We start from the raw sequence: 56364 nt of genomic DNA on the forward strand, positions 1-56364 counted from the left end.
GACCCGCGCCGCCGAGGTCCTCGGGCACGAACGCGGTCAGGTAGCCGGCGGCCACGAGGTCCGCCAGGTCGTCGTGCGGGAACGAGCCGTCCCGGTCGTGCTCCGCCGCCCGGGCGTGCACGCGCGCGAGGAGGTCCTCGGACAGAAGGGTGCGCGGTGCCGGGCGCGGTGCAGGGCGCGGTGCGCGACGCGGTGCAGGACGCGCGGGCGCGCCGGCGGTCGTCGGCTCGGACGTGGTGGTCATGCCGCCCACTCTGCCACCGCCCCCCGACACGGCCCGCGGACGTCGGCGCCGCCGCCGTGCGGCACGGCCACCCCGAGGGCGGCAGGATGGTGCTCATGCCACTCTTCGCCGTCCAGTACGTGTACGACGCCCGTGACGACCGACGCTCGGAGGTCCGCGCCGAGCACCGCGCCTGGCTCGGGGACCTCGCCGACGCGGGCACCGTCCTCGGCTCGGGTCCCTACGTCGGTGGCGTGCCCGGCGCGCTGCTCGTCTTCCGCTCGGACGACGAGGCCGCGCTCCGCAACCTCCTCCTGGAGGACCCGTTCGCGCGCGAGGGCCTCGTCGCCGCGACCGAGGTGCGGGAGTGGGACGTCGTCATCGGCGCGTGGAGCCGCGACGCCTGACCCGGGCCCCGGTGAGGCGCGCGGGAGCGGTCAGCCCCGCGGGCCCACCCGGTCCGCCCTCCGGTCGGCACGGCGGGTGGCGACGAGGCTCGCGACCGTGGCGGTGCCGAGCGCCAGCACGATGAAGGCCAGCGAGAACCAGATGGGCACCGTCGGCACGCCTACGGGCTCCCCGCCGTTGATGAACGGCAGCGAGTTCGTCGCCAGGGCCTCGAGCACGAGGTCCACGCCGATGAAGGCGAGCACGGCCGACAGCCCGATGGGGAGGTACTTCAGGGTGTCGATGAGGCCGCCCAGGAGGAAGTAGAGCTGCCGCAGCCCCATGAGGGCGAACACGTTCGCGGTGAAGACCAGGAACGGGTCCTGGGTCAGGCCGAAGATCGCCGGGATGGAGTCGAAGGCGAACAGCACGTCCGTCGTCCCGATCGCGACGAAGACGATGAGCAGCGGGGTGAAGACCCGCCGCCCGTGCACGACCGTGCGGACCTTGCCACCGTCGTAGGCGGGCGACATCGGGAGCACCCGGCCGGCCGCCCGGACCACCACGTTGTCGTGGTACTCCTCGTCCTCGTCGTGCCCGCGCGCGAGCTGCACGGCGGTGTACACGAGGAACGCGCCGAACAGGTAGAAGACCCAGGTGAAGCGCTCGATCACGGCGGCGCCCGCGAGGATGAACACCCCGCGGAACAGCAGCGCCAGGATGATGCCCACCATGAGCACGCGCTGCTGCTGCTCCTTGGGCACCGCGAAGCGCGTCATGATGAGGACGAAGACGAAGAGGTTGTCCAGCGACAGGCTGTACTCGGTGAGCCACCCGGCGAGGAACTCCGTCGCCGGCGCGCCGCCGCCGACGACGGCGAGCGCCCCGCAGAAGACCAGGGCCAGCGCCACGTAGACGCCGATCCAGGCGAGGCACTCGCGCGTCGACGGCACGTGCGGCCGGCTGCGGACGAGCACGAGGTCCGTGACGAGGATCGCCACGACGGCGACCAGGGTGACGGCCTCGAACAGCGCCGGGAGCTCGTGCATCACCGGCGGGGCGCTCCGAGGTCGTCCTTCTCGCCCTTGTGCGCGCTCGGGTCGGCGCCGACCCCGTCACGGACCGCGGCGCCCTCGGCCTCGGCCACGGTCGCCTCCCGGTCCTTGCGGTCCTTGCGCAGGCTGAGCACGGTGGTGATGGCCAGGATCCCGACGATCACCGACAGCGACACCGGCGTGGTGACCTCCGGGATCACCGTGATGTGCTCGCCGCCGTTGATGAACGGCACCTCGTTGGTGTGCAGGGCGTGGATGACGAGCTTGGCACCGATGAAGGCGAGGATCGCCCCGAGGCCGTAGGACAGGTACACGAGGCGGTCGAGCAGGCCGTCGATGAGGAAGAACAGCTGCCGCAGGCCCAGCAGCGAGAACGCGTTCGCGGTGAAGACGAGGTACGTCTCCTGCGTGAGGCCGAAGATCGCGGGGATGGAGTCGACCGCGAAGATGATGTCCGCCGCGCCGATCGCCAGCATGACCAGCAGCATCGGCGTGAAGAGGCGCTTGCCGTCGACCTTCGTGCTCAGGCGGTCCTCGACGAAGTCGTCCGTCGTCGGGAGCACCTTGCGCATCGCGCGCAGCGCGCCGGGCTCGTGGTACTCGTCCTCGTGGCCGGAGCCGGAGCGGATCTGCGTCCAGGCGGTGTAGATGAGGAACGCGCCGAAGATGTAGAAGATCCAGCTGACGTTCTCGACCAGCGCGGCGCCGATGAGGATGAAGATCGTGCGGAGCACCAGCGCGATCGTGATGCCGATGAGCAGCACCTTCTGCTGGTACTGCCGCGGCACGCGGAACGCGGCCATGATGAGGACGAAGACGAAGAGGTTGTCGACCGACAGGCTCTTCTCGGTGATGTAGCCGGCGAAGTACTCCCCGCCGTACTGGCCGCCCCAGACCAGCCACACGACGAACCCGAAGGCCACCGCGACGGCGACGTAGGCGATGGACCACCGCGCGGACTCGCGCAGCGTCGGCTCGTGCGCGTGGCGCACGTGCCCGATGTAGTCCACGGCGAGCATGGCGATGATGGCACCGACGGTGACCACCCAGACCCAGACGGGGACGTCCACAGGCAGATCCTCCTAGCAGCACGGCTCCACGGAGCGCGCGCACGACGTTGGTGTGGAGGTCTCTTCCGCTCGACACCCGCACGTGCGCTCACGCACGGCCCCTGGGTGGGCAGAGCCGACGGCACCGGGCCGGCCGTCCTGGCCGTCCGTGATGACGATGTCCGTCGCGGGGAGTACTCCCCTCCGCCGGACAGCGTAGGGGACCGGCGCCGGTCCGGCTCGCCGGGAGCGGGGTGAGTCCTCTCACCCCGCCGCCCGTCGGACCAGTCCGGCTCTCAGGCGGTGGCCGCCTGCATCTGCCGCAGCTCCTTCTTCAGGCCCGAGATCTCGTCGCGGAGCCGGGCGGCCAGCTCGAACTGCAGCTCCGCCGCGGCGGCGTGCATCTGGTCGCTGAGGTCGTGGATGAGGGACGCCAGCTCTCCCGCCGCCGCACCCGACAGGCGCGTCCGCTCCGAGCGGTGCGCGTCCTTCGAGCCCAGGCCCGGGACCGGCGCCTTGCCCCGGCTGGCCTGCCGTCCGGCGCCGCCGAGCAGGGCCTCGGTGTCGGCGTCCTCCCGCGCGAGCAGGTCCGTGATGTCGTTGATGCGCTTGCGCAGCGGCGTCGGGTCGACCCCGCGCTCCTTGTTGTAGGCGACCTGCTTCTCGCGCCGCCGGTCCGTCTCCTCGATGGCCTGCTGCATGCCCGCCGTGATGCGGTCGGCGTACATGTGGACCTGGCCCGAGACGTTGCGCGCGGCGCGCCCGATGGTCTGGATGAGGGACGTCCCCGAGCGCAGGAAGCCCTCCTTGTCCGCGTCGAGGATCGCGACGAGCGACACCTCCGGCAGGTCGAGCCCCTCCCGCAGGAGGTTGATGCCGACCAGCACGTCGTACTCGCCCATGCGCAGCTCGCGGAGCAGCTCCACCCGACGCAGGGTGTCCACCTCGGAGTGCAGGTAGCGCACCCGGACGCCCTTCTCCAGCAGGTAGTCCGTGAGGTCCTCAGCCATCTTCTTCGTCAGCGTGGTCACCAGGACGCGCTCGTCCTTGTCGACGCGCTCCCGGATCTCCCCGAGCAGGTCGTCGATCTGCCCCTTCGTCGGCTTGACGACGACCTGCGGGTCGACGAGGCCCGTCGGCCGGATGATCTGCTCGACGACCCCGTCGGCCTGCGACAGCTCGTAGGAGCCGGGCGTGGCGGACAGGTAGACCGTCTGGCCGATGCGCTCGACGAACTCCTCCCACCGCAGCGGCCGGTTGTCGATGGCGCTCGGCAGCCGGAACCCGTGGTCGACGAGGGCGCGCTTGCGCGACCGGTCCCCCTCGTACATGGCCCCGATCTGCGGGACCGTCACGTGCGACTCGTCGATGACGAGGAGGAAGTCCTCGGGGAAGTAGTCGATGAGGGTGTTCGGGGCGGACCCGGGGCTGCGGCCGTCGATGTGCCGCGAGTAGTTCTCGATCCCCGAGCAGGACCCGATCTGGCGCATCATCTCGATGTCGTACGTCGTGCGCATGCGCAGCCGCTGCGCCTCGAGGAGCTTGTTCTGCCGCTCGAGCTCGGCCAGGCGCTGCTCGAGCTCCGCCTCGATGCTGCCGATGGCACGCTCCATGCGCTCGGGGCCGGCGACGTAGTGCGTCGCCGGGAAGACGTGGATCTGCTTCTCGCCGCGCACGACGTCACCCGTGAGGGGGTGCAGCGTCTGGATCGACTCGATCTCGTCGCCGAAGAACTCGATGCGGATCGCCAGCTCCTCGTACACGGGGATGATCTCCACCGTGTCCCCGCGGACGCGGAAGGTGCCGCGCGTGAAGGCGACGTCGTTGCGCGTGTACTGCATGGTGACGAACTGCCGCAGCAGCATGTCCCGGTCCAGCACGTCGCCGACGGACAGCGTCACCATGCGGTCGACGTACTCCTGCGGCGTGCCCAGGCCGTAGATGCAGCTCACGGTCGCGACGACCACGACGTCGCGACGGGTGAGCAGCGAGCTCGTCGCCGAGTGGCGCAGCCGCTCCACCTCCTCGTTGATGGAGGAGTCCTTCTCGATGTAGGTGTCCGTCTGCGCGATGTACGCCTCGGGCTGGTAGTAGTCGTAGTACGAGACGAAGTACTCGACCGCGTTGTGGGGCAGCAGCTCGCGGAACTCCGTGGCGAGCTGCGCGGCCAGCGTCTTGTTCGGCGCCATGACGAGCGTCGGGCGCTGCACCTGCTCGATGAGCCAGGCGGTCGTCGCCGACTTGCCCGTCCCGGTGGCGCCGAGCAGGACGACGTCCTTCTCGCCCCCGTCGACCCGGCGGGCGAGCTCCTTGATGGCCGTCGGCTGGTCACCCGACGGGGTGTACTCGGACTCCACCCGGAAGGGGGCCACGGTCCGCTGCAGGTCGGTCACGGGGCGCATGCGCCAACCGTACGTCGCACCACCGACACGCACGGCGGGCGGTGGCCGGCGTCTCAGGGCCGGCCTCGGGCCAGCGCGGTCCGGACCCGCCGCACGGGTCCGGTGTGCGGCTCGGACGGGCACTCCTCAGGCGAGGGCGCCCTCGGACCGCCGGTCGTCCGTCGCCCGGGCCAGCGCCGTGCGCACCACGGCGTCGAGGACGCGTGCGGCGTCCTCGGTGGCCAGCGCGGCACCGCCGCGGCCCGCCTGCGCCGGGGTGCGCGGGACGTGGACGAACCCGCCCCGCACGGCCACGCCGTCGACTTCCGCGCGGCTCTCCAGCAGCCCGCCGAGCGCGTACGCCAGGGCGTTGCACACGTACGTCCCCGCCGTGAGCGACAGCTCGGTCGGCACCCCCGTCGCGCGGCCGGCCGCCACGCACGCCTTGACCGGCAGCGTGGAGAAGCGCGCCGCCGGGCCGTCGGGGTCCACCGGCACGTCGACCGGCGTGGCACCGTCCTCGTCGGGGATGCGGGCGTCGAGGAGGTTGAGGGCCACCCGCTCCACCCCGACCGCGGCGCGCCCGCCCGCCTCGCCCACGGCCACGACGAGCGCCGGCACCGCGGCGGCCACCGCGTCGGCGAGCTCCCGCGGGGCCCGCGCGAACGACACCGGCAGCACGCGCATCACGAGCTCCGCCGGCCCGGTCCACGCGGCGGCGACCGCCTCGACGGCGAGCGCGGAGGCGTTGACGGCCTGGCCGTCGAACGGGGCGAAGGCGGTGAGCAGGACCCGGGGCAGGGGCCGACGCTACCGGCGCGCCGCGTCGGCGTCGGCCTCGTCCGCCCGCTCGCGCTCGATCCGGGCCCAGAGCGCGTCCACCTGAGCGCGCAGCGCGTCCGGCGTCCCGGACCCGTCGAGCACGACGTCCGCGACGGCCAGCCGCGCGTCGTCGTCGGCCTGCGCCGCGATCCGTGCGGCGGCGGCCGCCTCGTCGAGCCCGCGCGCCCGCAGCCGCTCCCGGCGCAGGGCCGCCGGCGCGTGCACGACGACCACCGTCCCGAACTCCCCGGTCCGGCCCGTCTCGACGAGCAGCGGGATGTCGTGGACCACGACCGCGCCGGGGTCGGCCGCGGCGGCCGCCGCCTCGAGCTCGGCCGCCCGCCGACGGACGGCCGGGTGCACCACCGCCTCCAGCCGCCGCCGCGCGTCGTCGTCGGCGAAGACCAGGCGCGCCACCGCCGGACGGTCGAGGGACCCGTCCGCCGCGAGGACCTCGGGGCCCAGCGCCGCCACGACCGCGTCGAGCCCCGCCGTCCCGGGGGCGACCACCTCGCGGGCCAGCCGGTCGGCGTCGACGACGACGGCCCCGAGCTCGGCGAGCCGCGCCGACGCCGTGGACTTGCCGGCGGCGATGCCGCCCGTCAGACCGATGCGCTGCACGCCCTCATCCTGCCGGGGACGCCGACGGGCCGGCCACCCGCAGGGGTGACCGGCCCGTCGGGCCGTGCGTGCCGAGCCGGGCGGCTCAGCGGTGCGCGGTGCTCAGTTCGAGGTGAGCTTCTCGCGGAGGGCCGCCAGCGCCTCGTCGGACGCCAGGGTGCCCGTGACCTCCTCGGAGGACGAGGAGTACGTCGACGGCACCGGCTCGCCGGCACCGGCCGACGCGGTGGACGTCGTGCCGCCGCCGTTGGCCGCCTCGGCGTCGGCGCGCGCCGCCTCGGAGACCTGCTTGCGGTGCGCCTCCCAGCGCTCGTGCGCCTTGGCGTACTCGGCCTCCCACGCCTCACGCTGCGTCTCGAAGCCCTCGAGCCACTCGTTCGTCGTCGGGTCGAAGCCCTCGGGGTACTTGTAGTTGCCCTGCTCGTCGTACTCCGCCGCCATGCCGTAGAGCGCGGGGTCGAAGTCCTCCGAGGCCGGGTCGAAGCCCTCGTTGGCCTGCTTGAGCGAGAGCGAGATGCGGCGACGCTCGAGGTCGATGTCGATGACCTTGACGAAGACGTCGTCGCCGACCTGCACGACCTGCTCCGGGATCTCGACGTGGCGCACGGCCAGCTCCGAGATGTGCACGAGGCCCTCGATGCCGTCCTCCACGCGCACGAACGCGCCGAAGGGGACGAGCTTCGTGACCTTGCCGGGCACGACCTGGCCGATCGCGTGCGTCCGGGCGAACGCCTGCCACGGGTCCTCCTGCGTCGCCTTCAGCGACAGGGAGACCCGCTCGCGGTCGAAGTCGACGTCGAGCACCTCGACCGTGACCTCCTGGCCGACCTCGACGACCTCGGACGGGTGGTCGATGTGCTTCCAGGACAGCTCGGAGACGTGCACGAGCCCGTCCACGCCACCCAGGTCCACGAACGCGCCGAAGTTGACGATCGAGGACACGACACCGGGGCGCACCTGGCCCTTCTGCAGCGTCTGCAGGAAGGTGGAGCGCACCTCGGACTGCGTCTGCTCGAGCCACGCACGGCGCGACAGGACCACGTTGTTGCGGTTCTTGTCGAGCTCGATGATCTTCGCCTCGATCTCCTTGCCGACGTACGGCTGGAGGTCGCGGACGCGACGCATCTCGACGAGGGAGGCGGGGAGGAAGCCGCGCAGGCCGATGTCGAGGATCAGGCCGCCCTTGACCACCTCGATGACGGTGCCCGTGACGACGCCGTCCTCCTCCTTGATCTTCTCGATCGTGCCCCAGGCGCGCTCGTACTGGGCGCGCTTCTTGGACAGGATCAGCCGACCCTCCTTGTCCTCCTTCTGGAGGACGAGGGCCTCGACCGCGTCGCCGACCTTGACGACCTCACCGGGGTCCACGTCGTGCTTGATGGACAGCTCGCGGGAGGGGATGACGCCCTCGGTCTTGTAGCCGATGTCGAGCAGGACCTCGTCGCGGTCGACCTTGACGATGGTGCCCTCGACGATGTCGCCATCGTTGAAGTACTTGATGGTCGCGTCGATCGCGGCGAGGAAGTCCTCGGCCGAACCGATGTCGTTCACCGCGATCTGCTGCGTGGCGGGCTTCGCGGGGGTGGAGATGCTCATGTAGTAGTGGGCTCCGATGCGGACGGATGATCGTGCGGGCGGGGACTGGGGTGCCGGACGGCACGGTGGGCCGACCCGGCGCACGGCCGGGAGGGTCCAGACGGGGGCGACGCGGTGGTGCCCGGCCCGGCCCCGACCTCCGCAGGAGGTCCCGACCGGCTCCCGTCCGGCAGAGCCGGGGGGACGAGGGCGCGCGACACCGTCGGGCACTCTACCCGCGGTCAGGAGGGACGGTCAAAGCGCAGGTCGCGCGCGGGACGCCTCAGGCGAGCGTGTCCGCGACGTCGATGAGGTCGGCGGGCACGTGCTTGACCTTGCCGGCCACGTCCCCGAGCGGCAGCAGGACCACGCGCTCGCCCTGCACGGCCGCCATGACGCCGGTCTCGCCGCGCGTGACCGCGTCGATGGCGGCCACCCCGAGGCGTGAGCCGAGGATCCGGTCCGCCGCGGTCGGGATGCCGCCGCGCTGCACGTGCCCGAGCACGGTCACGCGGGTGTCGAACCCGGTCCGCTCCGCGATCTCGGTCTTGAGCCGCTCGCCGATGGCCCCGGCCACGATCTCGCCGAACCGGCCGACCTCCGTGCGGTAGTGCATGGCGGTGCCCTCGGCCGGCACGGCGCCCTCGGCGACGACGACGATGGAGAAGCTCGCGTGGGCGCGGTGGCGGTGCTTGAGGAACCGCACCACCTTCTCGATGTCGAACGGGGCCTCCGGCACGAGGACGAGCTCGGCGCCGCCGGCGATGCCCGCCTCGACCGCGATCCAGCCCGCGTGCCGGCCCATGACCTCGACGATCATCACGCGGTTGTGGCTCTCGGCCGTGGTGTGCACCCGGTCGAGCGCCTCCGTGGCGATCGTGACGGCGGTGTCGAAGCCGATGGACCGGTCCGTGCCCCACACGTCGTTGTCGATGGTCTTCGGGATGGCGACGATGCGGACGCCCGCCTCGGCGACCTTGCTGGCGGCATGCAGGGTGCCGTCGCCGCCGATGCAGATGAGGGCGTCGATGCGCTCGGCCTCCAGCGTCGCCAGCACCGCGTCGATGCCGCCGTCGTCGGCGTGCGGGTGGTAGCGGGCCGTGCCCAGCAGCGTCCCGCCCACGGGCAGGACGTTGCGGATCTGCGGCCGGCCGAGGGGCACGACGTCGCCGTCGACGACGCCCCGCCAGCCGTTGCGGAAGCCGATGAGGCTGTGGCCGTGCGTGCCCTCCCCCCGCTTGACGACGGCACGGATGGCGGCGTTGAGACCGGGGACGTCGCCGCCACCCGTGAGGAGACCGATGCGCACACCGGAGACAGTAGCCGCGCAGCCGTCCCCCGTCCGGGCCGTTCGGCCGCCGGACCTGCGCCGACGCCGTGGTACACGGGCCGCGCCGGCGCGGGACGGGGGACGACGAGCGCGACAGGACGCGGCAGGGCACGGCAGGACGCGGCAGGGCGACGCGCGGCGCGACGACCGCTGCAGGGCTACGCCGCGTCCCCGCCGGCGCCGAGCTGCAGCCCCCGCCCGGGGATCGCGGCGAGCAGGGAGCGCGTGTAGTCCGTCGCCGGGCGCTCGAACACGTCGTCGACGCTCCCCCGCTCCACCACGCGCCCGCCCTGCATGACGCACACCTCGTCGGCCACCTGCCGCACGACCGCGAGGTCGTGGCTGATGAACAGGTACGACAGCCCGAGCCGCGCCTGCAGGTCGGCCAGCAGGTGCAGCACCTGGGACTGCACGACGACGTCGAGCGCCGACACGGCCTCGTCGCAGACGACGAGCTCGGGCTCCAGGGCGAGCGCGCGGGCGATGGCGACGCGCTGGCGCTGCCCGCCCGACAGCTCGCCGGGGTACCGGCGCAGCAGGTCGTGCGGCAGGGCCACGTCGTCCATGAGGGCGTGCACGCGGTCGCGCCGGGCCGCCGCGTCCCCGACGCGGTGGACGCGCAGCGGCTCCTCGATCGTCCGGTAGATCGTGTACAGCGGGTCGAGCGAGGCGTAGGGGTCCTGGAAGATCGGCTGCACCCGGCGGCGGAACCGCACCTGGGCGGCCCGGTCGACACGGTCCCCGGAGGCCACCTCCTCGCCGTCGAACCGGATCCGGCCCGACGACGGCGTCAGCAGGCCGAGGATCATCCGCGCCACCGTCGACTTGCCGGAGCCCGACTCCCCCACGACCGCGACCGTGCGCCCGCGGGGCACGACGAACGACACGTCGTCGACCGCGGTGAACGGCTGCGACCGCGCGAGCAGGCCCTTGCCCCGCAGCGAGAAGACCTTGGACACGTGCTCGACCTCGACGAGGGGCGTCCCGACGCCACCTCGGGCCGCGACGTCGGCACGCGCACCCGCCGCGGCGCCGGCCGGTGCGGCGGCGCCGTGGCCGTGCTCGCCCGCCGTCGTCGCCAGGAGGTCGGCCGCCACCGCGTCGGCACCGAGGACGCCCTGCTTGGCCAGCTCGATGCGGCGCGAGGCCAGCGACGGCGCCGCCGCCAGCAGCCGGCGCGTGTAAGGGTGCTGCGGCGCGCGGAGGAGCGCCTCCGACGGCCCCTGCTCGACGACCTCGCCGCCGTACATGACGACGACGCGCTGCGCCCGCTCGGCCGCGAGGCCGAGGTCGTGGGTGATGAGGAGGACCGCCACCCCGAGGGACCGGGTGAGCTCGGTGAGGTTGTCGAGGATCGTGCGCTGCACGGTGACGTCCAGCGCGGACGTCGGCTCGTCGGCGATGAGCAGGGCCGGCCGCGCCGCCAGTCCCATCGCGATGAGCGCCCGTTGGCGCATGCCGCCGGAGAACTCGTGCGGGTACTGCCGCGCACGGCGCCCGGCGTCGGGGAGTCCCGCCTCCTCCAGCAGCTCGACCGTGCGCGCGCGGGCCCGGCCCGCGGGCACGACCTCGTTGTCGACGAGCGTCTCGTCGACCTGCCGCCCGACGAGGCGCACCGGGTTGAGGTTCGACATGGGGTCCTGCGGGACCATGCCGATGCGCGAGCCGCGCAGGCGTGCGAGCTCGGTCGGCGGCAGCGCCGCCAGGTCCACCCCGTCGAGGAGGATCTGCCCGCCGGTGACGCGGCCGTTGCCCGCCAGCAGGCCGATGACCGCGGCCGCGGTGGTGGACTTGCCCGAACCCGACTCCCCGACGACGGCCACGGTCTCGCCGGCGCGGACGTCGAACGACACGCCGCGCACGGCCGTCGTCGTCCCCGCGTCCGTGCGGAAGGAGACCTCGAGGTCCCGGATGCTCAGCAGCGGTGCCTCGCTCATCAACGCCTCCTCTGGCGCGGGTCGAGGGCCTCGCGCAGCGCCTCGCCGAACAGGGTGAAGCCGAGCGCGGTCACGGCGATGCAGGCACCGGGCCACAGCGCCAGCCGGGGGGCGATCTCGAGCTCGGCCTGCGCGGCGGTGAGCATGCGCCCCCACTCGGCCGTCGTCGGGGAGCCGCCGCCCAGGCCCAGGAACGACAGCGCCGCGGCCTCGATGACGGCCGTGGCCAGCATGAGGGTGCCCTGCACGATGACGGGCGAGACGCTGTTGGGCAGCACGTGCGTCATCGTCACCGTCCGTCGGCTGAGCCCCAGCGAGCTCGCGGCGAGCACGTAGTCCTGCCCGCGCTGCGCGAGCATCGACCCGCGCAGCAGCCGCGCGAAGATCGGCACCTGCACGACGCCGATGGCGACGACGACCGACGTCGGCGTCTGCCCGGCGACGGCGGCGATGGAGACCGCGAGCAGCAGGCTCGGCACGGACAGCATGAGGTCGACGAGCCGCATGATGACGGAGTCCACCCAGCCGCCGACGCCGCCGGCGAGGACCCCGAGCAGCATCCCGCCCAGCAGCCCCAGCACGGTGGACAGCACGCCGATGAGCAGGGACGCCCGCGCACCCCAGATGAGCTGGGACAGCAGGTCGGCGCCGTAGCGGTCCAGCCCGAGCGGGTACGCGTCGGACGGCCCGGGGATGAGCGTGGGCCGCACCTCCGCGCGGCCGGGCAGCGCGCCCGCGTCGTAGGGCGCCAGCAGCGGCGCGAGCACCGCGACGAGGACGAAGACGGCGACGATCGCGGCGCCCGCGATGGCGCCGGGGTTGCGGCGCAGCCGCCGCCACGCCACGCGCCACAGCGACTGGCCGGCCACGTCCCCGGAAGGCCGCGACCCGGGCCCCGGACCCGCGGGCAGGACCTCGTGCACCTCGGCGGCGCTCATCGCGCGATCCGGGGGTCGATGAGCCCGTACGAGACGTCGACGAGGAGGTTCACGAGCGCGTACACCACCGCGATGATGAGGATGAAGCCCTGCAGGACGGCGTAGTCGAGGTTGAAGACGGCCTCGGCCAGGAAGGACCCGATGCCCGGGAAGGCGAATACCGTCTCGGTGAGCACCGCCCCCGACAGCAGCAGCCCCACCTGCAGGCCGATCGTCGTCGAGACCGGCAGCAGCGCGTTGCGCAGCACGACCCGGTCGCGCACGTGGCGCGGCAGGAGGCCCTTGGCGCGCGCGGTGCGCACGTAGTCCGCCGACTGCACGTCGATGACCGACGCGCGGGTGATCCGGGCGATGACGGCCAGCGGGATCGACCCGAGGGCCAGCGCCGGCAGGACCAGGTGGACGAGGGCGTCCCAGCTCGCGTCCCACTCCCGCGTGAGCAGCCCGTCGAGGACGTACAGGCCGGTGGGGTGCGTCGCGATCATCGCCGGGTCCTGGCGGCCCGACGACGGGAACCACCCGAGCTCGACCGCGAAGGCGTACTTGAGCAGGAACGCGAGGAAGAACACGGGGACCGTCACTCCGAGCAGCGACGCGACCACCGTGAGGTGGTCGAGGGTGCGGCCCTGGTGCCGCGCGGCGAGGTAGCCGAGCGGGATCGCGACCGCGACCGCGAGGAGCAGCGCCAGGACGGTCAGCTCGACCGTCGCCGGGAAGCGCGAGGCGAACTCCTCGAGCACCGGCCGGCCCGTGCGGGTCGAGACGCCGAAGTTCCCCGTCACGAGCTGGCCGAGGTAGCGCACGTACTGCTCGACGATCGGCCGGTCGAAGCCGTAGAGCGCGTTGATGCGCTCCACCGCCTCGGGGGTGGCGCGCTCCCCCAGGAGGGCCGTCGCCGGACCTCCCGGGAGAGCACGCACCCACGCGAACAGCAGGACGGACAGCCCGAGCAGCGTCGGGACGAGCAGCGCCAGACGCCGCAGGATCAGCCTGACCATCGCTGCGGCTCAGTCCCCCAGCGTGACGACGTTGTAGACCTCGTCCTGCACGGGCGACGCGGGGTAGCCCTGGACGTCGGGCTTGAACGCCAGCGACGGGACCGGGTGCGCGAGCGGGATGCCCGGCAGGAAGTCCATGATCGCCGCGTTGGCCGCCTCGTAGGCCGCGGTCTGCTCGTCGACGTCCGCCTGGTAGCGCGCGTCGCCGATCTGCTGGAACAGCTCGGGGTTGTCGAAGCCCCACTCGTTGGACGGGCCGCCGAAGAACACGCCGATGAAGTTGTACGTGTCGTTGTAGTCGCCGGTCCAGCCCAGCAGGTGCAGGCCGTGCTCCGTGCCGCCCTGGATGGTGTCGAGGTAGTCCGGGCTCCACGGCTGCGGCACGGGGTTGACGGTGATGCCGACGGCCTCGAGGTCCGCCGCGATGGCCGTGAACGTCTGCTCCGGCGTGGGCATGTAGGGCCGCGACACGTTCGTCGGGTAGTTGAAGTCGATCGTCAGGTCGGACTTGCCGGCCTCGGCGAGCAGCTCCTGCGCACGGTCGGGGTCGTACTCGTAGGTCGTGACCTCGTCGTTCCAGCCCGCGACCGACGGCGGGACGAAGTTCGTCGCCACCTCCGTGCCCTCGGGGAGGGTCTGCGCGACGAGCGCCTCCTTGTCGATCGCGTGCGCGATCGCCTGCCGGACGCGGATGTCGGCGAGGTCCGGGTCGGCCTGGTTCATGCCGAGGTACAGGACGTTGAAGGGGTCGCGGTTGACGATCTGGTACCCCTCCTCCTCGAGCGCGGCGACGTCCGCCGGCCCGACGAGGTCGTAGCCGTCGATGTCCCCGGCCTGCAGCGCCTGCCGGCGGGCGGTGGCGTCGGAGATGATCGGGAAGACGATGCGGCGGACCTGGCCCTGCTCGCCCCAGTAGTCCTCGTTGGCCGTGAGCACGACCTCCTCGCCCGGGCTCCAGGACTCGAACACGAACGGGCCCGTGCCGGTGGGGTGCGCCGTGGCGTACTCGGGCAGGACGGGCGCGTCGGCCTCGCCGCTGACGGCGTCGGCCTCGTACTCGGTCAGCGCGGTCGGCGACTGCATCGACAGCGCGGGCAGGGACAGCGCGGCGACGAGCTCCGGCAGCGGCGACTTGAGGTGGATCACCGCGGTTGCGGCGTCGGGCGCCGCGCACGACTCGTACTTGCCCGTGCCGTTGAGCTCGGGGACGTCGCTCGTCGCGAAGCCGCCGTTGACCTTGCCCCAGTAGTACGACAGGGACTCGGCCTGCAGGATGCCGGTGAAGTTGTTCCACCGGTCGAAGTTGAAGCACACGGCGTCCGCGTCGAACGGCGTGCCGTCGTGGAACTGCACGCCCTCCTTCAGCGTGAACGTGTAGTCCAGGCCGTCGTCGCTGACCTCCCACGACTCCGCCAGGAGCGGCGCCGGGTCGGCCGTGCCGGGCTCGACGCCCACGAGGCCCTCGAAGATCTGCCGGGCGACGCGGAACGACTCGCCGTCGCTGGCGAACGCGGGGTCGAGCGACGCGGGGTCGGACGACGCGGCGAAGATGAACGTGTCGCGGCCCTCACCGGCCGCCGCACCGGCGGTCGCGCCGTCGGCGGAGTCGCGGTCGCTCTCCGCGCACGCGGCGAGGACCATGCCCACCGCCAGGAGGCCGGCCGCGGCCTTCCACTGGGACTTCACCTGCTCCACCTCTCGTCGGGCGCCGGCGGGCACGGGCCGCCGGTCGCAGGGGGCCGACCCTAGGGGCAGCGCGTCACGGAATCGTTACGCGGTGGTACCTGTGTCGTGGTGCGGCGACGACTGTGACCGAATCGCAACCTTCGTCCGGTCCGTCCGCCCTCCGGCGCCGGACCCGGTCCGTCTCCGCACGTCAGGATGGGCGCGTGCCCGACGAGAGCCACCCGCCCGCCCTGCCGCCGCTCGCCGAGGCCGGCTACCGGTCCGTCCCCGACGCCGCCGGGGGCGCGGCCGCGCGCGGGTGGTGGGACGCCAACGCGGAGGAGTACCTGGCCGAGCACGGCGAGTTCCTCGGGTCGGCGGACCTGCTGTGGTGCCCCGAGGGGCTGCGCGAGTCCGACGCGCACCTGCTCGGCGACGTCGCGGGCGCCGTCGTCCTCGAGGTGGGCGCGGGCGCGGCGCAGGGGTCGCGGTGGCTGCGGGCGCGGGGTGCGCGAGCCGTCGCCACCGACGTCTCCGCCGGGATGCTGCGGGCCGGTCGGCGCCTCGACGCGCCCGGCGACGGCGGTCCCCCGCTCGTGCAGGCCGACGCGCGGGCGCTGCCGTTCGCCGACGGTGGCGTCGACGTGGCCTTCACGGCGTACGGCGCGCTGCCCTTCGTGCCCGACCCGGACCGGGTGCATGCGGAGGTGGCGCGCGTCCTGCGACCCGGCGGGCGGTGGGTGTTCTCGGTGACGCACCCGGTGCGCTGGGCGTTCCCCGACGTCCCGACGGCCGCCGGGCTGACCGTCGCGCGCTCGTACTTCGACCGGCGCCCGTACGTGGAGACCGCGGAGGACGGCACGGTGCTCTACGCCGAGTACCACCGCACGGTCGGCGACCACGTCGGGCTCCTCGTGGCTGCCGGCTTCGTGCTGGAGGCCCTCGTCGAGCCCGAGTGGCCGGCTGGGCACGACCGGGTCTGGGGCGGGTGGGGGCCGCAGCGCGCGTCCCTGCCCGGCACGGCCATCTTCTGCTGCCGCCTGCCCGGCTGACCCCCGGGCGACCCGCCGACCCCTTGCGCGGCCCACCGACCCGCGGACGCCCGGCCCGCGCCCGCCCCCGGCCTCAGTGACCGGCGGCGTGCCAGCTCGTCCCGATGCCGACGGACACGTCGAGGGGCACGTCGAGCGGGCCGTCGGGCAGGTGCTCCCCGGCACCCGCCATCTGCTCGCGCAGCAGCGCCTCGACGTCCTCCCGCTCGCCCGGCGCGACCTCGACGACGAGCTCGTCGTGCACCTGCAGCAGGATGCGGGAGCCCAGCCCCCGCGCGGCCAGCTCGCGGTCGACCCCGAGCATCGCGAGCTTGATGAGGTCGGCCGCACTGCCCTGGATCGGCGCGTTGAGGGCCATGCGCTCCGCGGCGTCGCGGCGCACGCGGTTGTCGCTCGTGAGGTCGGGCAGGTAGCGACGCCGGCCGAGCAGCGTGGCGGTGTAGCCCGTGGCGCGCGCCTGGTCGACGACCCCGTCGAGGTACTCGCGCACGCCGCCGAACCGCGAGAAGTAGTCGGTCATGAGGGCCGACGCCTCGGACGCCGGGATCGACAGCTGCTGCGAGAGCCCGTACGCCGACAGCCCGTAGGCCAGGCCGTAGCTCATCGCCTTGATCTTCGAGCGCATCGCCGGCGTCACCTCGTCGGTGGGCACCGAGAACACCCGCGAGCCGACGTAGGAGTGCAGGTCCTCGCCCGAGCGGAAGGCCGCGATGAGCCCCTCGTCGCCGGACAGGTGCGCCATGATCCGCATCTCGATCTGCGAGTAGTCCGCGGTCATCAGCGTCTCGTACCCCGGCCCGACGACGAAGGCGCGGCGGATCTGCCGGCCCGCGTCGGTGCGGATGGGGATGTTCTGCAGGTTGGGGTCGGTCGAGGAGAGCCGGCCCGTCGCCGCGATGGTCTGCTGGAAGGTCGAGTGGATCCGGCCGTCGGCAGCCACCGACCGGCGCAGCCCCTCGACGACCTGCCGCAGGCGGATCGCGTCGCGGTGGGCCAGCAGGTGCTCGAGGAACGGGTGCTGCGTGCGCGCGAACAGGTCCGTCAGCGCCGCCGCGTCGGTGGTGTACCCGGTCTTGTTGCGCTTGGTCCGGGGCATGTCGAGCTGGTCGAAGAGGACCTCCTGCAGCTGCTTGGGCGAGCCGAGGTTCACCTCCCGGCCGATCACGGCGTAGGCGTCGGCGGCGGCGGCGCGCACGTGCCCGTCGAACGACGCCTCCAGCTCGGCCAGCAGCTCCCCGTCGACCGCGATGCCCGTGCGCTCGAGCCGGGCGAGCACCCCGACGAGCGGCAGCTCGACCTCCGTCAAGAGCCGGCTCACGCCGCGGGCGGCGAGCTCGTCGCCCAGGGCCTCCACCAGGTCGCGCACGGCCGAGGCCCGCACGGCGGCGCGGCGCCCCTCCCCCACGCCGTCGAGCTCGAGGTCGAGGGCGCCCTGGGCGCCCTCCTCCTGCGCCGTCAGCTCGCGCCGCAGGTAGCCGACCGCGAGGTCCGGGAGGTCGTACGCGCGGCGGTCCGGCTGGCAGAGGTAGGCCGCGAGCTCCGTGTCGAAGGTGACGCCGCGCAGGTCGATGCCGCGGCCCGCCAGCGCGTGCCAGGCCGTCTTCGACGCATGGACCGACTTGGGGCTCGCGTCGTCCCCCAGCCAGGCCACGAGCGCGTCCTCGTCCGCCGGGTCGAGCGCGGACAGGTCGTAGGCGACCGCGCGGCCGGCGTCGTCCGCGATGGCCACGCCCCAGGCGTCGCCGCCGGCCGGTGCCCCGCTGCCCCGCACGTCGAGGCCGAGCACGTCGCCCCGGCGCTCCGCCAGCCACGCCCCGAGCTCCCCCGCGCCCGTCTCGACGAGCTCCAGCGCGGCCACCGTGGCCTCGACGGCCGCGTCGCCCTCCGTCGGCAGCATGGCGAACAGGCGGTCGCGCAGCGTGCGGAACTCGAGCTCGTCCAGCAGCTCGTGCAGCGCCTGGCGGTCCCACGGCCGCACGGCGAGGTCCTGCGGTCCGAGCGGCAGCTCGACGTCGGTCAGCAGCGCGTTCAGCCGACGGTTCAGGGCCACCTGGTCCGCGTTCGCCCGCAGGGACTCACCCGCCTTGCCGCTGAGGGAGCCCGCCGCTGCGAGCACCCCCTCGAGCCCGTCGTGCTGGACGATCCACTTCGCCGCGGTCTTCGGCCCGACACCCGGCACGCCCGGCAGGTTGTCACTCGTCTCCCCCACGAGGGCCGCGAGGTCCGGGTAGCGCTCGGGCGGGACGCCGTACTTGGCCTCCACCGCCTCCGGCGTCATGCGCGTCAGCTCGGACACCCCGCGGATCGGGTACAGCACGGTCACGTGCGGCCGGACGAGCTGGAAGGCGTCGCGGTCCCCCGTGCAGACGAGCACCTCCAGCCCGGCGGCGGCCGCCTGCCCGGCCAGCGTGGCGAGGACGTCGTCCGCCTCGACGCCGGGCTTCTTGAGGACCGGGATGTGCATGGTCTCCAGCAGCCGCTCGACGACGGCGACCTGGCCGCGGAACGGCTCCGGCGTGGCGTTGCGCGTGCCCTTGTACTCCGCGTACTCCTCCGTGCGGAAGGTCGACCGGCCGGCGTCGAAGGCGACGGCCACGTGCGTCGGCTCCTCGTCGCGCAGCAGGTTGGCGAGCATCGAGACGAAGCCGAAGACCGCGTTCGTCGGCTGCCCCGTCGACGTGGCGAACTTGTCGACCGGCAGGGCGAAGAAGGCGCGGTACGCCATGGAGTGGCCGTCGATGAGGAGGAGCCGTCCGGCCGACCCCGGCGTCGGCGCCGTCCCGTCGGCAGGGGCGTCGGCAGAGGGCGTCAGCGGGTCCGTCTGCGGGTCGCTCAGCGCGGCGGAGGGGGGTGCGTCGGTCACGGGTGCCAACCTAGCCGCCATGTCCGACACCGCCCCTGCTGCCGTCCCCGCCCCCCTGCCCGAGGGCACGACGCCCGGCCCCACGACCAGCACGACGACCGGCCCGACGACCGGCCCGACGACCAGATCGGCGACGAGCCCGACCACGAGGGGCACGCTGATCGAGCGCATGGGCATCGAGGTGCGCGAGGTGGCGCCGGACCGCGCGGTGGCGACGATGCCCGTCGCCGGCAACACCCAGCCCCACGGGTTGCTGCACGGAGGGGCGTCGGGCGTCCTCGTCGAGACCGTCGGCTCGCTGGCCGCGCAGGAGCACGCGGGCGCCGGGCGGCGGGCGGTCGGCATCGAGCTGTCGGTGACCCACCACCGCTCGGCGTCGGAGGGCGTGGTCACGGGCACGGCGACGGCCGTGCACCGCGGCGGGACGCTGGCGACCTACGAGGTGACGGTGGAGGACGCGTCCGGGCGCAGGGTCGCGACGGGGAGGCTGACCTGCATGCTCCTCGACGCGCGCGCCTGACGGCGGGCCTCCAGGACGCCGAGCAGCCGCGTGTGGCGGTTGCCGGCGCCCGTCGGGACGGCCAGGGCGTCCTGCGCGAGCCGCCGCTGCAGCACGCCCGTCGTCGCCACGCGGTGCCCGGCCGCGGGCGAGAAGCCGAGCCGGGCGAGGAACCGCTGCATGCTGCGGGCGCCGGGCAGCCCGGCGCAGAACACCTCGGTGGCCCCGCTGGCGGCCGCCACGTCCGCCGCCCCGGCCATGAGCGCGTGCCCGAGACCGCGCCGGCGCGCCTCCGCCGCGACGTAGATGGTCTCGACCTCGAGGACGACGGCGTCCGAGAAGGGGGACGGCCCCACCACGCGCGCGAGCAGCATCCCCAGGGGGTGCCCGTCGACGCTCACGACCAGCCCGCGACCGCCCGGTGAGCCGAGGTACGCCCCGAGCTGGGCACGCAGCCGGTCGGGGTCACCGGTGCACACCTGCGCGCCGGCGGCCTCCTCACGCCCCGCGAGGGCGAGGCGGACGACGTCGTCGAGGTCCTCGGACCGGACAGGGAGCACCACCGGGGCGGGACGCACGCAGCACCTCCGTCAGAGCACGTGGCTGGACCTGGACTGGCGTCCCTGCCCCCTGCAGGACGTCGGCGCTGACGATGATGACCGAGCGCGGCCACCACCGACCAGCGCCGTCCACCGCTGTCACACCTCAAGCGGACATTTCACCCGGCCGGGTGACCGGTCGGCCGCGACCGACGCGGTCCCGACCGTCAGGCGGCGCCGCCGACCTGGTCGATGACGGCGTCCGCGACCTCGCGCATCGTGAGGCGGCGGTCCATCGACGTCTTCTGGATCCAGCGGAACGCCTCCGGCTCCGTCAGCCCCATCTTCGTCATGAGGAGGCCCTTGGCGCGGTCCACGCGCTTGCGGGTCTCGAAGCGCTCGGCGAGGTCCGCGACCTCGGACTCCAGCGCGGTGATCTGCGCGTAGCGCGAGATCGCGATCTCGACGGCCGGAAGGAGGTCGGCCGGGCTGAACGGCTTGATGACGTACGCCATCGCGCCCGCGTCCCGCGCCCGCTCGACGAGCTCCGTCTGCGAGAAGGCCGTCAGCAGCACGACCGGGGCCAGGTGCGCCTTGCCGATGCGCTCGGCGGCGGAGATGCCGTCGAGGTTGGGCATCTTGACGTCCATGACGACGACGTCGGGCTTGAGCTCGGTGACGAGGGCCACCGCCTGCTCGCCGTCGCCCGCCTCCCCGACGACGTCGAAGCCCGCCTCACGCAGCGTCTCCACGACGTCCATGCGGATGAGGGCCTCGTCCTCCGCGACGACGGCGCGGCGCTTCGGACGGGTGCCGGTCGCGGGCGCCTCGGGGGCGGGGCCGGCCGACGGCTTGACGTCGACCACGACGTCCGGGTTCTTCTCGCTGCTCACGCGGACATCGTAGTGGTGCCCGGCCGCGGCCCGCGGTGCGGCGCGGGCCACACCGGTCCCGGCGCTCCGCGGGGCACGGCCGGGCGCCGGTATCGTTGCTGGCCGGCCCCGATAGCCCAACGGCAGAGGCGTTCGGCTCAAACCCGATCCAGTGTGGGTTCGAATCCCACTCGGGGCACATCAGGCGGTGCATCGACGTGCCGTCACGGCCCCGGACAGGTGAGCGGGTCGGGCTGATCGGTGATGGGTGCACCCTGCGGGTAGGCGCTCCACAGCCGGAGACGAGCGGTGTCGCCCTCCCAGCGCAGCGAGTAGGTCCCCGCGGCGATCGGCGGGTACCCGTCGTCCGCCCCGTACGTCGTCTGCGGATCGTCCAGGACCCGCTGCCCGGGCGCCAGCACGAACCCGTCGCCGCCGCCGAGTAGCAGGAAGGAGATCTCCTTGACGACGACCCGGCACCCGCCGGGTCCGGCGGGCTCCAGCACGCTCCAGCACGCCGCCCACCCCAGGAACGCGACCCACCCGGCGGACGCCCATGCCACCGCCACCACCACCGCCAGCAGCGCCCGCGGCACCCAGCTGCGCAGCGGGGCCAGTGCCGAGGCGACCGCGGACGCCACCGGGACCAGGACGGCCAGGGTGAGGGCCGGCACCTCGAGCCGTAGCACCCACGAACCCAGGACGACGGTGGGCAGCCGTTCCCCGACGAGCGCCAGGCCGACGGCGAGGGCGGCGCCGAGCACGGCGCCCACACGCAAGGACCGCGCTGCCCGCGGGTGTTCCCGCCTGCTCCGCCGAGGACCGGCGCCCGGGACCGCGTCGAACGGTGAGGAGGTCATCCGGGGAGCGTAGGGAGCAGGGCCACTGCACCCGTCGCCGCCCACAGCAGCCCCTCCGGACCGACACAGGGCGCTCACGACTCCCCTGCCCGCGCTGGTGCAGCCGCCGAGGCCTAGCCGTGCCCGGCCGACCGCCGCCGCGGGATCACCGACGCGCCGACCGGTCGCCGGGTCCGTCGACCGGGTCCGCCTGCGGCGGGGCGGACCGGCAGCCGGCCTCCTCACGGGCCGTGAAGTCACGGGTCGTGGCGCCCCGGGGCGGGGACGTCCGCGGTGCGGAACGACTGCCGACCGGGCGACGCGACCACCCGGGCAGGGGTCAGACCTGCGCGACGGGGCTGATGACGAGCTCGTCGACGCGGACCCCGGGAGGCGACGCGAGCACGAAGGCCACGGCACGCCCCGCGTCCTCCGGCCGGAGCATGACGGACCGCGCCGACTCGTCGGGGACCTGCGGACGCAGGGCGAGGAACTCCGTGTCCACGTCGCCCGGGCACAGGTGGCAGGCACGGACGCCGTGCGCGGCCTCCTGCGCGTTGAGCGTCTGGCACAGCGCGCGCAGGGCGCTCTTGCTCGCGCTGTAGGCCACTCCGGCGTAGGGCGTGAAGCGCCAGGCCGAGTACGACGACACGACGACGACCTGCCCGCCCGCGACGCGCAGGTCGGGCAGCACGGCGTCGACCACCAGGACGGCGGCGGTGAGGTTCGTGTCGAGGACCGCGCGCACCTCGTCGGTCGACTGGTCGGCCCACGTGCGGCGCGGCGTGTTGAGACCCGCCGAGAGGACCACGTCGTCCACCCGGCCCCACGCCGACCGCAGGGTGGCGTGCGCACGGGCGACGGCGTCGCCGTCCCGCGCGTCCAGCGGCAGCACCAGCGCCTCGCCGCCGGCGCTCTCCACGAGCCGCGCCGTCTCCTCCAGCCGGTCCTGGCGCCGGCCGCTGAGCGCGACGCGGCGTCCGCCGGCGCACGCGACGGCCGCCGCCCGGCCCATGCCGCTGCCGGCACCGGTGACCCACAGCACCCGCGCGTCCGCCATCAGCGCAGCCCCGCGATCTCGTAGGCGCGCTGGGGGAGCTGGGTGGCGAGCTTGCCGCCGCTCACGTCGACGAGGGTGCCGGTGATGTAGCGCGCCGCGTCGCTGGCGAGGAAGCACAGCAGGTCGCAGACCTCCTGCGGCTCGCCCCACCGCCGCAGCGTCAGCGTGTCCAGGAGCCGGTCCTGGGTGGCCTGGTCCTTCTCGCGGAAGCCGTTGAGCTCCGTCGGCACCATGCCGGGCGCGTAGGCGTTGACGGTGACGCCCCACGGGCCGAGCTCTCCGGCGAGGACGCGGGTGAGCTGCACGACGGCGGCCTTCGACGCCGCGTACGCCGCGCTGCCCACGCTCGGGACGATCGCGGCGAACGACGCCGCGTTGAGGATGCGGCCGCCGCCCTGGCGCTTCATCGCCGGGATGACGGCCCGGCACGTGCGGACCGTGCCGGTGACGTTGACGTCGAGCACGGTGGTCCACGTCGAGGCGTCGACCTCCTCGACGAGCCCCTCGCCGAGCACCCCGGCGTTGTTCACGAGCACGTCGACGCGGCCGAAGCGCTCGAGGGCGGCGTCGACCGCGGCCTGCACGGAGGCGTCCGACCGGACGTCGCAGGTCAGGGCCAGCGCCGTGGTGCCTGCGTCCGCCGCCGCCGGCTCGGCCCACCCGACGGCCGCGGCGTCGACGTCCGTGGCGACGACGAGCGCCCGTTCCCGCAGGAAGGTCTCCGCGATCGCGCGGCCGATGCCGCGGCCCGCACCGGTGACGAGGACGACCCTGCCCTGCAGATCCAGCTCCATGCCCGCCCACTGTGCCATGCGACGCGCACGGGCGGGCCGTGCACCGGACGTGCACGGGTGCGACGAGCCGGTCCGTCCTACAGGCGCTCGGACCCCTCGCTGAGGTCCTCGCTCCGCTCGGGCTGCGGCACGCACAGGTCCAGCGCCGCGGGGCTGATGCTCACCTCGAGCACGCGGCCGCGCTCGATGACGTCGCCGTCGAGCTGGCGCCGGTGCGGCTCGGTCGCCACCACCCGGACGTGCGAGGCGCGGAACGTCTCCAGGTGCGGCACGTGCTTCCGCCGCCGGGCCACGCCCCACGCCGTACCGGCCCATTCGCCCAGCGTGCGCGGCGCCAGGACCGCGACCTCCATCTGCCCGTTGTCGGGCTCCGCGTCCGCGAGGAGCAGCACCCCGCCCTGCAGCCGCCCCACGTTCCCGACGACGACGGAACGGACGCGCCGGCGCATCGGCGGTCGGTCGTCGAGCTCGATGCGGACGTCGATGCGGTGCCGGCGCAGGTGCTTGAGCGCGGACACCACGTAGGCGGCCGGGCCGATGCGGGCCTTGAGCTGCGTCGACGCGTCGTCGAGCAGCGCGGCGTCGAAGCCGATCCCGGCCATCACGGCGAAGGCCTGCCCGTCGACGTACCCGACGTCGATACGGCGGCGGCCGCGCTCGACGACGACCCGTACGCCGGCGGCGGGGTCGTCGGGCAGCCCGAGGTTCGTCGCCAGCAGGTTGCCCGTGCCCGCGGGCAGCACGGCCAGCGCGCCGGGGCCGCCGGCGAGGCCTTCGATGCAGGACCGGACGGTCCCGTCGCCGCCGCACGCGAAGACCACCTGGGCGCCGTCCGCGACGGCCTGCCGAGCCTGCCCGGCGCCGGGGTCGTCCTCGGTCGTCTCGATCCAGCGGGGCGCGGGCCAGCCCGCGGCAGCCAGGGCCTCCTCGACGACGCGGCGGCGCTCGTCGAGGCCCTCGACGCGGACGGGGTTGTACACGACGGCGGTGCGCAGCGGGCCGGCCGTGGCGTCACCGGTCCGTACGTCCTGGCTCGTCGTGCTCGTACCTGTCCCGTCGCCCATCGCGGCTGCCCCTCCCCGTGCGGCCCGGCCGTGGGGCCGGCGTGCGCCACCGGCGGTGGTCGCGTGCGGGACCACAGTGGTGGTGCGGGCGCCGGCGGGCAACCGCTCGGCGGTGCGTCCGCCGGTCGGGGGACGACGGTCCCGTCGGCGCGGCCCGAGGACCGGCCGACGCTCAGAGGACGGGGCTGAGCACCTCGTCGGGCACCGGCGCGGCGGACGCCAGCGCGTGCAGCTGCCAGACGCACGCCGCGGCGAGCCCCGTGGCCGACGCCAGGGCGACGAGCGCGGTCGGGGTCGAGCTCACGAGCGCCCATGCGGCACAGGCGACGACGGCCGTGACGCACGCGCCCAGCAGCGCGAGCGTGCCGCGGACCCCGACGACCGCGAGGGTCCCCACGGCGGCGGCGGCGAGCCAGAGCACGAGGAGCACGGGGCCGATCCTGGCCGCCCCGGACGTCGCCGCCCAGGTCGCCCAGGTGAACAGCGGGCGACGAACCGGTGCGTCAGCCGCAGTCGTCGCAGATGCCGGTGGCGGGCAGCGTCATGGCGCAGGTCGGGCAGATGGCGGCCACGCGCTCGGTCGCCGCCCGGCGCGCGGGCGACGCCGTCGCCGCCCGGGTACCGGCCGTGCGGGTGCAGGGCGTGCGGCGCGCGGGGGCCGACCGGGTCACGGCGGCGGCGGGACGGGCGGCCAGGGCGGGTTCGGCGACCTCGAAGCCCCGTCGGCGGAGGATCGCGAGGGCCGTCGGCAGCCCGTTGGTCACCTCCTCGGGCGTCGCGAGGCGTCCGGTGGCGTACCGGTGCGCGACACCCAGCACGGCGACGGCGTCGTACCGCTCCCCCTCGTGCACGACGGCGTAGCCCGAAGGGGCACCGAACCCGTAGGTCGACGCGAAGTCGTCCGCGCCCAGCCGCGCGTGCTCGGCGAGGGCGGCCAGGACGTGCTGCTGCTGCAGGGAGGAGAACGTCGCCACAGGACGAGCCTACGAGGTCACCCGGACGGGTCGCGTATGCCGCCGACGGGATGACGTCGGGGGCCCGGTCCCCCGGCCGGGGCTAGCGTGGGACCGGGGGGCACCCACAGGACCGATGGAGGTCGCATGCCGCGCTCGTCGCGAGGCCCGGCCGTGTCGGTCGTCGTCCCCACCTACCAGCGCCGCGACCTCCTCCCCCGGGTGCTGCGGCCCCTGCTCGCGGACCCCGCGCTGCACGAGCTCGTCGTCGTCGTCGACGGCTCCACGGACGGCACCGCGGAGCTGCTCGCCCGGGCGCGCGCCGCCGACCCCCGCGTCCGCCCGGTCCTGCAGCCGAACCGCGGGCTCGCCGCGGCCCGGCAGCGCGGCGCGGAGGAGGCCACCGGGGACCTCCTGCTCCTGCTCGACGACGACGTCCTCCCCGGTCCCGGGCTGCCCGGCGCGCACGCCGCCGCGCACGCGCGGGCCGACGACCCGTGCCTCGTGCTCGTCGGGCACATGCCCAACGACCCCCGGCGCGTGCCCCGCGAGCGGCGCGCGGTCGCCGAGATCTACGCCCGCGCCTACGCGGCCGCGAGCGCCGGGTGGGAGGCGGGCGACGACGTGCTGCTGCACTTCTGGGCCGGCCACTTCTCGCTGCGCCGGGACGCCGCGCTGCGGATCGGGCTCGAGACCCCGGGCGACGAGGTCTACCGCCGGCAGGAGGACCGCGACTTCGGCATGCGCGCCCTCGCCGCCGGCTACCGGGGCGTCTTCGACCGGGGGCTGCACGCCGAGCACCTGTTCGAGCGCGGGATGGCGGCCTGGCGGCGGGAGTGCTTCGAGACGGGAGCCCACCGCTCCCACCTCGAGCGCGTGCACCACGAGGTGCTGGGGGTGAGCGGGGGTGCCGTGCCGCGGGGGGTCACGCACCGGCGCCGGCCCCTGGCCCTCGCCCTGGGGGCGGTGGCGCAGGCGGTGGCGACGACACCGGTCGCGGGCACCGTCGTCGACGCCGCGGTGGGCGCCCACGCCCTCGTCACCCGGGTGCCGGGCACGGGCGCGCCGGCCCGTTTCCTGGCGCAGACGGTGTGCGCCGTGGAGACGCGGCGGGGGGTCGCGGCGGCCGGCGAGCGCGGCTGGTCCGGCGCGGCCGTCCCCGCACGCACGTCCTGACGGGCGTCGTCAGACCGCCCCCGTCGCGCCGCCCGAGGAGGTCGGGCCCACGCCGGAACCTGCAGCGGGACCTGCACCGGCACGTCCGCGGGCCCGGGCGCTGCGGCGCAGGGCGGCGTCGTGGGCCAGCACCTCGAGCACGCGGTAGGGGCTGACGACCCGCAGCAGGGGCGGCCGCGTGCTGGTCCGCGGATCTGGCACGAGCACGTGCCGGATCACGGCCGGCAGGGACGGCGCCGGCAGGTCGCGCAGCTCGGCGACCGCGGCGACCTCGCGACCGATCTTGCGCCACAGGACGTCGGGGCGGGCGTGCCGTCGGTGCGGCATCGGCACCTCGACGTCGGGGGCGAAGGCGACCGACCAGCCGCGCGCCAGCACGCGCCACGACCACTCGAGGTCCTCCGAGGCGGCCAGGTCCTCCCGGAAGGGCTCGGCCTCCCACACCTCCCGCCGCCACGACGAGGCGTGGTTGCTAAGGCCCCAGAAGGGGTCGCGCCGGGCGTCGTCGGGGGTCTGCAGGTAGCGCCCCACGATCGGCCGGCCGGTCGGGTCCAGCCGCCGCCCGCTCGCGGCACCGACGCCGTCCTCCGCGAGGAGGGCCAGGCTCCGCTCGACCCAGTGCGGCCCGGCGACGCAGTGCGCGGACAGCGCGAGGTGGACGGCGGCGTCCGCGTGCGCGGCGCCGAGGTTCAGCGCGCCGCCGTAGGTGAAGGCCTCGGGTGGGACCGTCAGCACGGTGTCCGCCATCCGCCGCGCGACCTCGAGCGACCCGTCGACCGAGCCCGAGTCGACGACCACGACCTGCGGCCGCACCGTCTGCGCCCGGAGGCTCGCCAGGGCCCGCTCGAGCGCCGGCGCCTCGTCGCGGCAGCGCACGACGACCGTCGCTGCGGGCATCACGCCTGCGCCGGAGGATCGGTCGGCAGGTCGCGGACGCGCCGGGCGGGCACGCCGGCGTAGAGGCCGTGCGGCGCGCAGTCGCGGACGACGACGGCGCCCGTGGCGACGACGCACCCCTCGCCGATGGTCACGCCGGGCAGGACGGTCACGCGCGCGCCGAGCCAGCACCCGTCGCCGACGTGCACGGGGCGGCCCAGGGGTGTGCCCGCACGCTGCGCCGGGTCGTCGAGGGCGTGCGTGCTCGTGAGGAGCATGACCTCGTCGCCCAGCGCCACGCGGGCGCCGATCGTGATCTTGTCCCGCGCGTCGAGCGTGCAGCCGACCCCGATGTAGGAGCGCTCGCCGATGACGACGCGGGGCGAGCCGATGTGGCACGGCTGGACCAGGACGCCCGGCCCGAGGCGCACCCCGCACAGCCGCAGCCAGGCGGCACGGTGGCCGGGGCTCCAGGAGGTCCACATCGACAGGACGTTGACCGCGAGGCTCCACCGTGCCGGGGGTGGGCCCGGCACCGCCGGGTCGGCGCCGAACGGGTCGGGCGGCGGCTCCAGCCCGCGGGCGCGGCGACGCAGCGCGGCGAGGCCCCGCACTACGCCGTCCCCGTCGCGGTGCCCGTCGTCGGGTCGGTACCCGGGTCGGTACCCGGGTCGGCACTCGGGTCCGTCGTCGGGCCGGTCGTGGAGCCCGTCGTCGGCGGGAGCGTCTCGTCGAGCGTGGGGTGCGCCGTCCCCCACGGGACCTGGGCGCCCACGTGGTCGCCGAGCAGCCGTGCGAGGCGCCACGGCGTCACGCGGCGCACGGGGTCCGGCCAGCGGGAGAACTCGTCGGGCAGCGGCGCGCGTGCCACGGTCCGCAGGAGGTCCCGGGGCCCCGGGCGCGGGATCGCGCCGAGCGCCGCGAACGCCGCCGACTCCTTGCGGTGCCGGGCGAAGGTGACGGGCAGCGTCTCCGTCGCCCGGTGCATCGCGGGGACGTAGAGGTGGGGGTCGAACAGGACGGTCCAGCCCGCCGCCAGGACCCGCCAGGACCACTCCTTGTCCTCGCACGCGACGAGGTCCTCCCGGAACGGCAGCTCCCGCCACACCGAGGCCCGCCACGAGGACCCGTGGTTGGAGAAGCCCCAGTACGGGTCCCGGCGGACGTCGTCGCGGGTCTGCGCGTAGGGACGGCGCAGGGGGACGCCGGAGGGCGTGCGGCCCGCCTGGTTGGTCGCGGCGACGCGCGGGTCGGCGTAGTGGGCCATGGAGCGCTCGACCCAGTCGTCGTAGGCCGGCGCGCAGTGCGCGGACAGCGCGAGGTGCACGTCCCCCGAGGCCGCCGCCGCCCCGACGTTGAGGGCCCCGCCGTAGGTGAAGTCCGCCGGCGCCACGTGCAGGACGAGGTCGGCCCACCGCTCGGCGATCTCGACGGTGCCGTCCGTCGACCCCGAGTCGACGACCACCACCTCCACCGGCACGGTCTGCGAGCGCAGCGCCCGCAGGGCCGTCTCGATCGTGTGCGCGCGGTCGCGCGCCCGCACGATCACCGAAGCCCGCATCGTCACCCCGTCCTGCCGGCCCTGCTGCCGGTACCGCTGCCAGTGCCGCTGCCAGTATCGGTGCCAGTATCGGTGCCGCCGGGGGCGTGCCGCAGGGGCTCGGCGGGTGGCCCACGGCGGGTTCACCCGGACGCACCACCGCCGCGCCGGCGCAGCACCGTGCGGACGTCCCGCACGACCTCGGCGAGGAGCGCCGGCAGCAGCAGGCGCACGAGTCCGGTGTAGGTCACCACCCCGGCCAGCACCGCGGCGGCGACGACCGCGGCCCGCGGGCCGGGGAGCTGCAGGACCGCCGTGGCTCCGCCGAAGGCGGCCCCGCTCGCGCCGAGCGCCAGGGCACCCGGCACCCAGGCCGAGGCCCCGACGGCGACGACCCGTCGCAGCACGAGCGCGTGCAGGGCCAGGAGCAGCACGGACTCGCCGATCAGGGCCGCGCTCAGCACGACGAGACCGTGCGGTCCGGCGAGGACCACGACCACCACGTGCACGACGAGCGCGACCGCCGTGAGGGCGAGGTCCAGGCCCGTGCGCCCCCGGGTGAGGTACACCGCCCGGGCGAAGTACGACAGCGCCCCGACGCCGTAGGCGGCGCACAGCAGCTGCGCCGGCACGACCGAGGGGCCCCACTGCGGACCGAACAGGAGGGGCAGGAGCACGGGGCTGAGGGCGCCGACGGCCGCCACCGCGGGACCGAGCGCGAGGGTGGCGTAGGCCGTGGCGGTGGAGAACGTCCGCGCCAGCCGGCGGTCGTCGTCGCCCGAGCGGGCGAAGACCGGCAGCCCGACCTGGTCGAGGACGGAGATCGTCGCCTGCGCCACGACCGCCAGGATGCGAGTGGCCACCGCCCAGTAGCCCAGCACGGTGGTCCCGGCGACCGCGCCGAGCAGGAACTGGTCCACCCGGTCGCGCAGCTGCTGGACGAGCGAGGTCCCCAGCAGCGGCAGCCCGAAGCGGGCCATCCGCACCGCCGCCGGCCGGGAGAACCGCAGGCGCGGCCGCCAGGGGTGCAGCGCCAGCACCAGGCCCGTGGCGACGACCGTCTGCGCGAGGGTCTGCGCGACGATGCTCCACACGCCGGCCCCGGCGAGCGCCGCGGACACCCCGACGACGGCCCCGACGAGACCGGCCACGACCTCCCGCAGCGCGAGCGGCCGCATCGCCAGGTCCCGCAGCAGCAGGGCGGTCGGGACCGCGGCGGGTGCCGTGAGCAGCGCCACCGGGGCCACCGCGCGCAGCACCGGTGCCAGGCCGGGCTCCCCGAGGGCGGCCGCGAGCGGCTCCGCCAGCACCAGGACGAGGGCGGTGGCCGCGACGGCCTGCGCCAGCACCAGCCAGAACGCGGTGGCGACGTCGTCCTCGTCGACCTCCCGGCTGCGGACCAGGTACGTGCCGAAGCCGAGGTCGAGGACCGCGGCGACGAACCCGGCGACCCCGAGCGCCAGGGCCGCCGTGCCGATCTCGGCGGGCAGCAGCAGCCGCCCCAGCACCGCGAAGGTTGCCAGCCCGGACAGGCGCAGCACCCACGTCGACAGCGCGACCCAGCCCGTGCCGCGCAGGGCCCGCTCGCGGAAGTCGCCCGGCACGCCCCGACGGTACCCGCCGCCCTGCGCACCCTCGGGGGGTGCCGGCGCCGTCATCCCTGCGGGCGGGGCCGGACGGGTGACGCGCCCCTAGGGTGACGGGGTGGAAGTGCTGCCCACGTCGCCGCTCCCCCCGCCGGGCACCCCGCTGCCCTCGACGGCCGCGCGCGTCGTGCTCATGTGCGGCCCCTCGGGCGCCGGCAAGACGACCGTGGCGCGGGGGCTGGAGGCGCGGGGCTTCGTGCGTCTGTCCGTCGACGACGAGACGTGGCGGCGGGGCCACCGCGCGCACCCCGTCACCGTCGAGGTGGCGGAGGAGGTCGACGCCGTGCTGCGCGGACGGCTGCTGGAGGTCCTCGCGGCGGGCGGGCGCGTGGTGCTCGACTTCTCCTTCGCGACCCGTGCGAGCCGGGACGACTACCGGGCACTGGTCCACGGCGTCGGCGTGGAGGCGGAGACGTGGTACGTCGACACGCCGCGGGCGGAGGCGCTGCGCCGGGTGGCGGCACGTCGGGGCCGCGCACCCGACGACGTCGTGCTCGCGCCCGAGGTCGCCGCCGCGCACGTGGACGGGTTCGAGGTGCCGACGCCGGAGGAGGGGCCGTTGCGGGTCCTGCGCGACGGGCGGGAGGTGCGCCCGTGAGGCGTCCCGAGGGCGGGCCGCAGGGCGGCGACCGCGCCGGAGGGCCCGTCGGCGCGACGACGGCCGGTCCCGGAGCGCTCCTCGCCGCGTGCGCCCTGCACCTGGGGTTCCAGGCCGTCGTCACCCGCGTCGTCTACCCGGCGCTGGCGGAGGTGCCGGCCGACCGGTTCGCCGCCGCGCACGCGGCCCACTCCCGGCGGATCGCGGTCGTCGTCGCGCCCGTCTACGGCGTGCTCGCCGCCGCGTGCCTGCGGGCGCTGCCCGCGGTGGCCCGGCAACCGCTCCTGCTCGTGCCCCTGACGGCCTCGGCCGCGGCGGCGGCGACGACGGCCGCCGTAGCCGCCCCCACCCACCGCCGGCTGGGCCGGGAGGGACCGGCCCCCACGCTGCTGCGGCGGCTGCGGCGCGCCGACCGGGTCCGCCTCGTGTGCGCCCTCGTCGCGGCCTGCGGCGCCACGGCGGCCGCCGTCAGCGCACCGGCGCGAGCCCGGGCGTAGCCCCCGGCGCGCTGCCCGCTGCCGCACCGGTGACCGCACCCGTGACCGCACCCGTGACCGCACCTGTGACCGCACCTGTGACCGCGCGGAAGGCCCGCGCCGGACCCGGATCGGCGGCCACGGCGTCGGCCGTCGCGCGCAGGACGGCGGTCCCGGGCATCCCGGGGTCGAGCGCGGCGAGCACCGCCGCCCGCAGCTCGTCGGCCGTCGCCCGGTTCGGGTCGAGGACGACGCCCGCGCCGGTGCGCTCGAGGGCCGCGGCCCCGGCGAACTGGTCCGTCGAGAAGGGCAGCACGACCATCGGGGTGGCGGTGGCGACGGCCTCCGTCACGGAGTTGTTGCCCCCGTGCGTGACGGCCACCGCGGCCCGGCGCAGCAGCCGCACCTGCGGCAGGTGCTCGCGCACGAGCCAGCCGGCCGGCACGGGACCGAGGGCGTCCACCGGCGTCGTGCCGCACGCGACCGCCGCCCGGACGCCCGCCGCCCGGAGCCCGGCGGCCACGCGAGCCAGCACGTCGCCGCGGACCGACAGGAAGCTGCCGAGGCTGACGTAGACGAACGGCTCCTCGTCGCGCAGCCACGCGTCCACCTGCGGGTCGGCGGGCTCGTCGCGCAGGGCGGCGCCGAGGTGCACGTGCGGCGGCAGCAGGGGCGTGCGCGCCGGGTCGGTCAGCTCCGCCGGGTAGTTGAACAGGACGAGGGGCCCGTGCAGCGCGAAGGCGTCGGTCACCCCGGTCCCGGCTGCCGCCCCCGGCCCCGCCACCTGTGCCGCCGCCGCGCGCCACTGGGTGGTGAACCGGTCCGCGACACGCCGGCACAGCGCGTCGAGCTCCGAGAGCGCCGCGGCATCGGGACGGAACGCCCGCGGCCAGGCCGGCGGCCGGCCGTAGACCTCGTCACCCACGGGCAGGGCCGTGGGGTGCCCGAGCACGACGTCGGCGTAGGGCACCTGCCCCGCCTCGAGCCCGAGCCGCGCGCTGTAGGCGAGGTGGTCGACGAGGACCGCGTCCGGCCGGACCGCGTCGACGACGGCCAGCGTCTCGCGCGCCTTCTCGACGGGTCGCCACATGAGGTCCACCAGCCGCTCGCGCGCCTGGTACGCCAGCGTCGGGACCATCCCGCGCCGGGTGGCGTCGAAGAACCCCTGCAGGGAGTCGGCCTCCGCACGGACCTGGGCCTCGGCGCGGATGACTCCCGGGTTGGACCCCCGGCCGAGGGTGAGCGGCACGCGCTCGTACCCGAACCTCTCGACGATGCCGGCCGTGGCCGGTCCCGACGCGACGACGACGCGCTCACCGGCGTCGCGCCACGCGGCGGCCACCGCGGCCAGCGGCAGCAGGTGAGAGGCGTAGTCGGGGCTGACGACGAGCAGCGTCATGCCGGCACCGCCGCCGCGACGCGGCCCGCGCGGTCCTCGGTCACGACGCCGGCGTACACGGTGCCCAGCGTCGCGGCCATCCGCTCGACGGTGAAGCTGCGCTGCACCGTCCGCAGCGAGCGCGCCGCGCGGCGGTCGTCGGTCTCGGCCAGCGACGCGTCGAGCGCCGCCCCCACCGCGGCCGCCAGCCGGTCGCGGTCCCAGGTGGCCGTGAGGAACCCGGTGACGCCCTCCACGACGTACGTGGCGGGGCCGCCGCCGTCGGGGGCCACGACGAGCAGGCCCGAGGCCATCGCCTCGAGCAGCGCGATGCCGAACTCCTCCTTGACGCTGGCGCAGGCGTAGACGCCCTGCGGGGCGACGAGGCCGGGCAGCCCCGTGCGCACCGCGGCGACCCAGCGCGCGACGACGTCGTTGGGCCGGTGACCGGGCAGCAGCAGCCCCGCCGCCGCCCGCTCCGCCGGCGGGACGACGGCGGCGATGCGGTCGAGCTGCTCGCGCTCGTCGTCGGAGGGCTGCTGCACGTCCCCGCCGACGACGAGGAGGTTCGCCCGCTCGCGCAGCCCGCCCGCCGCCCACGCCTCCACGAGCGTGGCCATGCCCTTCACGCGGTGCAGCCGCCCGACGCTGACGACGAGGGGCAGCCCCCGGCGCTCGGGCGCCAGGCCCGCGACGAGTGCGCGCAGCTCCGCCAGCGGCGCCGTCGGCTCGCCGCCCCGCGCGTGCGCGGAGGCCTCGGCCACGGCCCGCTCGACGACGCCGAGGTCCACCCCCTCGGGGACGACGGTGTGCCGCTCCGGGCGGGCCGCGATGTCGACGCCGACGAGGCGGCGCACGTCCTTGCGCAGCGAGGGGCGCGGGAACAGCACGGTGTGCGCGGCGTTCGCGGCCAGCCGCTGCACGAGCCGGGCGCGGAACCAGAAGTGCTCGGCGACGTCGACGTCGCCGAGGTTGTCGCGCCGCAGGCGGCCGGACAGGTCGAGGGAGTGGATGACGGCGTGCGGGTCGGGCGCGAGGGTGAACACCACCGGGATGTCGAGCTCGCGCGCGACGTCGGCCGCCGCGAGGCTCCCGACGTCGGCCATGCGCAGGTGCAGGACGTCCACGCCGGCCGCCCGCACCACCCGGCGGATGCCGCGCCGGGCCGCGACGCGCAGCGGCCAGGCGGCGGGCGCCGGCACGGGGTCGTGGAGCAGGGGCACGCGCCCGTACACGTGGCCGGGCCGGGTGAGCCCGGCCAGGTCCGCGCGCGCCTCCACGGCCGAGCCGCGCGAGAGCGTCACGACGCGGGCGACCCGCTCGTCGCCCGAGGACGCGCCCGCGCCCGGCACGACGAGCGCGTCGCCCAGCCGCACGAGGAGCGTGGCGATGCCGCCGTTGTCCCCCGCGCCGGCCGCGGTCAGGCAGGCGTCGACGTCCGCGTGCAGGAACAGCTGGCCGACGGTGAGGCCGTCACCGGCCCCTCCCCCGTCGACCGGGGCGTCGGGACGACCGCGCGCCGCGGCCGCACCCGGCGCGGCCGCCTCCGCGTCCAGCAGCGCGAGGCGCGCCACGTCGGCCAGGTGCCCCGGCGCGGCCGCGAGCCGGTCGAGCAGGGCGAGCACCGCGGGCACGCCGGGCCGGTCCCCGAGCGCCGCGACCGCGGCGACCCGCGCCGTCTCGCCCTCGGCGTCGTCGGCGGCCACCGCCATGAGCGGACGGACGGCCAGGGGGTGCGGGACGAGCCCGAGCGTCTCCACGAGCCGCGCCCGCGGTCCGGGCTCCCGCACGCCGACGAGCGCGCCCTCCAGCCCGAGGGCCACGTGCTCCGGCGCGTGCACCGCCCACTGCTCCAGGCTGCGCTGGGCCAGCATGCCGGTGAAGCCGCCGGTCGCCGTCAGCGCGACGAGGCGCGCGACCGCGTCGGGCCGGGGCAGCCCGCCGCCGATGACCCAGGCGGCGTGCTCGCGCAGGAACGGACGCGGGTCCGACAGGAGGCCGCTCACGACGCGCGACGCCTCCTCGTCGGCGACCGCGCCGAGCGCGTGCACCGCCGCGACCGCCGCGAGCTGGTCGCCGTCGTCGAGCGCCCCGCGCAGGACCCGCACGGTCCGGGCGCCGGGGTCGCGGCTGGCCTCGAAGGCGAGCTCGTCGGCGAGGTGCACGGCGTCGACGATGCGGTCGGCGGCGCGCAGCGCGTCGAGCGCGGTCTGGATGCCCACGGCGGATCCCCCGGTCTGGAGACGGGCCGGGCGTCGACGGCCAACCCGTCCCCGGCGACCGCGATGCTAGTGACGCCGCAGCTCGGAGGCGCCGCCACGGACGGGTGGTCCGTCCGGCGGCTCTCAGGTGCTGGGCCGGAGGTGCCACGCGGTCGCGTGGCCGCCGCGCGGGCCGTCCCACACGTCGAACAGCTCGCCGAGCGACATCATCGCCACGAGCTCGAGCACCTGGTCGCCCGCGCCCCGCAGCGGCACCCGCCGCCGGCCGCCCGCGACCCAGACCTGGATCAGCAGCGCCATGCCCGCGGAGTCGACGAAGGTCACGTCCGTGACGTCGATCTCCTGGACCCGCGCCCCCTCGACCGCCCGGACGACCTCGCGCACGTGCGGGGCCAGCAGCAGGTCGACGTCGCCGGCCAGGCGCACCACCACGCCGTCGTCCTGCGGCTCGACCTCCACCCGCCCGTGCGCTGTGGACACCGCGGCGGGGACGGGGGTGCTGTCGGCCATGCCGCACAGCATGCGGGGCGACCGCCGCGTCGGCGACCGCGACGGGACGTCCGCGGGGCGCGTCCTCAGCCGCCCGCAGCGCCCTCCGCAGGGGGCGCCGCCACGGCGAGGACCCGGGCGCGCGCGAGCACCGCGTCGAGCATCGCGGGCGTCAGCCGGCCGGTGAAGGTGTTCTGCTGGCTGACGTGGTAGCAGCCCAGCAGCGTGAGCCGGCGCCCGCCCGGACCGGCGAGGACGACCTCGGCGCCGTGGGCGAACGCCGGCCGCGGGCGCGGCAGCACCCACCCGAGGTCGGCGAGCGTGGCGAGCAGCGCCGCCCAGCCGAAGGCGCCGAGGACGACGGCCACCGCGGGGTCGACGAGCTCCACCTCCCGAGCGAGGTACGGCGCGCACCGCCGGCGCTCGTCGGGCGTCGGGGCGTTGGCGGGCGGCGCGCAGCGCACCGGTGCCGTCATGCGGGCGCCCGTGAGGCGCAGGCCGTCGTCGGCGGACCGCGTCGTGGGCTGGGACGCCAGCCCGGCGCGGTGCAGGGCGGCGACGAGCACGTCCCCCGAGCGGTCGCCGGTGAACATCCGGCCGGTGCGGTTGGCGCCGTGCGCGGCCGGCGCGAGCCCGACGACGAGCACCCGCGCGTGCGGGTCCCCGAAGCCGGGGACGGGCCGCGCCCAGTACTCCTCGTCCCGGTACGCCGCCCGGCGCTCACGGCCGACCGTCTCGCGCCAGGCGACGAGGCGGGGGCAGGCACGGCACCCGACGACGAGGGCGTCGAGCGCGGCCACGTCGGCGCAGCCGCGCGCGGCGAGCGGGTGGGCGGCGGCGTGCTCGTCGTCGGACGCCGCGGGCGCGGCACCGGAGGTCACCGCACGCCCTAGCGCGAGGCGGCGGCCCCCGCGCCGGTGGTCCGCGTGGCGGCACCCCACTGCGCCGGGTCGCCGCGCTCGGCGACCACCTGGTCGTAGATCGGCGTCTCGCCGATGCGGGCGGGCCGCGGGCGGCTGGGCGGGATGGTCATCGTCGGGACCTCTCGGGGCGTCGCTGGTCGAACGGGTGGGGACGGACGTGCACGGGTCGCCCCATCCTGGGTGGTCGGGCGCGCGTCGGCACGTCGGCCTACCGCAGGAGGCCGGCCGCCAGGGCCGTCGGCGCGGTCGGGGCGAGCGGCAGCCGCTGCAGCAGCACGGCGTGCACGGAGTGGTACAGGTCGGGCCGGCCGGGCCAGACGGTGCCCGCCGGGCGGTTCTGGGTGTCGAGCTCGTGGATCCACGAGCCCTGCGGCGTGACGACGTGCTCCGAGGCGTAATCCCACCACGTGCGGTACCAGTCCTCGTAGCGCCGCTCCCCCGTCACGGCGCCGAGGGCGGCGGCCGCGCCGACGGCCTCCGCCAGCACCCAGTGCATGCGCTGGCGCACGACGGGGCGGCCCTCCCAGTCCGTCGTGTAGACGAACCCGTCCTCCCCGTCCGCGGCCCAGCCGTCGGCGACCGCGCGCTCGAACAGGCCCTGCGCGCCCTCGAGCAGCCCGGCCGGCGCCTCGTCCCCCAGGGCCGCGCGCACGTGCAGCGCCAGCCGGGCCCACTCCAGGCCGTGCCCGACCGTCGCGCCGTAGGGCTCGAAGGGGTGGTCCGGCTCGTCGCGGTGGTGCTCCATCTGCGGCTGCCACTCGGCGTCGAAGTGCTCGGGGATGCGCCAGTCGTTGCCGGCGGCCCAGCCGAGCACCGTGGCGGCGATGCGGCCCGCACGCCGCCGCCAGCGCTCCTCGCCCGTGGCGTCGGCGGCCGCCAGCAGCGCCTCGACGCTGTGCATGTTCGCGTTCACGCCCCGGTAGACCGAGACCTGCGACCAGTCGGCGGAGACCGCGTCCAGGTGCAGGCCTGGGCCGTCCTCCCAGAACCGCGTGTCGAGGACCTCGAGGGCGTCGTCGAGCAGGTCCCGGGCCCCGGGGAGGCCGGCGACCGACCCCGTCGCCGACGCGAAGACGACGAAGGCGTGCGCGTAGGCGGCCTTCGTCGTGTCCCGCTCGTCCCCGGGGCCGACGGAGGCGTACCAGCCGCCGTGCTCCGCGTCGTGCAGCGGGCCGCGCAGCCCCGCGAGGGCGTGCGCCGCGAGGGCCCGGGTCCCGGGCAGCCCCGCCAGGTGCCCGAGCCCGTAGACGTGCGCCATCCGCGCGGTGACCCACGTGTGGACGGGCCGCGAGAGGTCGGGCCGGCCCTCGTCGTCGAGGTAGTGCGCGCCACCGCCGACGGCGGGGAACCCGCGGCCGGAGCGCAGCTGGTCGGCCAGCGCACCGGCGAGCCAGGCCCGGTGGTCGGGCAGGTCGACCCACCGCACGACCGTGTCGTCCTGCCGCACCGGCACCGCCTGCTGCATGGTCCCTCCCGGGGACTCGTCGTCGAGCCTCTGCCCGGACCCGTCACCCGGACGGTGCCCGTCCTCATCATGCCGGACGCGGCGGCCCCAGCAGCACGCCCGTGCAGCGTCGTCGAGGCGACCGTGCCGCGTCCGTGCCGCGTCCGTGCCGCGTCCGTGCCGCGTCCGTGCCGCGTCCGTGCCGCGTCCGTGCCGCACGCCCGTCCGCACGGCCCGAGGGGGCAGGATGGGCGCCCGTGACAGGCGCCGAGGACGTGGTCGTGGACTGCGGGCTGTACGAGGCGGGTCGGCGCGTGCCCGGGCACCTGCCACTGGCGGCGGCGGGCACCGCGCCGGTGTCGCCCGACGGGTTCGTGTGGGTGGCGCTCCAGTCGCCCGCCAGCGGGGACCTCGACGAGGTCGCGCGCACCTTCGGCCTGCCCGCGCTCGCGGTCGAGGACGCCGTGCACGCGCACCAGCGCCCCAAGCTCGAGGTGTACGGCGAGGACGCGTTCGTCGTCCTCAAGCCCGTGCGCTACGTCGACCACGAGGAGGTCGTGGACGTCGGCGAGCTAGCCCTCTTCCTCACCGCGCACGCGGTCGTGACCGTGCGGCACGGCGCCTTCGTCGCCGACGCCATGACGCAGGTCCGGGCCGAGCTGGACGCGCGGGGCACCGGGGGCGACGACGGCGGCGGCGACGACGACGACCTGCCCCTCTTCGGTCCCGCGACGGTGCTGTACCGCGTGGCGGACCGCATCGTCGACGGGTACGAGGACGTGGTGGCGGCGCTCGAGGTCGACGTCGACGAGATCGAGGAGGCCGTCTTCGGCCCCGACGGCGAGGACCGGTCGGCCCGCATCTACGCTCTGAAGAAGGAGGTCGCCGAGTTCCGGCGGGCGGTCCTGCCGCTCGTCCGGCCCCTGGAGCGGCTGGCGGACGCCGAGGTCCCGCACGTGCCGGACGCCGCGCGGCCGTGGTTCCGGGACGTGCACGACCACCTGCTGCGGGCGGTCGAGGCGCTGGAGGTCGTCGACCGGCAGCTCACCGACGTCCTGCAGGCGAACAGCGCGCGCGTCAGCAGCCGGCAGAGCCGCGTGGCCCTGCGGCAGAACGAGGACATGCGCAAGATCTCGGCCTGGGCGGCCATCGCGCTCGTGCCCACGGCCATCGCGGGGATCTACGGCATGAACTTCGAGCACATGCCGGAGCTGACGTGGCGCTACGGGTACCCCGCGGTGCTCCTCGTCATCCTCGGCGCGTGCCTGTTCCTGCACCGCGCCTTCCGCCGCAACGGGTGGCTGTGAGGCCGGCTGTGAGGCCGGCGACGAGGGCCGGTGGCGCGGTCAGCAGCACGGCACTCACGAGCACGGCACTCAGGAGCACCGCACTCACGAGCACCGCACTCACGACCGCGCTGGCCGGCGGGCTCGTGGCCGTCCTGGCCGCGTGCACGCCGGGGGCGGGCCCGACGAGCGCCGCGGTCGGGGGCGGCGGCGGCGGCGCCGGGCCGGGCGCGGGCGCGTCCGCGTTCGCGTCGCCCTCCGCGTCGCCGGTCGCGCCGGTCCCCCGCCCCTCCGCCACGCCGACCTCCCCCGCTGCGGCGACCGCAGCCGCCGTCGCCACGCCCCGCCCGCCGGCCGGGACGGCCGTCGTCGCGCCCGACGACGCCGTCGCCGCCGCGGTGGCGACGAGCGCCGCGCTGTTCGCGACCGCCCCGGTGGTCGTGCTCGCGCCCGTCGAGGACCTCCGCGCCCAGGTGCGGGCGGCGCGCGCCGCCGTGGCGCTGGGGGTGCCGCTGCTGCTCACGGCGGGGGCCGCCGCGGGACCGGTCGTCGCCGCGGAGGTGGACCGTCTCGGCGCCCGCGTGGTGCTGCGCGTCGGCGCCGCACCGGCCGTGCCTGACGCGCCCGACGCGCCCGACGTGCGCGACGTCGTGGCGCCCGCGGACGACGCGGCGCTGGCGGACCTGCTCGGGCGGGCGCTGCCGGCGGTGGCCGACGGGGTGGCCGGCGACGGCTCGCCGGCGGCCGTGCTGGCCGTCACGGACGCCGTCGCGGCGGCGTCCCCGGCGGGGACGGCACCGGCACCGGCACCGGCACCGGCACCGGCACCAGCACCGTCACCAGCACCCGTACCGGGCGCGGGCGCCGGGCCCGCGCGCGACGCCGCGGAGGCCCTGCTGCGCCGGACCCGGCCCGGCCCGCCGGCGGGTACCGGGCTCGTCGTCGTCGACGGCGGGACGCCCTCGCCCGCCGCGGCGGCGTCCGCCCGCGCCGCCGGTCTGCCCGTGGCCGTCGTCGCGGGAGCCGACATGGCCGCCGCGGACGCCGTCGTCCGCGTGGCGGCCTCCGCGGGCGCACCGCTGGCGCCCGACGCGCCCGTCCTGGCGGTCGGGGCCTTCGCCGATCCCGGCACCCTCGCGTGGCAGGTCCGCGCGGCGTCGACCGGGGTGCAGCTGCCCGGCGGCGGGCAGCGCGTCCTGCCGGGCCGGCACCTCGTCGCCCTGTACGGCACGCCCGGGGCGCCCGCGCTGGGGCTCCTCGGCGAGCAGGGCCTCGAGGCGACGCTGCAGCGGGCCCGCGAGGTCGCGGCGCCCTACGACGCGCTGACCGACGCGCCCGTCGTGCCCACGCTCGAGATCATCGCGACGGTGGCGTCCGCCGGACCGGGGGACGGCGACTACTCCTCCGAGCTCGATCCCGCCGCGCTCGCGCCCTGGGTCGACGCGGCCGGTGCCGCCGGCGCCTACGTCCTGCTCGACCTGCAGCCCGGCCGCGACGACTTCCTCACCCAGGCCCGCGCCTACGAGGACCTGCTGCGCCGGCCGTGGGTCGGGCTCGCGCTCGACCCGGAGTGGCGGCTGGCGCCCGACGAGCTGCCGCTGCAGCAGATCGGGTCGGTCGGCGTCGACGAGGTCGAGGCGGTGCGCGCCTGGCTGGTCGACCTCGTGCGGCGGGAGGCGCTGCCGCAGAAGCTGCTGGTGCTGCACCAGTTCCGCGCGAGCATGGTGCAGGGCCGCGAGCGGCTGACCACGACGCGTCCGGAGGTCGCCGTCCTGGTCCACGTGGACGGGCAGGGCAGCCAGCCGGCCAAGGCCGGCACGTGGGCGGCCCTGCGGCGGGACGCCCCGCCCGGCCTGCTGTGGGGCTGGAAGAACTTCCTCGACGAGGACACGCCCGTGCTGACCCCGGAGCAGACCTGGGCGGTGCAGCCGACGCCCGACCTCGTCACCTACCAGTAGCGTCCCCAGCGCACGGCGTCCGGCCCGACGAGGTCGGCGGGCGTGTCGGCGTCGCGGCCGTCGTGCAGGTCGGCGCACGGCACGACCACGGCCCCGGGCCCGGCGAGCAGGTCGCGCGCGCCGCCGCCACGGGCGAGCGCCGGCCAGTGGTCGCGGCCGAGCACCACCGGGTGGCCGGGCCGCCCGGCGTAGGTGGCCCGGGCCAGCGCGGCCGGGCCCCGGGCGGCGCCCAGCACGCGGGCGACGACGTCGGGGGTCGTGGGCGCGTCGACGAGCACGACGACGGCGACGTCGGGGCGGGGCGTGCCGCGGCGGTCCGGGTACCGCTCGACGAGGTCCGCGACGCCGGCGGCCAGGGACGCCTGCGGCCCGCGCTCCCACCCGGACGCCCGCACCACCGCGACGTCCGAGGGGACGAGCCGGGCGACCTCGTCCCCGTGGGCGCCGACGACGACGAGGACCTCGGCGCACCCGGCCGCCCGGAGCACCGCGCAGGCGGCGACGACCCACGGCGTCCCGTCGGTGGTGCGCAGCGCGCCCTTGGGGCCGCCCATGCGGGTGCCGTCCCCCGCGGCGAGCACGAGGCCGACAGGGACGGGTGCGGCCACGCGCGTGCCCGCCCCGCTCACGTCGCACCCCCGGCAGTTACAGTGCGCCGGTGCCCGAGCCCGCCGCCGTGACCCCCCGCGCGCCCGCTCCCGTGCGCCCGCGCACCGCCGCCGTCGTCGTCGCCTCCGACCGCCGCGCGCGCGGCGAGGGGGTCGACCGGTCCGGCGTCGTGCTGGTCGAGGGCCTGCGCGACGCGGGGTGGTCGTGCGGGGACGCCGTCGTCGTGCCCGACGGCGTCGAGAGCGTGCGCGCGGCGGTGCGCGACGCCGCGGACGCCGGCGCGGCCGTGGTGCTCACCAGCGGCGGGACGGGGGTGGGACCGCGCGACCTCACGCCCGAGGCGACCGCCCCCCTGCTCGCCCGGGAGCTGCCCGGCGTGGCCGAGGCCCTCCGGCGTGCCGGGGCCGCGCACGTGCCGACCGCGATCCTCTCGCGCGGGCTGGCGGGCGTGACGGCCGGCGGGGTCGTCGTCGTCAACCTGCCGGGGAGCCCCGGGGGCGCTCGCGACGGCCTGGCGGTGCTCCTGCCCGTCCTCGACCACCTCACCGCCCAGCTCGCCGGAGGCGACCATGACGACTCCCCCGCCCCGCCCACCGGTGCCGACCAGCACGGAGGGCACGCAGCGCACGACCGGCACGACCGGCACCACGGCACGCACGGCAGCGGCGGCGGCGCTCACCCCTGAGCCGCTCGACGCCGCCGCCCACCTGGCGATGGTCGCCGACCCGGCGGCCGGCGCGGTCACGCTGTTCGTCGGCACGGTGCGCGACCACGACCCCGCCGTCACGGGCGAGGTGGTGGCGCTCGAGTACTCGGCCCACCCCGACGCGGGTGCCGTGCTGCGCCGGCTCGCGGACGCCACGGCCGCCCACCCGGACGTGCTCGGCGTCGCGGTGAGCCACCGGGTCGGTCGCCTCGCCGTCGGGCAGCCGGCCATCGCCTGCGCGGTCGCGACGGCGCACCGCGCCCCGGCGTTCGACCACTGCCGCGCGCTCGTCGAGGCCGTCAAGGCCGAGCTGCCCGTGTGGAAGAAGGAGGTCCTGGCCGACGGTTCCCACACGTGGGTGGGCTCGGCCTGAGCGCGGTCACCCGCCGGCGAAGGGCGGCAGCACGTCCACGGTGGCCCCGGGCGGGACGGCGGAGCCGTCGTCGAGGCGGTGCCCGTCGGCCAGGAGCGAGCAGCGCGTCAGCACCCGCCGCAGGTCGGCGCCGTGCCGGCCGGCCAGGTCCGCGCGCAGGTCCGCCGCGGTCGCGGACGCCTCGAGGCGCTCCTCGTCCCGGCCCGCCGCCTCGGCCGCCGCCGCGAAGTACCGCACGGTGATCACGCGGCACCCCCCGCGACGACGGCCTCCGCGGCCGACGCCGCGTCGCCCCGCCGCCAGTCCCCGGACCGTCCCCCGGACTTGCCCTCGACGCGCAGGTCCGTGATCTCCGTCAGCCGGTCCAGGCCCTTGACCATGTCGACCACGGCCAGCGCGGCGACGGCGGCCGCCGTGAGCGCCTCCATCTCCACGCCGGTGCGGTCGGCCGTCCGCACCGAGGTCCGCACGACGACGCCCTCGTCGTCCACCTCGAGGTCGACGGTGACGCCGTGCACGCCGATGACGTGCGCCAGCGGGAGCAGGTCGGGCGTGCGCTTGGCGGCCGCGATGCCGGCGATGCGGGCGACCGCCAGCACGTCGCCCTTCGGCGCGGTGCCCGACCGCAGCGTCCCGACCACCGCCGGCGAGCACCGCACGCGCGCCGAGGCGGACGCCTCGCGGACGGTCGGCGTCTTGCCGGTCACGTCGACCATCCGGGCGTGCCCGGCGGCGTCGAGGTGGGTCAGCCCGTGGTCGGGCGGGCCCTGGTCGCTCATGCGGTCCTCCTGCGGGGGGCGTCGTCGGTGGTGGGCGCGATGGTGGGCGCGGTGCCGGTCGGGGACGCGGCGTCGGTCGTAGGTGCGGGGCCGGTGCCCCGGACGACCTCGCCGCCGGCGCGGACCCAGGCCTGCACGCCCCCCGCCAGCGACCGCACGGTTCCGCGGCGGCCCGTGGCCAGCAGGTGGGCGACGGCCCGGGCGGAGCGGACACCGGCCGCGCAGTGCACGACGAGCGGGGCGTCGTCCTCGACCCCGGGCACGCGCCCGTCGCCCTGCGCGAGCAGCGCGGCCAGCGGCACGTGCACCGAGGCGGGCAGGCGCACCAGCGCCCGCTCGCCGTGCTCCCGCACGTCGACGACGACGGGCGCGCGCGTCCCGGCGGGGACGGCCGCCAGCTCGGCGACGAGCGCGGCGGCCGCGACCACGGGCACGTCGTCCTCGCGCGCGCCGGACGGGCACGGCGCGTCCTCGGGGACGGCACCGGAGAGCCGGCCGACGAGCGGCACCGCCCGCCAGCGCAGGCGGGCGGCGTCGAGCACGGCGACGCGGCCGAGCAGGGGCTCGCCCGTCCCGGTGAGGAGCTGGACGGCCTGCAGCGCCATGAGGCTCCCGACGACGCCGCACAGGGCGCCGAGCACCCCCGCCTCGGCGCACGAGGGCACCTCGCCCGGCGCCGGCGGCACCGGGAACAGGTCGCGCAGCTGCACCGGCACCACGCCGCTGCCCGCGGGCGGCCGCCCCCAGAACACCGACACCTGCGCGTCGGTCCGCAGCACGGACCCCCAGACCTCCGGCAGACCGCGGCGCGCGCACGCGTCGGCGACCGCGTACCGGGACCCGAACGTGTCCGTGCCGTCGACCACGAGGTCGTAGCCGTCGAGCAGGCCGGCCGTGCTCGCGTCCAGCCGGACGGGGTGCTCGACGACGCGGGTGCGGCTGCTCAGCCGCCGCACCGCGTCCGCCGCGCTGGCCACCTTCGGCCGCCCGACGTCCGCCTCGCCGTGGACCACCTGCCGCTGCAGGTTCGAGCTGTCCACGACGTCGTCGTCGACGACGCCGAGGGTGCCGACGCCGGCCGCCGCGAGGTACTGCAGCACGGGTGCGCCCAGCCCCCCGGCACCGACGACGCACACGCGCGCGGCGCGCAGTCGGCGCTGCCCGACCTCGCCGAGGTCCGGCAGCAGCAGGTGGCGCGACCAGCGCTCGGCCTCCTCGGCGTCGAGCGGCGGCCCGGGCGCGACGAGCGGGGCGAGCGGCACGTCGCCATTGTGCGCCACGGCTCGCGCCTGGCGTCCGGCGGTCCGGGCGCAGGCAGCCGGGTGCGGACGCGGATGCGGCTCGATCGCGTCTGTCGAGCCGCACGTGCTGCTGTACCGTCGCATCCGTGACGACGTTGCGCGTGCCGCAGGTGGCGGAGGTGCTCGGGGTCAGCACCGACACGGTCCGGCGCTGGGTCGACCGGGGGCTCCTGCCCGACCAGCACGACGCCGCCGGCCGGCGCGTCGTCGACGGCGCGGCCCTGGCGGCGGTGCTGCGCGCCCAGCGGCACCTGGACGCGGACGGCCGCTCGTCGGCCCGGAACCGGCTGCCGGGCATCGTCACGGACGTCGTGCGCGACGGCGTCATGGCCCAGGTGGAGCTCCAGGCGGGCCCGTTCCGGCTCGTCTCGCTCATGTCCCGGGAGGCCGCCGACGAGCTCGGGCTCGCCCCCGGCGTCCTCGCGGAGGCCGTGGTCAAGGCGACCGTCGTCGTCGTGGAGCGTGCGGGGGCGGGCGCGTGAGCCCGCACGACCCGGGACGGCGGCGGCACGACCGGGTGGTGGCCGCACCCGTCCTCGCCGTCCGCGCGGCCGCGGCCGTCGCGGTGGCCGGGCTGGCGGCCTGCGCGGGCGCCGGGGACGCGGCGGCCCCCGCCGGCGACCCCGTCGCGGCACCGGCCTCCCCCGAGCTCGCGGGGACCGTGACGGTGCTGGCCGCCGCCTCGCTGACGGACGCGATGGCGGAGCTGGAGACGGCCTTCGAGTCGCGGCACCCCTCGGTGGACGTCGTGGTCAGCCTCGCCGGCAGCTCCGCCCTCGCCGCCCAGGTCCTCGCCGGCGCCCCTGCGGACGTGCTCGTCACCGCGTCGACGGCGACGATGCAGCCCGTCGTCGACGCAGAACTCGTCGAGGACCTGCCGGTCGTGCTCGCGTCGAACACCCTCGAGATCGCCGTCCCCCCCGACGACCCCGGGGCCGTCACGGGCCTGGCCGACCTCGCCGACCCGGGGCGCACCGTCGCGCTGTGCGCGCCGGAGGTGCCGTGCGGGGCGGCCTCGGCGGAGCTGTTCGCCCTCGTGGGGCTGGTGCCGGCACCCGACACGCTGGAGAACGACGTCCGGGCGGCGCTGACGAAGGTGCGGCTGGGCGAGGTCGACGCCGCGCTCGTCTACCGCACGGACGTCATCGCCGCCGGCGACGAGGTCCGCGGCGTGCCCGTCCCCGAGGCGGCGCAGGTCGTCACCGAGTACCCCGCCGCCGTGCTCGCCGACGCGCCGTCGCCGGCGGCGGCCCGGGCCTTCCTGGACCGGCTCACCTCGGCCGACGGGCAGGACGTCCTGCGCGACGGCGGGTTCCTCGTCGCCGACGCCGCGACGTCGTGAGCCCGCGCGGGCGCGTCGTCCGGGGTGGCCGCGCCGGCGGCGGCGAGGTCGGCGGCGGGATCGGCGGTGAGGTCGGCGCCCCGCGGTCGGCGCGCGTCGTCGCCGGCGTGCCCGCGGGCGTCGGGGTGGCGCTGCTGGTGCTGCCGCTCCTGGCCCTCGTGGTGCGCACGCCGTGGGCCCGCGCGCCCGAGGTCCTGGCCGACGCGGCCGTCGGGCAGGCGCTGCGGCTGTCGCTCGGCTGCGCCGCCGCGGCGACGGGGCTGTGCCTGCTCGTCGGGCTCCCGCTCGCGTGGCTGCTCGCGCGCGCCCGCGGCGGTGCGGCCGCGACCGTGCGCGCGCTGGTGAGCGTGCCCCTCGTGCTGCCCCCCGTCGTCGGGGGCGTGGCCCTGCTCATGCTGCTGGGCCGGCGGGGGCTGCTCGGCCGCCCGCTGGACCTGGCCTTCGGCGTGACCGTGCCCTTCACGACGGCCGCCGTCGTGCTGGCGCAGGCCTTCGTGGCGCTGCCCTTCCTCGTCGTCGCCGTCGAGGGCGCGCTGCGCGCCGCGGACCGCCGCCACGAGGAGGTGGCCGCCACCCTGGGGGCGTCGCCCGGGGTCGTCGCCCGCCGCGTGACGCTGCCGCTGGTCGCGCCGGGCGTGCTGTCGGGGACGGTCCTGTGCCTGGCCCGGGCGCTCGGCGAGTTCGGCGCGACCATCACCTTCGCCGGCAGCCTGCCCGGCGTCACGCGCACCCTGCCGCTCGGGGTCTACCTCGCGCTGGAGTCCGACCCGGACGCGGCCCTCGTGCTGTCGGTGCTGCTGCTCGTCGTGTCCCTCGCCGTGCTGCTCGTGCTGCGGCACCGGTGGCTGCGGTGATGGCGGCCCCGACGCCGGTCACGACGCCGGACCCACCGGCTCCCGACGGCGGCCTGGACGCCGCCGTCCGCGTGCGGCGCGGCGACCTCGTCCTCGACGCCGCGCTGACGGCACGCCCGGGGCAGGTGGTCGCGGTGCTCGGGCCGAACGGGGCCGGCAAGACCACGCTCCTGCGGGCGCTCGCCGGACTCGTGCCGCTGGTCGCCGGCCGCGTCGTCGTCGGCGGGCAGGTGCTCGACGACGTCGACGCCGGCGTCCGCGTCCCGGCGTACCGGCGCGGCGTCGGCCTGCTCCCACAGGACCACCTCCTGCTCCCCCACCTCGACGCGCGGGACAACGTCGCGTTCGGGCCGCGCGCGCAGGGTCTGCCGCGTCGCCGCGCCCGGGAGGTCGCGGACCGGTGGCTCGCGGCCGTCGGCGCCGCGCACCTCGCCGCCGCGCGGCCGCGGGCCCTGTCGGGCGGGCAGGCGCAGCGCGTGGCGCTGGCCCGCGCCCTGGCGGTGCGGCCGGCGCTCCTCCTGCTCGACGAGCCGACCGCCGCGCTCGACGCGCTCGCCCGGCTCGAGGTCCGGTCGCTGCTCCGCGAGCACCTGCCGCGGGCCGACGGCACCGGCGTCCTCGTCACGCACGACGTGCTCGACGCCCTCGCGCTCGCCGACCACCTGGTCGTGCTCGAGACCGGGCGCGTGGTGCAGGAGGGCCCGCCCGCCGCCGTCGTCGCCGCGCCGCGCACGCCGTTCGTCGCCGGGCTGGTCGGCCTCAACCTGTGGGAGGGGACGGTCCACGGGGTGCGCGTGCGGCTGGACGGCGGCGGCGAGCTCGTCACGGCCGTCGCTCCCGCCCGGCCCGGACCCGTCCTCGTCACCGTGCGCCCCGGTGCGGTGCGGGTGGCGAGGGCACCGGTGGGGACGGCGGACGACGCGGGGACGGGTCCGGCCGACGGGTGGCCCGCCCGGCTCGTGGGGCTCGAGCACCAGGGCCAGGCCGTGCGGCTGCGCCTGCAGCCGACCGGCCGTGCCGGGGCAGCGCTGCTCGCCGACGTCGAGCCCGACCGGGTCGCCGCCCTGAGCGTGGGCGCACCGGAGCTGTGGGTGCAGGTGCCGCCCCAGGAGGTGGTGCTGCAGCCGCGGTAGGTCGGCCAGGATGGCGCCGTGCCCCGACGACGACAGGACGCCCGGACCGCCGCAGAGGCGGACGCAGCTAAGCACCGGGCGGACGAGCACGACGCGGACGGGCACGACGCCACCGGGCACGACGCGGCCGAGCAGGACGCGACCGAGCAGGACGCGACCGAGCAGGACGCCGCCGAGCAGGACGGCGAGCCGGACGCCGTCGCGCACGCCGCCGCCGACCTCTACGTCGCACCACCGGAGGAGTTCGTCCGCCGGCGGGACGCCGCGGCCCGCCTCGCGCGCAGCACCGGGGACCGCGAGGCGGCCGCGGGCATCGCCGCCCTGCGACGGCCGACCGTGTCGGCGTGGCTCGTCAACCTGCTCATGGTGGACAGCCCGCTGCTGGCCGGGCAGGTGCGCGACCTCGGCACGGGGCTGCGGGAGGCCGCCGCGCACCTCGACGGGCCGGGGCTGCGCGACCTGGACCGGCAGCGCCGCCAGCTCGTCGCGGCGCTGGTCCAGCGGGCGCGCGACGTGGCGCGTGCCGAGGGCCACCGCATCACCGACGCCGTGGCGCTCGAGGTGGAGACGACGCTCTCCGCGGCCCTGACCGACCCGTCGGTCGCCGCCGAGGTGACGTCCGGGCGACTGACGGGTCCCCGCACGCACGTCGGCTTCGGGCTGCCCGACGAGGCCGGCACGTCCCCGCCTCCGTCCGCACCGCCGGCGCGCGTGCCGACCGCCTCGGACGGCCGCCGGCGTCGCGCAGCCGAGCAGGACGCGGAACGGACGCGCCGCCGCGAACGGGCCGAGGCTGCGCGGGAGGCCGCCCGGACCGCGCTCGCGACGGCCCGGGAGGCGGCCGACGTCGCCGTGCGGCAGGCCGACGACGCCCGGCGGGCGCAGGACGAGGCCGACCGGCACGCCGCGGATGCCCGCGACGCGGAGGCGGCGCTGGAGGAGCGGCTGGCGGACCTCGAGCGGCAGCTCGACGCTCAACGGCGGACGACGCAGGCCGCGGCGGCGGCGGCGAGGTCGGCCGCGGAGGCCGCCGCTGCCACCCGGACGGACCGCGAGCGGACGGCGGAGGAGGTGGAGGACGCGGAGCGGCTGCTGGCCGAGGCCGAGGCCGAGGCCGAGGTGCAACGGGAGTCGCGCACCTGACCCGCTCTTCAGTCCTCGACCACCAGCACCCGCAGGTCGCGCGGCCCGTGCACGCCCTCGACGCGGACGAGCTCGATGTCGCTCGTCGCGCTGGGGCCCGAGATCCACGTCATCGGCCGCTCCGGGTGCGTCGCGAGCAGCGCCACGGCCTCCGGCACCGAGCCCACGACCTGGTCCGCGCGGACGACGCACACGTGCCGGTCCGGCAGCAGGGTCAGGACGCGCCGGCCCTGGTCCCCCTCCCCGTCGAGCACGATCGTCCCGGTCTCGGCGACGGCCACGCGGCACGCGGTGACGACCGCCGCGGTCGCGTCGAGCGCGGCGTGGGACAACGGCGCCACGGACGCGCCGGGCACGGCCATCGGATCCCCTGTCGCATCGCCGGTCGCGTCACCGGTCGGGTCCCCCACCGGCGCGACGCCGTCGACGAGCACCTCGCCGACCGCCTCCCGCGCGGCCGCGACCCACGCGGGGTCCAGGCCCGGCGGCACGACCACGCGCGGCACCCCCTCGAGCTGGGCGGCGACCGCTGCGGCCAGCCCGGCGGTGGAGGTGCGCACGACGGTCGCGCGGTAGTCGACGAGCCGGTCGACGAGGAGCTCGACCGCCTCCGGGGACCCCGTCGCGACGTCCCCGTGCCGCCGGTAGTCGCGGGGCACCGTCGGGACGGGCGCCGCGCTGCGGCCCGGTGCCGGGGCGAGCGCCCGACGCACGCGTGCCAGCATTTCCGTCCGGGCGCTCACGGCTGCTCCTCCCCGTCCGCGCGGGTGCCACCGGTCCCGCCGGTCCCCTGCCGGTCGGCCACCTGCCCGCCGGCGCGCTGCCCGCCGGCGGCCCCCGGCTCGGGGCGCTGCTCGAACCAGTCGCGGAACGTCTGCCGGGGCAGCACCGGCAGGTCGCGGCTCGACGTCCACAGGCTGCCGGGGAACGGCAGGCGCCGGACCCGGCGCGGCAGCAGCCGCCGGGCCAGGGGCACCGCCCGCCCGGCCCAGCGGAAGACCGTCCCCGACCGCATCGACAGGGCGGCCAGCCCGAGTCCGACCGACCACCCCGTCGGGCGCGCGCGCCGGCCCTGGGGGTGCTGCGCCTGGTCGCGCAGGTGCACGAGCGCGGTCGGGATGTCGATCTTCACCGGGCACGCGTCGTAGCAGGCGCCGCACAGGCTGCTGGCGAACGGGAGCGTCGCCGCCGGGTCGTGCGGGTCGAGGCCGCCCTCCGCGCCGACGCCGAGGAGCTGTGGTGTGAGGATCGCGCCGATCGGACCGGGGTAGACCGAGCCGTAGGCGTGCCCGCCCGTGCGCTCGTACACGGGGCAGACGTTGAGGCAGGCCGAGCAGCGGATGCAGTGGAGGGCTGTCCGGCCGATCTCGTCGGCCAGGGCGCGCGTGCGGCCGTTGTCGACGAGGACGAGGTGGAACTCCTGCGGCCCGTCCCCCGGCGTCACCCCCGTCCAGAAGGTCGTGTACGGGTTCATCCGCTCCCCCGTCGACGACCGCGGCAGGAGCTGCATGAACACCTCGAGGTCGGTGAACGTGGGCAGCACCTTCTCGATGCCCATCACCGTGATGAGGACCCGCGGCAGCGTCAGGCACATGCGCCCGTTGCCCTCGGACTCGACCACCGCGACCGTGCCCGTGTCGGCGACGGCGAGGTTGGCACCGGAGATGGCGACGTCGGCGCGCAGGAAGCGGGCGCGCAGGTGGGCCCGGGCCGCCGCCGCGAGGTCGGCCGGTTCCGAGGTGAGGCCGGCCGGTGCGTCGCCCATCGACCCCGTGAAGATGTCCCGGATCTGGTCCCGGTTGCGGTGGATGGCCGGCACGAGGATGTGGGAGGGCATGTCCCCCGCGAGCTGGACGATGAGCTCGGCAAGGTCGGTCTCGGTGGCCTCGATCCCGGCGGCGGCCAGGTGCTCGTTGAGGCCGATCTCCTGCGTGGCCATCGACTTCACCTTCACGACCTCGTGGGCGTCGGCCGCGCGGACCAGGTCGGTGACGATGCGGTTGGCCTCCGCGGCGTCCCGCGCCCAGTGCACGACCCCGCCCCGGGCCGTCACGCTCGCCTCCAGCTGCTCGAGCAGGTCGGGCAGCGTCGCCATGACCTGCTGCTTCACACCGGACCCGGCGGCGCGCAGGTCTTCCCAGTCCGACAGCTCGGCGGTGACGGCCAGGCGCTTGTCACGGATGGTGTGCGTCGCGCGCCGCAGGTTCGCGCGCAGCTGACCGTCCTGCAGCGTCTCGTGGGCCGCGTCGGGGAACGTCGGCCCCCAGCGCAGCGGGTCCGCCGGGTCGGCCGCCGGCAGCGGCCGGACGGTCGGCATCCCGAGGTGGACGCTCATGCCCCGACCTCCGCCCGCCCCGCCGACCGCCCCGCACCACGCCCCGCGGCCCGCCCGACGTGCGCGACCTCGGGCTCGGGCCGCCACGGGTGCTCACGCGTCGCGGCGAGGATCTCCGCCAGGTGCAGCGACCGCACCCCCGAGCCGCCCCGGTCCAGCGCGCCGGAGATGTTCATGAGGCAGGACCAGTCCCCCGCCGTGAGGTACGGGGCGCCGGTCGACACCACGTTCGCGCACTTGTCCGCCACCATCGCGGCCGACGTCTCGGAGTTCTTCAGCGAGAAGGTGCCGCCGAACCCGCAGCACTGGTCCGCCTCGGGCAGGTCCACGAGCTCGAGGCCGGCCACGGCGCGCAGGAGCCGGGTGGGCCGGTCCCCCACCCGGAGCATCCGGAGGGAGTGGCAGGTGGGGTGGTAGGTCACGCGGTGCGGGAACCACGCGCCGACGTCGGTCACCCCGAGCACGTCGACCAGGAGCTCCGAGAGCTCGTACGTGCGGCCGGCGACCTGCTCGGCCCGCCGGGCCAGGCGCTCGTCGCCCGCCCGGCGGCACACCATGCCCTGCTGGTGACGCGTGGCCGCCACGCAGGACCCCGACGGGGCGACGACGGCGTCCCACTCCCCGTCGAGCACCGGTTCGAACGCGCGCACGTGGTTGCGGATGACCGGCAGCGCCTGCCCCTGGTAGCCCGAGTTCACGTGCATCTGCCCGCAGCACGCCTGCCCGGCGGGGACGTCGACCTCGTGGCCGAGGCGCTCGAGCACCCGGACGGTCGCCTGGGCGGCCTGCGGGAACAGCGCGTCCGACAGGCAGGTGGCGAAGATGGCGATGCGCACGTGCTCTTCCTATCCCAGAGGTCCGACACGACGACGCCGCCCCCCCCCGACCCGCTCACAGGCCGGGGGGCGGGTCGGGGCTCAGCGCAGGAACGCCGCCGCGACGCCGGAGTCGACCGGCACGTGCAGCCCCGTGGTCTGCACCAGGTCCGGCCCCGTCAGCGCGAAGACGGCGGCCGCCACGTGCTCTGGCAGCACCTCCTGCTTGAGCAGGGTGCGCTGCGCGTAGTACGTGCCCAGCTCCGTCTCCGGCACGCCGTACACGGCCGCTCGCTGCGCGCCCCACCCGCCCGCGAAGATGCCCGAACCGCGCACCACGCCGTCCGGGTTCACGCCGTTGACCCGGATGCCGTGCTCACCGAGCTCCGCCGCCAGGAGGCGCACCTGGTGGGCCTGGTCGGCCTTCGTCGCCGAGTAGGCGATGTTGTTGGGCCCTGCGAACAGCGAGTTCTTCGAGGCGATGTAGACGATGTCGCCACCCATGCCCTGGGCGATCATGGCGCGTGCGGCCTCGCGGGCGACGAGGAACGAGCCGCGCGCCATGACGTCGTGCTGGAGGTCCCAGTCCCTGACGGTCGTCTCCAGCAGCGGCTTCGAGATGGACAGCCCGGCGTTGTTGACGACGAGGTCCACACCCCCGAAGGCGAGCGCGGCCTCGCGCACCAGCGCGGCCACCGCCTCCTCGTCCGTCACGTCCGCGCGCACCGCGACGGCGACGTCGGGGCCGCCGAGCGCGTCGGCGACCTCCTGCGCGCCCTCGAGGTTGAGGTCCGCGATGACGACGCACGCGCCCTCCGCCGCGAGCCGCTCGGCGATGGCCTTGCCGATGCCCGACCCGGCGCCGGTGACGACGGCGATCCGCGTCGCCAGGGGCTTGGGCGCGGGCATGCGCCGCAGCTTGGCCTCCTCCAGCGCCCAGTACTCGATGCGGAACTTCTCCGCCTCGTCGATGGGGGCGTAGGTGCTGATCGCCTCGGCGCCGCGCATCACGTTGATCGCGTTGACGTAGAACTCGCCGGCCACGCGCGCCGTCTGCTTGTCCTTGCCGAACGAGAACATGCCCACGCCGGGGACGAGCACGATCGCCGGGTCCGCGCCGCGGATCGCCGGGCTGTCCGGCGTCGCGTGCCGGTCGTAGTAGGCCTGGTACTGCGCGCGGTACTCCGCGTGCAGCTCCTTCAGCCGGGCGACGACGTCGTCGAGCGGGGCGTCGGACGGCAGGTCGACGACGAGCGGCGAGACCTTCGTCCGCAGGAAGTGGTCGGGGCAGGACGTCCCGAGCGCGGCCAGGCGGCCCAGCGCCCCCCGCGACACGAAGTCCAGGACCACGTCGGAGTCCGTCAGGTGGCCCACCTGCGGGCGGTCCGTCGACGCCAGCCCGCGGACCACGGGCGCCAGGGCGGCGGCCCGCAGGCGGCGCTCGGCCTCGGGCAGCGCGGCGTAGCCCTCGCGCACCGGACCGAACGGGTGCGTGCCCTGCGCCTCGAGCGCGGCGGTGCGCTCGGCGACGTACTGCTCTGCGGTGCGGACGATCTCGAGCGAGCGCGCCTCGGCCTCCTCGGACGTGGCACCCCACGCGGTGATGCCGTGCCCGCCGAGGATGCAGCCGATCGCCTCGGGGTGCGCCGCGTGCACGGCGGCGATGTCCAGGCCGAGCTGGAAGCCGGGGCGGCGCCAGGGGACCCACACGACGCGGTCGCCGAAGACCTCCGCCGTCAGCTTCTCGCCGTCGGCGGCCGTCGCGAGGGCGATGCCGGCGTCCGGGTGGAGGTGGTCGACGTGCGCCGCGCGGACGAGGCCGTGCATCGCGGTGTCGATCGACGGGGCGGCACCGCCCTTGCCGTGCAGGCAGTAGTCGAACGCCGCCACCATCTCGTCCTCGCGGTCGACGCCGGGGTAGACGCCGACGAGCGCGCGCAGCCGGTCCAGGCGCAGCACCGCCAGGTTCTTCTCCGTCAGGGTGCCCAGGTCCCCGCCGGAGCCCTTGACCCACAGCAGCTCGACGGGCTCACCGGTCACCGGGTCCGTGTCGGTGCCCTTGGCGGACGTGTTCCCGCCCGCGTAGTTCGTGGTGCGCGGGTCGGCGCCCAGGCGGTTGGACCGGGCGATCAGGGCGGCGGCCTCGGGGTGCGTCATCGGCGGGTCTCCGTGAGGTGGGACGAGAGGGGCTGCGGTCGGCGCGCGGTCCGACGTCCGGCGCGGGCGCCCCGTCGGTCGACCCCGGGCACCGGCCCGGCGTTCCGCCGTGCCCTTCGCCCTTGAATCGATTCACGCAAAACGACGGTAGCAGGACCGCCGACCCGCCTGCAAGGACCTCGTCGTCCGTTCCCCGCCCGCCGGGCGGGCCCGGAGGTCACGACGTGGGCGACGACCCGCCCGCCCCCGCGCGAGCGCGGCCGGGCACGAGGGACGAGGCCCGCACGACGAGCTCGGGCTGGAACACCACGTGCTCCGCGGGCTCGCCCGGCCCGCGCGCGAGCAGCAGGTCGGCGGCGCGGTACCCCATCTCGAGCGCCGGCTGGCGCACGGACGTCAGGGGCATCGCCAGCTCGCTCGCGATGTCGATGTCGTCGTACCCGACGCACGCCACGCGCGACAGGAGCGCCGTCCCCCCCAGGCGTCGCAGCGCACGCTGCACGCCGACCGCGACGAGGTCGTTGACGCACAGCACGGCCTCGGGCGGCCGGCCGCCCGACGCATCGACGAGCCGACCCATCGCGACGTCGCCCCCACCCGCGTCCAGGGACGTCAGCCGGACCTCCTCCACCACGACGTCCGGGTCGAGCCCCGCGTCGGCCACCGCCTCGCGGATCCCCCGCAGCCGGTCGGCGCACTGCCGGATGGTGTGCGGCCCGTTGAGGAACGTCAGCCGCCGGTACCCCAGCTCGAGCAGGTGGCGCGCGGCCAACGCGCCGCCGGCCGCGTCGTCGACCGACACGGACGACAGGTCGGGCGACGAGGACGCCGCGTCGAGGAGGACCACCCGCACGCCCCGGCGCTGCACCGCCCGCAGGGGCTCGACGTCGAGCGACCCGGGCACGACGAGGAGCCCGACGACGCCCTTCTCCTCGAACAGCCGCAGGTAGCGCGCCTCGCGGGCAGGGTCGTCGTCGGAGCTGGCCAGCATGAGCGTGTGGTCGGCCGCCGTCAGCCGGTCCTCGATGCCGCGTGCGACCTCGGTGAAGAACGGGTTGCGGATGTCCAGCAGGATCGCGCCGACCGTCGTGATGGTGCCCGCGCGGAGCTGGCGCGCCAGCCCGTTGGGCACGAAGGACAGCTCCTCGATCGCCGCCTCCACCCGGGCGCGCGTCGCGGGCGCGACCGTCTCCGGGCGGTTGAGCACGTTGGACACGGTCCCCACGGACACACCCGCCTGACGGGCGACGTCCGCGACGGACGCGCGGCGGGGCGTCGTCGCTCGCGGC

General features: G+C 76.3%; 55 protein-coding genes and 1 tRNA gene (2 of these 56 only partly in view). 16 read left to right on the plus strand and 40 right to left on the minus strand.

Annotation, left to right across the window (positions count from 1 at the left end):
- Window positions 1-244 carry the 5' end (the start) of an acyl-CoA dehydrogenase family protein gene (locus AC2TDM_RS09200; RefSeq protein WP_090033949.1) on the minus strand. The gene continues 995 nt to the left of window position 1, outside the view, so only the first 244 of its 1239 coding nucleotides appear in the window; it begins with the start codon at window positions 242-244; the stop codon falls past the left edge of the window.
- 95 nt (window positions 245-339) lie between these two features.
- Between AC2TDM_RS09200 and AC2TDM_RS09205 the strand changes: the two genes are divergently transcribed.
- A complete protein-coding gene (locus AC2TDM_RS09205) occupies window positions 340-630 on the plus strand; it encodes a YciI family protein (RefSeq protein WP_090034002.1) in 291 nt (96 codons plus the stop codon).
- A 30-nt stretch (window positions 631-660) separates the two neighbouring features.
- On the opposite strand, the gene AC2TDM_RS09210 is transcribed toward AC2TDM_RS09205, so the two are convergent.
- The 11 genes from AC2TDM_RS09210 to AC2TDM_RS09260 all read right to left on the minus strand — a co-directional run bounded on the left by AC2TDM_RS09210 (window position 661) and on the right by AC2TDM_RS09260 (window position 14957).
- Entirely contained in the window at window positions 661-1659 is a 999-nt protein-coding gene (locus AC2TDM_RS09210; protein ID WP_484636425.1) for a TerC family protein, read from the minus strand.
- Entirely contained in the window at window positions 1659-2735 is a 1077-nt protein-coding gene (locus AC2TDM_RS09215) for a TerC family protein (RefSeq protein ID WP_090033951.1), read from the minus strand. The genes AC2TDM_RS09210 and AC2TDM_RS09215 overlap by 1 nt, the downstream gene beginning before the upstream one ends.
- Window positions 2736-3010: 275 nt before the next feature.
- Window positions 3011-5116, minus strand: a complete 2106-nt coding sequence (gene uvrB, locus AC2TDM_RS09220) for an excinuclease ABC subunit UvrB (protein ID WP_090033952.1) — start codon at window positions 5114-5116, stop codon at window positions 3011-3013.
- A 126-nt stretch (window positions 5117-5242) separates the two neighbouring features.
- Entirely contained in the window at window positions 5243-5896 is a 654-nt protein-coding gene (locus tag AC2TDM_RS09225) for a pyroglutamyl-peptidase I (protein ID WP_090033954.1), read from the minus strand.
- A 9-nt stretch (window positions 5897-5905) separates the two neighbouring features.
- A complete protein-coding gene (gene coaE / locus AC2TDM_RS09230) occupies window positions 5906-6538 on the minus strand; it encodes a dephospho-CoA kinase (RefSeq protein ID WP_090033955.1) in 633 nt (210 codons plus the stop codon).
- A 102-nt stretch (window positions 6539-6640) separates the two neighbouring features.
- Window positions 6641-8134 (minus strand): 30S ribosomal protein S1, encoded by a 1494-nt coding sequence (rpsA, locus tag AC2TDM_RS09235; RefSeq protein ID WP_090033957.1) that lies wholly within the window; start codon window positions 8132-8134, stop codon window positions 6641-6643.
- 262 nt (window positions 8135-8396) lie between these two features.
- Window positions 8397-9422, minus strand: coding sequence for a 6-phosphofructokinase (locus AC2TDM_RS09240; RefSeq protein WP_090033958.1), 1026 nt, complete (start codon window positions 9420-9422; stop codon window positions 8397-8399).
- A gap of 179 nt (window positions 9423-9601) precedes the next feature.
- A complete protein-coding gene (locus AC2TDM_RS09245) occupies window positions 9602-11380 on the minus strand; it encodes a dipeptide ABC transporter ATP-binding protein (RefSeq protein WP_090033960.1) in 1779 nt (592 codons plus the stop codon).
- Complete coding sequence (locus AC2TDM_RS09250) at window positions 11380-12318, minus strand: ABC transporter permease (RefSeq protein WP_090033962.1); 939 nt, start codon at window positions 12316-12318, stop codon at window positions 11380-11382. Before AC2TDM_RS09250 ends, AC2TDM_RS09245 begins: the two co-directional genes overlap by 1 nt.
- On the minus strand, window positions 12315-13316 hold the full coding sequence (locus tag AC2TDM_RS09255; RefSeq protein ID WP_090033964.1) for an ABC transporter permease: 1002 nt from the start codon (window positions 13314-13316) through the stop codon (window positions 12315-12317). Before AC2TDM_RS09255 ends, AC2TDM_RS09250 begins: the two co-directional genes overlap by 4 nt.
- Window positions 13317-13325: 9 nt before the next feature.
- Window positions 13326-14957, minus strand: coding sequence for an ABC transporter substrate-binding protein (locus tag AC2TDM_RS09260; RefSeq protein ID WP_090034005.1), 1632 nt, complete (start codon window positions 14955-14957; stop codon window positions 13326-13328).
- A 248-nt stretch (window positions 14958-15205) separates the two neighbouring features.
- Between AC2TDM_RS09260 and AC2TDM_RS09265 the strand changes: the two genes are divergently transcribed.
- Window positions 15206-16033: a class I SAM-dependent methyltransferase gene (locus AC2TDM_RS09265; RefSeq protein ID WP_090033965.1), complete on the plus strand. Its 828-nt coding sequence runs from the start codon at window positions 15206-15208 to the stop codon at window positions 16031-16033.
- A 73-nt stretch (window positions 16034-16106) separates the two neighbouring features.
- Here the strand turns inward: AC2TDM_RS09265 and polA are convergent, their stop codons facing one another.
- Window positions 16107-18917 (minus strand): DNA polymerase I, encoded by a 2811-nt coding sequence (polA, locus tag AC2TDM_RS09270; RefSeq protein ID WP_090033967.1) that lies wholly within the window; start codon window positions 18915-18917, stop codon window positions 16107-16109.
- Window positions 18918-19065: 148 nt separating this feature from the next.
- On the opposite strand from polA, the gene AC2TDM_RS09275 reads away from it, so the two are divergent.
- Window positions 19066-19416 (plus strand): PaaI family thioesterase, encoded by a 351-nt coding sequence (locus AC2TDM_RS09275; RefSeq protein WP_239078873.1) that lies wholly within the window; start codon window positions 19066-19068, stop codon window positions 19414-19416.
- Here the strand turns inward: AC2TDM_RS09275 and AC2TDM_RS09280 are convergent.
- Complete coding sequence (locus AC2TDM_RS09280; protein ID WP_239078869.1) at window positions 19332-19973, minus strand: GNAT family N-acetyltransferase; 642 nt, start codon at window positions 19971-19973, stop codon at window positions 19332-19334. The genes AC2TDM_RS09275 and AC2TDM_RS09280 overlap by 85 nt on opposite strands.
- Before the next feature lie 188 nt (window positions 19974-20161).
- Complete coding sequence (locus tag AC2TDM_RS09285) at window positions 20162-20800, minus strand: ANTAR domain-containing response regulator (RefSeq protein ID WP_090034008.1); 639 nt, start codon at window positions 20798-20800, stop codon at window positions 20162-20164.
- A 132-nt stretch (window positions 20801-20932) separates the two neighbouring features.
- On the opposite strand from AC2TDM_RS09285, the gene AC2TDM_RS09290 reads away from it, so the two are divergent.
- Window positions 20933-21005 (plus strand) — tRNA-Leu (locus tag AC2TDM_RS09290).
- Window positions 21006-21030: 25 nt separating this feature from the next.
- Here AC2TDM_RS09290 and AC2TDM_RS09295 read toward each other — a convergent pair.
- The 6 genes from AC2TDM_RS09295 to AC2TDM_RS09320 all read right to left on the minus strand — a co-directional run bounded on the left by AC2TDM_RS09295 (window position 21031) and on the right by AC2TDM_RS09320 (window position 25537).
- On the minus strand, window positions 21031-21570 hold the full coding sequence (locus AC2TDM_RS09295) for a hypothetical protein (protein WP_484634429.1): 540 nt from the start codon (window positions 21568-21570) through the stop codon (window positions 21031-21033).
- A 415-nt stretch (window positions 21571-21985) separates the two neighbouring features.
- A complete protein-coding gene (locus AC2TDM_RS09300) occupies window positions 21986-22705 on the minus strand; it encodes an SDR family oxidoreductase (RefSeq protein ID WP_484634430.1) in 720 nt (239 codons plus the stop codon).
- Window positions 22705-23499 carry an SDR family NAD(P)-dependent oxidoreductase gene (locus tag AC2TDM_RS09305; protein ID WP_484634431.1) on the minus strand — a complete coding sequence of 265 codons (795 nt, stop codon included), beginning with the start codon at window positions 23497-23499 and terminating at the stop codon, window positions 22705-22707. Before AC2TDM_RS09305 ends, AC2TDM_RS09300 begins: the two co-directional genes overlap by 1 nt.
- A gap of 77 nt (window positions 23500-23576) precedes the next feature.
- Window positions 23577-24563, minus strand: a complete 987-nt coding sequence (locus tag AC2TDM_RS09310) for a diacylglycerol/lipid kinase family protein (protein WP_484634432.1) — start codon at window positions 24561-24563, stop codon at window positions 23577-23579.
- Window positions 24564-24735: 172 nt separating this feature from the next.
- Window positions 24736-24993: a hypothetical protein gene (locus AC2TDM_RS09315; protein WP_484634433.1), complete on the minus strand. Its 258-nt coding sequence runs from the start codon at window positions 24991-24993 to the stop codon at window positions 24736-24738.
- A 73-nt stretch (window positions 24994-25066) separates the two neighbouring features.
- Entirely contained in the window at window positions 25067-25537 is a 471-nt protein-coding gene (locus tag AC2TDM_RS09320; RefSeq protein ID WP_484634434.1) for a ScoMcrA-related endonuclease, read from the minus strand.
- 153 nt (window positions 25538-25690) lie between these two features.
- Between AC2TDM_RS09320 and AC2TDM_RS09325 the strand changes: the two genes are divergently transcribed.
- Window positions 25691-26692 (plus strand): glycosyltransferase, encoded by a 1002-nt coding sequence (locus AC2TDM_RS09325; RefSeq protein ID WP_484634435.1) that lies wholly within the window; start codon window positions 25691-25693, stop codon window positions 26690-26692.
- A 9-nt stretch (window positions 26693-26701) separates the two neighbouring features.
- Here AC2TDM_RS09325 and AC2TDM_RS09330 read toward each other — a convergent pair whose 3' ends face one another.
- The 4 genes from AC2TDM_RS09330 to AC2TDM_RS09345 all read right to left on the minus strand — a co-directional run bounded on the left by AC2TDM_RS09330 (window position 26702) and on the right by AC2TDM_RS09345 (window position 30712).
- Window positions 26702-27589: a glycosyltransferase family 2 protein gene (locus AC2TDM_RS09330; RefSeq protein WP_139224485.1), complete on the minus strand. Its 888-nt coding sequence runs from the start codon at window positions 27587-27589 to the stop codon at window positions 26702-26704.
- Window positions 27589-28182: an acyltransferase gene (locus tag AC2TDM_RS09335; protein WP_239078914.1), complete on the minus strand. Its 594-nt coding sequence runs from the start codon at window positions 28180-28182 to the stop codon at window positions 27589-27591. Before AC2TDM_RS09335 ends, AC2TDM_RS09330 begins: the two co-directional genes overlap by 1 nt.
- Entirely contained in the window at window positions 28182-29129 is a 948-nt protein-coding gene (locus AC2TDM_RS09340) for a glycosyltransferase family 2 protein (protein ID WP_139224486.1), read from the minus strand. Before AC2TDM_RS09340 ends, AC2TDM_RS09335 begins: the two co-directional genes overlap by 1 nt.
- 122 nt (window positions 29130-29251) lie before the next feature.
- Window positions 29252-30712 carry a lipopolysaccharide biosynthesis protein gene (locus AC2TDM_RS09345; RefSeq protein ID WP_175499574.1) on the minus strand — a complete coding sequence of 487 codons (1461 nt, stop codon included), beginning with the start codon at window positions 30710-30712 and terminating at the stop codon, window positions 29252-29254.
- Between the two features lie 100 nt (window positions 30713-30812).
- Between AC2TDM_RS09345 and AC2TDM_RS09350 the strand changes: the two genes are divergently transcribed.
- Both AC2TDM_RS09350 and AC2TDM_RS09355 read left to right on the plus strand, forming a co-directional pair.
- Window positions 30813-31352 (plus strand): P-loop nucleotide/nucleoside kinase family protein, encoded by a 540-nt coding sequence (locus AC2TDM_RS09350; protein WP_239078913.1) that lies wholly within the window; start codon window positions 30813-30815, stop codon window positions 31350-31352.
- A complete protein-coding gene (locus AC2TDM_RS09355; RefSeq protein ID WP_203708922.1) occupies window positions 31349-31849 on the plus strand; it encodes a hypothetical protein in 501 nt (166 codons plus the stop codon). Before AC2TDM_RS09350 ends, AC2TDM_RS09355 begins: the two co-directional genes overlap by 4 nt.
- On the opposite strand, the gene AC2TDM_RS09360 is transcribed toward AC2TDM_RS09355, so the two are convergent.
- The 6 genes from AC2TDM_RS09360 to AC2TDM_RS09385 all read right to left on the minus strand — a co-directional run bounded on the left by AC2TDM_RS09360 (window position 31821) and on the right by AC2TDM_RS09385 (window position 38305).
- Window positions 31821-33227 (minus strand): nucleotide disphospho-sugar-binding domain-containing protein, encoded by a 1407-nt coding sequence (locus AC2TDM_RS09360; protein WP_090034349.1) that lies wholly within the window; start codon window positions 33225-33227, stop codon window positions 31821-31823. The genes AC2TDM_RS09355 and AC2TDM_RS09360 overlap by 29 nt on opposite strands.
- Entirely contained in the window at window positions 33224-35428 is a 2205-nt protein-coding gene (locus AC2TDM_RS09365; protein ID WP_484634436.1) for a glycosyltransferase, read from the minus strand. The genes AC2TDM_RS09360 and AC2TDM_RS09365 overlap by 4 nt, the downstream gene beginning before the upstream one ends.
- 123 nt (window positions 35429-35551) lie before the next feature.
- Window positions 35552-35938: an STAS domain-containing protein gene (locus AC2TDM_RS09370; protein WP_484634437.1), complete on the minus strand. Its 387-nt coding sequence runs from the start codon at window positions 35936-35938 to the stop codon at window positions 35552-35554.
- A 65-nt stretch (window positions 35939-36003) separates the two neighbouring features.
- Window positions 36004-36798, minus strand: coding sequence for a uracil-DNA glycosylase (locus AC2TDM_RS09375; protein WP_484634438.1), 795 nt, complete (start codon window positions 36796-36798; stop codon window positions 36004-36006).
- Window positions 36799-36806: 8 nt separating this feature from the next.
- Window positions 36807-36950 carry a hypothetical protein gene (locus tag AC2TDM_RS09380; RefSeq protein ID WP_175499576.1) on the minus strand — a complete coding sequence of 48 codons (144 nt, stop codon included), beginning with the start codon at window positions 36948-36950 and terminating at the stop codon, window positions 36807-36809.
- Between the two features lie 98 nt (window positions 36951-37048).
- Window positions 37049-38305 (minus strand): AGE family epimerase/isomerase, encoded by a 1257-nt coding sequence (locus AC2TDM_RS09385; RefSeq protein ID WP_484634439.1) that lies wholly within the window; start codon window positions 38303-38305, stop codon window positions 37049-37051.
- A 236-nt stretch (window positions 38306-38541) separates the two neighbouring features.
- Between AC2TDM_RS09385 and AC2TDM_RS09390 the strand changes: the two genes are divergently transcribed.
- Window positions 38542-39591, plus strand: a complete 1050-nt coding sequence (locus AC2TDM_RS09390) for a magnesium and cobalt transport protein CorA (protein ID WP_484634440.1) — start codon at window positions 38542-38544, stop codon at window positions 39589-39591.
- 125 nt (window positions 39592-39716) lie between these two features.
- Window positions 39717-41528 carry a hypothetical protein gene (locus AC2TDM_RS09395; RefSeq protein WP_484634441.1) on the plus strand — a complete coding sequence of 604 codons (1812 nt, stop codon included), beginning with the start codon at window positions 39717-39719 and terminating at the stop codon, window positions 41526-41528.
- On the opposite strand, the gene AC2TDM_RS09400 is transcribed toward AC2TDM_RS09395, so the two are convergent.
- Complete coding sequence (locus AC2TDM_RS09400; RefSeq protein ID WP_484634442.1) at window positions 41519-42157, minus strand: nucleotidyltransferase family protein; 639 nt, start codon at window positions 42155-42157, stop codon at window positions 41519-41521. The two genes, AC2TDM_RS09395 and AC2TDM_RS09400, sit on opposite strands and share 10 nt — an antisense overlap.
- 29 nt (window positions 42158-42186) lie before the next feature.
- On the opposite strand from AC2TDM_RS09400, the gene AC2TDM_RS09405 reads away from it, so the two are divergent.
- Both AC2TDM_RS09405 and AC2TDM_RS09410 read left to right on the plus strand, forming a co-directional pair.
- Window positions 42187-42822, plus strand: coding sequence for a molybdenum cofactor synthesis domain-containing protein (locus tag AC2TDM_RS09405; RefSeq protein ID WP_484634443.1), 636 nt, complete (start codon window positions 42187-42189; stop codon window positions 42820-42822).
- 28 nt (window positions 42823-42850) lie between these two features.
- Window positions 42851-43216 carry a molybdenum cofactor biosynthesis protein MoaE gene (locus AC2TDM_RS09410; RefSeq protein ID WP_484634444.1) on the plus strand — a complete coding sequence of 122 codons (366 nt, stop codon included), beginning with the start codon at window positions 42851-42853 and terminating at the stop codon, window positions 43214-43216.
- A gap of 6 nt (window positions 43217-43222) precedes the next feature.
- Here the strand turns inward: AC2TDM_RS09410 and AC2TDM_RS09415 are convergent, their stop codons facing one another.
- From AC2TDM_RS09415 to AC2TDM_RS09425, 3 genes are read right to left on the minus strand one after another with little or no spacing between them, the layout of a single operon-like run.
- Window positions 43223-43462, minus strand: coding sequence for a MoaD/ThiS family protein (locus AC2TDM_RS09415; RefSeq protein WP_484634445.1), 240 nt, complete (start codon window positions 43460-43462; stop codon window positions 43223-43225).
- Window positions 43459-43995 carry a cyclic pyranopterin monophosphate synthase MoaC gene (gene moaC, locus AC2TDM_RS09420; protein ID WP_484634446.1) on the minus strand — a complete coding sequence of 179 codons (537 nt, stop codon included), beginning with the start codon at window positions 43993-43995 and terminating at the stop codon, window positions 43459-43461. The genes AC2TDM_RS09415 and moaC overlap by 4 nt, the downstream gene beginning before the upstream one ends.
- Window positions 43992-45257 (minus strand): ThiF family adenylyltransferase, encoded by a 1266-nt coding sequence (locus AC2TDM_RS09425; RefSeq protein ID WP_484634447.1) that lies wholly within the window; start codon window positions 45255-45257, stop codon window positions 43992-43994. Before AC2TDM_RS09425 ends, moaC begins: the two co-directional genes overlap by 4 nt.
- A 125-nt stretch (window positions 45258-45382) precedes the next feature.
- Here AC2TDM_RS09425 and AC2TDM_RS09430 point away from each other — a divergent pair, with 125 nt between their 5' ends.
- The 5 genes from AC2TDM_RS09430 to AC2TDM_RS09450 are packed head-to-tail and all read left to right on the plus strand — an operon-like array spanning window position 45383 to window position 49768.
- Window positions 45383-45778 carry a TOBE domain-containing protein gene (locus AC2TDM_RS09430; RefSeq protein WP_090034362.1) on the plus strand — a complete coding sequence of 132 codons (396 nt, stop codon included), beginning with the start codon at window positions 45383-45385 and terminating at the stop codon, window positions 45776-45778.
- Window positions 45779-45816: 38 nt separating this feature from the next.
- Window positions 45817-46638, plus strand: coding sequence for a molybdate ABC transporter substrate-binding protein (gene modA / locus AC2TDM_RS09435; protein ID WP_484634448.1), 822 nt, complete (start codon window positions 45817-45819; stop codon window positions 46636-46638).
- A 59-nt stretch (window positions 46639-46697) separates the two neighbouring features.
- A complete protein-coding gene (locus AC2TDM_RS09440; protein WP_175499583.1) occupies window positions 46698-47492 on the plus strand; it encodes an ABC transporter permease in 795 nt (264 codons plus the stop codon).
- Window positions 47492-48625 (plus strand): ABC transporter ATP-binding protein, encoded by a 1134-nt coding sequence (locus AC2TDM_RS09445; RefSeq protein WP_484634449.1) that lies wholly within the window; start codon window positions 47492-47494, stop codon window positions 48623-48625. Before AC2TDM_RS09440 ends, AC2TDM_RS09445 begins: the two co-directional genes overlap by 1 nt.
- 18 nt (window positions 48626-48643) lie before the next feature.
- Entirely contained in the window at window positions 48644-49768 is a 1125-nt protein-coding gene (locus AC2TDM_RS09450) for a hypothetical protein (RefSeq protein WP_484634450.1), read from the plus strand.
- A gap of 8 nt (window positions 49769-49776) precedes the next feature.
- Here AC2TDM_RS09450 and AC2TDM_RS09455 read toward each other — a convergent pair whose 3' ends face one another.
- The 5 genes from AC2TDM_RS09455 to AC2TDM_RS09475 form a co-directional block, all read right to left on the minus strand.
- Window positions 49777-50481 (minus strand): LutC/YkgG family protein, encoded by a 705-nt coding sequence (locus AC2TDM_RS09455; RefSeq protein ID WP_484634451.1) that lies wholly within the window; start codon window positions 50479-50481, stop codon window positions 49777-49779.
- Window positions 50482-50507: 26 nt separating this feature from the next.
- On the minus strand, window positions 50508-52103 hold the full coding sequence (locus tag AC2TDM_RS09460; protein ID WP_484634452.1) for a lactate utilization protein B: 1596 nt from the start codon (window positions 52101-52103) through the stop codon (window positions 50508-50510).
- Window positions 52100-52939 carry a (Fe-S)-binding protein gene (locus AC2TDM_RS09465; protein ID WP_484634453.1) on the minus strand — a complete coding sequence of 280 codons (840 nt, stop codon included), beginning with the start codon at window positions 52937-52939 and terminating at the stop codon, window positions 52100-52102. Before AC2TDM_RS09465 ends, AC2TDM_RS09460 begins: the two co-directional genes overlap by 4 nt.
- 81 nt (window positions 52940-53020) lie before the next feature.
- Window positions 53021-55075, minus strand: a complete 2055-nt coding sequence (locus AC2TDM_RS09470) for a bifunctional aldolase/short-chain dehydrogenase (protein ID WP_484634454.1) — start codon at window positions 55073-55075, stop codon at window positions 53021-53023.
- Between the two features lie 217 nt (window positions 55076-55292).
- Window positions 55293-56364, minus strand: partial view of a LacI family DNA-binding transcriptional regulator gene (locus tag AC2TDM_RS09475; protein WP_484634455.1) — the 3' portion only. 2 nt of this gene lie beyond the right edge of the window; 1072 of the gene's 1074 nt are visible here — the last part of the coding sequence; the start codon is cut by the window's right edge — 1 of its three bases falls inside, at window position 56364; its stop codon occupies window positions 55293-55295.

The sequence above is a fragment of the Cellulomonas sp. plas2 genome, assembly GCF_057221735.1.

Excerpts from the sequence above, each read along its gene's own strand:
- AC2TDM_RS09205 (WP_090034002.1), top strand. The coding sequence starts at position 340 with ATGCCACTCTTCGCCGTCCAGTACGTGTACGACGCCCGTGACGACCGA.
- AC2TDM_RS09210 (WP_484636425.1), bottom strand. The coding sequence starts at position 1,659 with ATGCACGAGCTCCCGGCGCTGTTCGAGGCCGTCACCCTGGTCGCCGTC.
- uvrB (WP_090033952.1), bottom strand. The coding sequence starts at position 5,116 with ATGCGCCCCGTGACCGACCTGCAGCGGACCGTGGCCCCCTTCCGGGTG.
- rpsA (WP_090033957.1), bottom strand. The coding sequence starts at position 8,134 with ATGAGCATCTCCACCCCCGCGAAGCCCGCCACGCAGCAGATCGCGGTG.
- AC2TDM_RS09245 (WP_090033960.1), bottom strand. The coding sequence starts at position 11,380 with ATGAGCGAGGCACCGCTGCTGAGCATCCGGGACCTCGAGGTCTCCTTC.
- AC2TDM_RS09250 (WP_090033962.1), bottom strand. The coding sequence starts at position 12,318 with ATGAGCGCCGCCGAGGTGCACGAGGTCCTGCCCGCGGGTCCGGGGCCC.
- AC2TDM_RS09255 (WP_090033964.1), bottom strand. The coding sequence starts at position 13,316 with ATGGTCAGGCTGATCCTGCGGCGTCTGGCGCTGCTCGTCCCGACGCTG.
- AC2TDM_RS09260 (WP_090034005.1), bottom strand. The coding sequence starts at position 14,957 with ATGGTCCTCGCCGCGTGCGCGGAGAGCGACCGCGACTCCGCCGACGGC.
- polA (WP_090033967.1), bottom strand. The coding sequence starts at position 18,917 with ATGGCGGCTAGGTTGGCACCCGTGACCGACGCACCCCCCTCCGCCGCG.
- AC2TDM_RS09275 (WP_239078873.1), top strand. The coding sequence starts at position 19,066 with ATGGGCATCGAGGTGCGCGAGGTGGCGCCGGACCGCGCGGTGGCGACG.
- AC2TDM_RS09300 (WP_484634430.1), bottom strand. The coding sequence starts at position 22,705 with ATGGCGGACGCGCGGGTGCTGTGGGTCACCGGTGCCGGCAGCGGCATG.
- AC2TDM_RS09305 (WP_484634431.1), bottom strand. The coding sequence starts at position 23,499 with ATGGAGCTGGATCTGCAGGGCAGGGTCGTCCTCGTCACCGGTGCGGGC.
- AC2TDM_RS09310 (WP_484634432.1), bottom strand. The coding sequence starts at position 24,563 with ATGGGCGACGGGACAGGTACGAGCACGACGAGCCAGGACGTACGGACC.
- AC2TDM_RS09330 (WP_139224485.1), bottom strand. The coding sequence starts at position 27,589 with ATGCCCGCAGCGACGGTCGTCGTGCGCTGCCGCGACGAGGCGCCGGCG.
- AC2TDM_RS09340 (WP_139224486.1), bottom strand. The coding sequence starts at position 29,129 with ATGCGGGCTTCGGTGATCGTGCGGGCGCGCGACCGCGCGCACACGATC.
- AC2TDM_RS09360 (WP_090034349.1), bottom strand. The coding sequence starts at position 33,227 with ATGACGCTGCTCGTCGTCAGCCCCGACTACGCCTCTCACCTGCTGCCG.
- AC2TDM_RS09370 (WP_484634437.1), bottom strand. The coding sequence starts at position 35,938 with ATGGCCGACAGCACCCCCGTCCCCGCCGCGGTGTCCACAGCGCACGGG.
- AC2TDM_RS09380 (WP_175499576.1), bottom strand. The coding sequence starts at position 36,950 with ATGACCATCCCGCCCAGCCGCCCGCGGCCCGCCCGCATCGGCGAGACG.
- AC2TDM_RS09385 (WP_484634439.1), bottom strand. The coding sequence starts at position 38,305 with ATGCAGCAGGCGGTGCCGGTGCGGCAGGACGACACGGTCGTGCGGTGG.
- AC2TDM_RS09410 (WP_484634444.1), top strand. The coding sequence starts at position 42,851 with ATGGTCGCCGACCCGGCGGCCGGCGCGGTCACGCTGTTCGTCGGCACG.
- moaC (WP_484634446.1), bottom strand. The coding sequence starts at position 43,995 with ATGAGCGACCAGGGCCCGCCCGACCACGGGCTGACCCACCTCGACGCC.
- AC2TDM_RS09445 (WP_484634449.1), top strand. The coding sequence starts at position 47,492 with ATGGCGGCCCCGACGCCGGTCACGACGCCGGACCCACCGGCTCCCGAC.
- AC2TDM_RS09460 (WP_484634452.1), bottom strand. The coding sequence starts at position 52,103 with ATGAGCGTCCACCTCGGGATGCCGACCGTCCGGCCGCTGCCGGCGGCC.
- AC2TDM_RS09470 (WP_484634454.1), bottom strand. The coding sequence starts at position 55,075 with ATGACGCACCCCGAGGCCGCCGCCCTGATCGCCCGGTCCAACCGCCTG.